Below are 43,436 nucleotides of genomic sequence, written 5' to 3' on the forward strand. Positions count from 1 at the left end.
CCCGCACGCATTGAGCACTTCCTCGATGCTATCCATGGGAGACGAGCTGGCAAGCGCCACGCGAACGCCCCGGCGCGGCAGCTCTCGAATCGTATCCACGGCGCCTGGGTTAATCAAAGTCTGATAGTCGCGCGGACGCTCATGCGCCCACTCATCCCAACGGGCCAACGCTTCCTCGCCAGTAAAATGCCCCTTACCGGCGCGCTCAAACCAATCGACCAGCATATGCAGGAAGAACTGATGCGAGGTACCAACCTGCCCATTCAACTCCTCTTGAGTCAGGTTAAGCCCAAGCTCCTTGGCAAACGCGGCAGTCTCGCCCAGGTAGTAATACTCGGTATCGACAATGACGCCGTCCATGTCAAAGATAACGGCGTCGAACGGAAATGCGGACACGGCACCCTCCCTAACAAAAGGGCGCCTGTAAGCAGGCGCCCGAACCATGCATTATCGGCGATTCTAACCCAGCAGCTTATCCAACGCCACCGCAATACCGTCTTCGTTGTTATTGGCGGTCACCATCTGGGCTACCGCCTTAACCTCATCGACTGCGTTGCCCATGGCAACACCGGTGCCGGCCCACTCAATCATGGACTTGTCGTTCTGGCCGTCACCAAACGATACGACCTCGCTGGCATCGATACCGAGCTTGGGCAGGGCGCCCTCGAGCGCGCGGGCCTTGTCGATACCAGGCGCCGTGTACTCAAAGTACCAGTCGGCCGTAAACATACCCGAAAGCGTCTGCCTAAAGGGCGTATACATCTCCTCGTAATGCGCCTGCAGGTAGGCCGGATCGCCCGCCGTCAGCAGCTTGTCCACGGGATAAGCGTCCGCGACCTCATGCAAGCTCTCGACCTCGCGGATCTTAAGGTCGCACGCATCGCGCTCGTATTTGACGATGTTTTTCTGCGAACCGTCCGGCAGTGTGATCATGCAGCGATACGAGTCCTCGACATGCAGATCGCGACCGAGCGAAATCATAGGGATCACGTCAAAATTACGCAGGTGATCAATCAAGCGATGCAATTCGTCGGCAGGCATAGCCTGATCGAACAGTACCTCGTCGGTCTGGGCATCGACGACGTGAGCGCCGTTAAAGGCCACCAGCAAACCATCATGGTTCTGAAGGTCGAGCTCCTGGGCCAAGGCGTGAAGACCCCATACGGGACGGCCCGATGCCAAGATGAGCTTAATGCCCGACTCCTGCGCCGCGAGCAGCTTCTCGCGCGTACGCGGGCTAATCACTTTCTGATCGTTGGTGAGCGTACCGTCGATATCCATCGCGATGGCTTTGATTGCCATATATGCCTCCCTGTCATTGAACAACCTTGTCTGAGCCATCATACAGAACACCCATCGCGACTCCGTTTACAACGGGCAAAAAGTCATATTGTCTCGAACATGAACAGCGTGTGGTCGTGAAGCTTTATCGCTCAGGTCAAATACGTCTGCTAGCGACGCTCATCCGTCGGTGCGCCCTCGACGATCGCGATGCCCGCCGATGCACCTAACGCGCTGGCGCCGGCCTCGATGAATGCGCAGGCCTCTTCGTAATTATGGATACCGCCCGCCGCCTTGATTGCCACGGCATCGCCGAGCACCTCGTGCATCAGCCGCACGTCCTCGAGCTTAGCACCGCCAAAGCTTCTGCCGGTCGATGTCTTAAGGAATCCCGGCTTGGCCTCCAGCGCGATCTCGCATACACGGCGCTTGGCGGCGTCGTCGCCGTCCAGCTTGCACATCTCGACGATTACCTTGTCAGTGATGCCATGCGCGCGACAAAAATCAGCAATGGTAGTCATCTCGCGCTCGATGGCATCAAAATCGCGGTTCTCGATCGACCTCTGATTCAAAACGTAGTCAATCTCGGTAAAGCCACACGCAGCGTATTCCTCAAACCTCGCAAGCTTCTCCTCAAGCGCCATAGTGCCCTGGGGAAAGTCGATAGCGCCGGCAAGGATGATGTCAGAGTCCTCGAGCATGGCGCGGCCCGTCTCGTACTCCTGCAGGTTCGCAAATACGCAGCGAAAGTTGTACTTTAACGCCTTCTCGACATATTGCTCAAACGTGTCCTCGGGGGCATCGATATAGTCGATGTATTTGTTGATGGGTTTGGCAAGCGTCATGCTGGGCCTCCTTGTTCAGGACTGACAACCGATTCGTGGTTTCACGCGAAAAACCACGTTCAATGTACGCCCGGCATGCAAGGACAGCGTCCGCATTCCGACAAGTGGTATGAAATTAGTTGTAAACGTATATTTACAGACAGCGAATGGCACCGCACGCGGATGCCGACAGCAAGACATCCCCCCCCTCAATACACCCTCATGCCCATTTAAATAGCAAGGGGCCCGTATCTGTTGGGATACGGGCCCCTTTCGGCCGTGACCTATCTCAGCAACAAAGACTACTTGCGGTGAGCGCGGTAGAACTCGATCGCACCATCTTATCCGAGCCGGGGCACGTTCGCATAGCGTGGCGCGTGACGGTTGCAAAACCACCCCATTTGAAACAAACGCAAAAAAGTACTTGCAAAGACGCGTTCCGACATATAAGTTGATAAAAGACCGCCGTTGCGGTTTTAAGTAGATCGAGCATATGAAGTTTGAGATTTAGCGTGTAAGAGAAGGAAGATCGGCAAAGTACAACCCCAAACGCAATGACAACTTAATGAGGTAACTGCCACATGTGAGGCACCCAGGGCATTGCTGTCTCGATTTTGAGCACGATGCCTTCCGCCTTGCATGGGCCGTTCCATCCCGCCCCTGCAGCAACTGCCTCACGGGCTCATTGAAAACCGCATAGCACCCCAACGTCAGCACATCACCCACGGCAAGCACATCACTCACGACAACCAACACATCAACAAACAGCACGAACATCAACCGATTGGAGAAGCTATGACAAACCACCACGCTGAAGACGGCGATAAGAAAAGCATTCTGGATGTCCGCATTGAGCGAGCATCCGCAAACAAATACGACGCCGCCTTTGCCGCCGCAACCATCGAGAACTTCGCGTCGCTGCCGCTCGCGACGGTCTTGGCCGGCAAGCCTCAACTGCTGAAGCGCTGCATCAAAATCATGGGCGATCCCAGCATTCGCAGGCTGACAGATCCCTATGCCCCAAATCGAGATAACGAGCCTCGCGTCCTTACTATGGGCTGCTTAGCCCATATGCTCACGGCGCTCGACACGAAACTCAAGCTCGAATGGACACCCGACGAGCGTTGCAAGCTCGAAATCAAGCGGGACGCCCTGTGCACTGCATTGTTCCTTCCGCTGAACGACCTCAAGCGCGGCAACGTCGAGCTCGATGCGCAGACCCGGCAAATGCAAATGCCCGGCACCGCGAGACAGAAGACCCCAAGGCCCCGCGCGACCGTTATCGACCGCAACCGCCATAACCAGTTGACCGCGCAGTTTTCCATCGATGAGGCAGCCGTTAGAGCCTTGGTCGACACATTGTGCCTCCTGAGCATCAACGAACTGTTCGAGGGCTATCTCGCCCTTGTCCCCGCGACGGCACCCAAGTCGGTGGCAAAAATCATCGAGACCTGCAGGCACCAGTTTGGGCGCCATCGCAACGACGAGGAAATGAACGCCAGCATCGTGCGGCACTACAAGGCCCATTGCACAAACGGTGAACGCGCCCCAGTGGAGCATCAGCTACGACTCGCATACACCACGCCCATCGCAACGCTCCATCGCTTTGGAGCCCTTGACATCCGAGAGCCGCACGAACAGGCGGCCTGTCCCGAAACCGAGCTCGATCGCAGGCTCGGACGAACCCGATAGCTCGCCCGCCCTCGGCGGGCAGCAACCCATCCCACAACCCAACCAACCAGAAAGGAGTCCTCATGAACACTTGTCAATCCCCCATCATCAGCCCCCTCACCATGCGTGAATCCGCCCGAGGCATCACGCTCACCAGCATTTACGATGAGATGCTCGCCCGTCGCGAGCTCTCCGTCATGGGAAACATCGAAACCCCGATGGCCCACGACCTATGCCAGCAGATCCGCCTGCTCGATGCCACCGACCCCAGCCGCCCCATCACCATATTTGTCGCCAGCGCCGGCGGAAGCGTGCGATCGGGTCTTGCAATCTATGACGCCATGCGCCTCGCATCGTGCCCCATCCGCACCGTCTGCCTGGAATTCGCCGCGTCCATGGGCGCCGTGATCTTTATGGGCGGCGACGATCGCCGTATGGCGCCCCATGCAGAGCTCATGATTCACGACCCGCTGATCCCCCAGGGGGCAGGCGGCTCGGCACTTGCGCTGCAGGAAACCAGCCGGCGTCTCATGCAGACCCGCAAGACCCTCACGCAAATCCTCTCGGACCGCAGCGGCCTCACGCCCAAGCGCATCCAGTCCCTCACTGCAAAAGACACCTACCTTTCGGCCGAGCGCGCCGTCGAGCTCGGCTTTGCCCACGAAATCCTCTCGACCACCAAGGAGGTCGCCCATGTCTAACCTCGCCAGCCGCCTCGCCGCATCTGAGTCCGCATCGTCCACCATCCTCGCCAAGGATCGAACGCTTTCCTGCGACACCCGCCAAACGGGACTCAACAACAACGCACTTGTGATCGGCCCCTCGGGAGCCGGCAAGACCCGAAACGTCCTCAAGCCCAACCTGCTGCAAATAAACGCAAGCTACATCGTGCTCGACACCAAAGGCACGCTCTGTCGCGAAGTGGGACCCGTGCTGGCAGCCCACGGTTACCGCGTGCAATGTCTCAACTTCGCCGACCTCAACACCGTCCCGGCCCTTGCGCCCGGCATCGAGCGCTGCGGCTACAACCCCCTGAGGCACATTCGCCGCAAGGCGGACGGCAGGCCCAACCAGCAGGACATCCTCTCGGTGGCAAAGGCCATCTGCCCCATCGAGGACAACAACCAGCCTTTTTGGGATCATGCGGCGGCAAACCTGCTGTCGTGTCTTATCGCCTACGTCACCGAACAGCTGCCCGCCGACGAGCAGACGATCAGCTCGGTCATCAAGCTGATCGAGCACCTGCAAGACGGTGCCACGGGTCGATTGTTTGACGACCTGATCACGACCGACCCCCAAAGCTATGCCCTCTCGCTATGGCGGCGCTACGCCATTACGCAAAATGCCGAGCGCATGCACGCGAGCATCGTCGGCATCCTTGCCGAAAAGGTCATGTGTCTGGGATTCGACGGTGCGGCACAGCTCTATCGTGAGTGCCATCAGGTGGACTTCGCTTCCATGGGACACACCCCCTGCGCCCTGTTTGTAACCGTGAGCGATATTGACCGCAATCTCGATCCGCTGACCGGCCTCTTTATTTCGCAGGCGTTTATGGGCCTCATACGCGAGGCCGACAAGCAGCCCGACGGCAGCCTGCCCGTGCCCGTACGCTTTATGCTCGACGACTTTGCAAACCTGCAGATTCCCCAGATCGACAACGTGCTCTCGATTATCCGAAGCCGCAACATCTGGGCAACGCTGCTGCTGCAGTCGACCAATCAACTCGATGCGCTCTACGGGGAGGCGCGTGCACGCTCCATCATGGGCAACTGCGACGCGCATCTGGTATTGGCCTTCCAGGACCCCGAGAGCGCCCGGGTATTTTCCGACCGTGCCGATGCATTGCCCAGCACACTTATGGCGACGCCAATCGATCGCTCGTGGCTCTTTGTGCGCGGTCGTACCCCCGAGCAGGTCGAACGCTTTAGGCTCGAAGACCATCCGCTGTACGGGGAACTGCCCGAAGCGCAGCGAGGCCATGCGGAGGCCGAGCTCTAGACGCAGGGCCCTCGCAGCACGCGACGCTCCGGCGAAGATCCTTAAAGGCCGTGCGCCCCGGGGCCACGGCAAAGCAAAGGGGCCCGCATCCGATGGGATACGGGCCCCTGGCTATAAGGCGCGATGCGTTAACAGCAGCGACTACTTGCGGTGCGCGCGATAGAACTCGATGAGCGCCTGGGTCGAAGCGTCCTGCTCGGCCTTGGCGGCGTCGTCGTGGAAGGCCGGGGTGATCTGCTTGGCAAGCTGCTTGCCCAGCTCGACGCCCCACTGGTCGTAGGAGTCGATGCCCCAGACCGTGCCCTCGACAAACGTAATGTGCTCGTACAGGGCGATGAGCTCGCCGAGCGCGAACGGGGTCAACGTGTCGCCGAAGATCGAGGTCGTCGGGCGGTTGCCCTCAAAGCAGCGGGCCGGGACGATCTGCTCGGGCGTGCCCTCGGCGCGCACCTCGTCGGCCGTCTTGCCAAAGGCGAGCGCCTTGGTCTGGGCCAGGAAGTTGCCCAGGAACAGCTCGTGCACGTCCTGACCGCTGTCGGTCGCAGGGTTGGCAGTGTTGGCGAAAGCGATAAAGTCGGCCGGAACCACCACAGTGCCCTGGTGCAGCAGCTGGTAGAAGGCGTGCTGGCCGTTGGTGCCGGGCTCGCCCCAGAAGATCTCACCGGTATCGGAGGTCACGGCGCTGCCGTCCCAGCGGACGTGCTTGCCGTTGGACTCCATGGTGAGCTGCTGCAGGTAGGCCGGGAAACGGTGCAGGTACTGGCAGTACGGCAGCACGGCATGGCTCTTGGAACCGAAGAAGTTGACGTACCAGACGTTGAGCAGGCCCATCAGCGCGACGGCATTGTTCTCGAGCGGCGTGTTGCAGAAGTACTCGTCGATGGCGTGGAAGCCCTCGAGGAACTGTTGGAAGCGCTCGGGGCCGAGCACGACGATCAGCGACAGGCCCACGGCGGAGTCAACGGAATAGCGGCCGCCAACCCAGCTCCAGAAACCGAAGGCGTTGGCGGGGTCGATACCGAAGGCCTCGACCTTCTCGAGTGCGGTGGAGACGGCGACGAAGTGCTTTGCCACGGCCTCGGCGTTCTGCTCATCGGAGCCGTCGATGGCGCCCTGAGCCTTGAGCTGCTCGAGCATCCAGGTCTTGACTTCGCGGGCGTTGGTGAGGGTCTCGAGCGTGGTGAAGGTCTTGGAGACGATGATCACGAGCGTGGTCTCGGGATCCAGGCCCTTGAGCTTCTCGGCCTGATCGTTGGGATCGATGTTGGAGATGTAGCGGCAGTCGATACCGGCGTCGGCATAGGGACGCAGGGCCTCGTAGGCCATGACCGGGCCCAGATCGGAGCCGCCGATGCCGATGGACACCAGGTGCTCGATCTTCTTGCCGGTAACGCCCTTCCACTCACCGGAGCGCACGCGCTCGGCGAAGGCATACATGCGATCGAGGACCTCGTGCACGTCGGCGACGACGTCCTGGCCGTCGACGATGAGCTGGCCCTTCTCGCTTGCCGGACGGCGCAGCGCGGTGTGCAGGACGGCGCGGTCCTCGGTGGTGTTGATGTGCTCGCCGGAGAACATGGCGTCGCGGCGCTCCTCGAGCTTCACCTCGCGGGCAAGATCGCACAGCAGCTTGACGGTCTCATCGGTCACCAAGTTCTTCGACAGATCGAAGTGAAGGTCGCCGGCGTCAAAGCTCAACTTATTCACGCGGTCGGCGTCAGCGGCGAACCAGGCCTTGAGGTCGATGCCCTCGGCCTCAAGCTTCTCCTGATGAGCCTCGAGTGCCTTCCAAGCGGCAGTCGACGTAGCATCGATAGGTGCGGCAACAGTTGCCATAGAGTCCTCCTCAGCATACGGGCGCACGCCTCCATGCGCCCGGACATTCAGATATCCACTATTCTAGCGCAGGTCAAGACTACAATCAGCGAGCGTTGCCAATCGGCCCCCAAACGGCAACCGAACAAAAGGGACAGGTTTATTTTGGCAGGTCAAACGCTTTACCAACCAAAAATTACCCGTCCCTTTATGGCAAATATTAGGCCGCAGCGCAGACGCTACCGAGCAACTCACGCAGAGGAGACCCGATGTCCTCCAGCAGTTCGGGCGCGATAATGGCAAAAACGGGAACCTCGCCGGTGCCCACAACGGCGGGCACTTTTCCCTCGGAGACGATGCATCCATAAGGCACAAAGCCGTCCTCACCGGCATCGAGCGCCGCCATACGACGGGCGAGCTCGCGCGCAAAGCCGGCCGTATCGGCATCGCCGATCGCCAGGACAAAGTCCACGCCTTCGTCGGTCGCCAGGGCCACGGCTTCGTCGATCAGTTCGTCTCCCCCGTCACCCTCAACCGAGCCGCAGCGAAAAAGCACGCGCTCGAGCAGAGCTCGATCAAGCGAGCCGAGCGCCGCCGAGACGAGCTCATCACGCGTATGCTTGTCTCCGCCCAGCACGACCAGCGCCTTGGTGCCACCGTAGTGAGCGACCAATCGTCCGCACCAGCGAGCCACGTCCCCATCCGCAACAAGGCGTGTCGGCATACCAAACCCATAATTGACCATCTTTCCCACAACCCTTCCGTGCGCATAGGCGGTATCAATCGTTAGGCTCATGCTACGAAGCAAGGTTTTCCGAGCTGTTTCGCACTCTTTAGAGCTGCGTTAAAACCCGATCCAACCGCACGACCATACCTACCAAAACAAACCAGTCCCTTTTTGACAGGTTTTGACGATGTCCGGATGAGAGGGTATTATCGAACAGATATTCGATAAGAACATGTGTTTGATGATAGGACACGGATGGCGCACGAGCAGCACACCTATATCTGCATCGACCTCAAGACATTTTATGCCAGCGTCGAGTGCGTCGACCGTGGGCTCGATCCGCTCACCACCAACCTAGTCGTTGCCGACGAATCGCGCGGGCGCACGACCATCTGCCTCGCCATCACGCAGGCCATGAAGGACTTAGGAATTCACAATCGCTGCCGCCTATTTGAGATTCCCGATGGCATCGACTACATCACGGCCGTACCGCGCATGCAGCACTACATGGAGGTGTCGGCGAAAATCTACGGTATCTATCTGGAATACGTCAGCCCCCAGGACGTGCACGTCTACTCCATCGATGAGTGCTTTATCGACGTGACGCCCTATCTGGACCTCTATCACACAGATGCGGAAGGGCTCGCCTGCACGCTGCGCGACGAGGTCTTGGCGCGCACCGGCATCACGGCGACGGTCGGCATCGGCCCCAACCTATTCCAGGCCAAGGTGGCGCTCGACGTCACCGCCAAGCACGTACCCAGTCGCATCGGCAAACTCGACGACGAGACCTTTCGCAAGGAGATCTGGCCCCATCGCCCCATCACCGACATCTGGGGCATCGGCCCCGGTGTGGCAGCCCGACTCGAAAAGTATGGCGTCTACGACCTGATGGGCGTCGCCGCACTCGACGAAAACCTGCTCTACGACGAGCTCGGCGTCAATGCCGAATATCTCATCGACCACGCCTTTGGGCGCGAGCCGACAACCATCGCCGATATCCAAGCCTATCGCCCGCAAGCGACCTCGACCACCACAGGACAGGTGCTCTCGAAGGGCTATGCCTACGAGCAAGCCTACACCGTCTTGCGCGAGATGGTCGACAGTGCCGTGTTGGACTTGGTCGATAAGCACGTGGTCTGCGACAGCATCTCGCTCTTTGTGGGCTACGCGAGCGAGCGCGCTGACATACGCCGCCTCGACGCCAGCGGTACAGCGCAATATGTGGACGGATGCGGCCACCTGCGCTCGAGCACATCGAGTATCGAACCCACCGCAACCGCCGGCCCCGAGCTCGCGCCCCGTGCTCCCAAGCCCGTCCAGTGCGATGACGAAAGGCGCCGCCTGGTACGCGAAGCGCAGGCAATCGATGGCATCTTTGTGGGAGAGCATGGCGGCAAACCGCGTGGCGGCTATGCCTCACTCTTTGCGCACTCCAACGCCTCGCGCAAGCTGCCCGAGCGCACCAATTCGTTTAAGAAGATCATGGGGTATTTCGATGACCTTTGGGCACAAACGGTCGACCCCAAGCGACCGGTCAAGCGTATCAATCTGGGATTTGGCAACCTCATGCCCGAGGAATTTGCCACCATCGATCTGTTCAGCGATATCGAGGCCGATGAGCGCGAGCGCGACCTGGCGCGCGCCGTCCTGGCCGTGAAAGGCAAGTACGGCAAAAACGCGCTCGTCAAGGGATTAAGCTTTACCGCCGGCGCCACCGCGCGCGAACGCAACGACCAAGTTGGAGGGCACCGTGCCTAAGTCCCAACAACAGCCGATGCGGCCACCGACACCTTTTGAACGCCTAGCAGACCCCGAGGGAAGACGTCGCTCCGCCGACCCAAAGCTCACTGCCAACGGTGCCGTGCGCGCCAACCGCGCCGCACAGTTTATGCCCTTTGCCGCCCTCACGGGATACTACGAACTCGTGCGCAAGCAGGAAATCACCGTCGAGCCAAAACGTGAGCTCACGGAAGAAAAAGCCCTCGTACTTTCTAAAAAGCTCGAGGGTCTCAAACGTGGCGACTTGGTTCGTGTCACCTATTACGATACGTGCGGCTATCGCTCCCGCACCGGCATCCTCGACGAGGTACTCCCTGCCTTCAAGCTCCTCAAGCTCAAAGACATCGCCATCGACTTCGACGACATCCAAGACATCGAACTGCGCGGACGAGCCTAGCCAAGGAAGCGCATCCAGGGCGGCGCTTACAGCGTCATGACGTAGTAGCCCGCGTCTTTCACGGCCGTCTCGAGGACACCACGATCAACCGGCTGTTTAGAGCGCACACGTGCCGTGTGATCCGCATACGTCACCGTTGCCCACACGCCATCCAGCGCATTCAGGGCATTAGCCACGTTCTGAGCGCAGCCGTCACAGCTCATGCCGCCGATGAGCAGCTCATCGCTATAGGGATAGTGCGATGCATCGGTATCCACCACAACAACCTTTTTGGTTTTCTTGCCGCTCGTACCATCGCTGCAACAACTCTTCCCGTGTGTCGAAGCGGCAATGCGACGCAGTCCAAAAAACATGCCGACGGCAATGACGGCCAGCACGATGAGATTCGCAGGATTGAGCAAGTCGCTCATGCGTTCCCCTTTCAAGTAGCCCTATCTAGATACCCCCATGGGGTGTCCCCATCTTAACCCAAAATCATGTCGGTTCTGTCAATTAGTTTCCCTATTCAAACTTTTTTGTTGACCAAGGCTTACTTTCGTATATAGGTTTTCCTAGGCTAACAAGTGAGTGCTCGAAAGGGGCAACGTGACTCGAACCATTGACATCCCAACATACCAAACGGCTGTCGTGCGCAACTGCTCCCCTACGCTCGCAGGTATCAAGCCGGCTTCGCTCTTTACCTATCCCGGCGTTTACGCCAACCAAAACGGAAAACCCGGCGTCGCTAAAATCGAAGAGCGACGCTCTCGTCTGCTCGCCGTCATAGCCCAATGCAACCGCGAGCTCCAGCCGCTCGGGATCCATATGAGCGTTTTGGTCTGGCGCCCCTGCGGAGCGCTCATCTATGTGTACCGCCCTGCGGACCTTATGCGATATCTCTCCGATCCCCGCGCCGCGACGGCGCTTGTCGCCGAAGGCTACGATGTCCACAACCTGCTCGCATCCCTGGTGCATCTCGCCGCGCGCATCACGCTGGCAAGCAGCAATGCCGCAGAAAGCGCCTATGACGGCAGTGTCTGCGCACTCGCGCGAAATAGGCACTGCGATACGGGGTGCATGTGCGAGTTCCCCCACGAAATTGGCTATTTTTTGGGCTATCCCTACGAAGATGTCCATCAGTTTATCGTCCAGCACGGCGAAAACTATAAGGTCTTTGGCGCCTGGAAGGTATACACAAACGTTGAGCAGGCGCTCACGACCTTCGATTCCTATCGCGCATGCACGCAATACCTTACCTACATCTATCAACAGGGCTGCACCCTGGGACAACTTGTCCAGGCAACCCGATAGAGCATACAAAACGCGGCCACACGCCGCACAACCGAAAGGAAAACATATGAGCAAGATCGCCGTCGTCTACTGGAGCGGCACGGGCAACACCGAGGCCATGGCAAACCTCGTCGCCGAAGGCGCCACGTCCGTGGGCGCCGAGACTGAGGTCATCCCCTGCGCCGACTTCTCTGCCGACAAGGCCGCCGAATATGATGCCTTCGCCTTCGGCTGCCCAGCCATGGGCTCCGAGGAACTCGAGTACGATGAGTTCCAGCCGATGTGGGATGAGGTCAAGGAGACTCTCGGCGACAAGAAGGTCGTCCTCTTTGGCTCCTATTCGTGGGCCGAGGGCGAGTGGATGGACAACTGGAAGGCCGACGCCGACGAGGCCGGCGTCAACGTCGTGGACTCCACCATCTGCTACGACGCGCCCGACGACGAGGGCGAGACCGCTTGCAAGGCCCTCGGAGCCGAGCTCGCGTAACGAACCCAGGGCCTCCAAGAGAGCCTGCATCAAAGCGCATCCCCATCCCTACAAAAGAGCGGGGCTGGATTCAAGTCCAGCCCCGCTCTTTTGTAACGGCAGTTACATCAACCGGCTACGAGATATTGCCCAAGAACGCCTTGGTGCGCTCGCTCTTGGGGTGGTCGAAGACCTCGCTCGGCGTACCCTCTTCCACAATGACGCCGCCGTCCATAAAGACGACGCGGTCGGCGACATCGCGGGCAAAGCCCATCTCGTGCGTCACGACGATCATGGTCATACCGTCGTGCGCCAGGTCGCGCATGACGCCCAGGACGTCGCGCACGAGCTCAGGGTCGAGCGCCGAGGTGGCCTCGTCAAAGAGCATGACGTGCGGGTTCATCGACAGGGCGCGGGCGATGGCAACGCGCTGCTGCTGGCCGCCCGAGAGCTGGCTCGGCATAAAGTCGATACGCTCGGCAAGACCGACCTTGGTCAGCTCCTCGACGGCAATCTTCTCGGCCTCTTCCTTGCTGCGCTTGAGCACCTTCTGCTGCGCGAGCATGACGTTCTTTTTGACTGAGAGGTGCGGGAACAAATTGAACTGCTGGAACACCATACCCAGATGCGTGCGCACCTTGTTAAGGTCGACGCCCTTGGCGCACACGTCCACACCCTCGACGATAATCGAGCCGCTCGTGGGATGCTCCAGACGATTGATGCAGCGAAGCATCGTCGACTTGCCCGAGCCCGAGGGGCCCAAGACCACAACGACCTCACCCTTGTGCACATCCAGATCGATATCGCGCAGGACCACGTTGTCGCCAAAGGCCTTCTGGAGGTTCTTGATGCTGACGACGACCTCGTTCGAGTTATTGGTTTCGCTCATGATAGGACCTCCTTACAGACCGGCGATGTGATCGGCGGGCGTCGCGACAACCTGTCCGGCGCTCTTGGCGGGACGCTTCTTCTTGGTCTCGGCCGTGCCCAAAAGCCTCGCCTCAAGACCACTCACCAAGCGAGCGAGCGGCAGGGTGATGACCAGATAGAACAGGGCGGCAACCACGTACGGTGTAATGGAGCCCGTCGTGGCCACGATGGTACGGGCGTTCATGACGATCTCGACCACACCCACGGCGGCAAGCAGCGACGTATCCTTGTAAAGCAAGATAAACTCGCTGGTCAGCGTAGGCAAAACATTGCGGAACGTCTGCGGAATCATGACATAGAGCAGCGTCTGGAACGCGTTCATGCCCAGCGAACGCGCAGCCTCGTTTTGGCCCTTGGGGATCGATTGAATACCGGCACGGAAGATCTCGCATAGGTACGCAGACGAGTTCATGGCCATGACGATAACGCCCAAGACATAGTCGTCCACCTTGACGCCGGCCAACGGCAGACCGAAGAACGCGATATAGATCTGCAGGAACGCCGGCGTACCGCGGATGATATTCACATAGATGCCGGCAAGGCAACGCAGGATGCGCGACTTGGAGATGCGCATGAGCGACAAGGCAAAGCCAAAGGGAATTGCCAGCGGAAACGCCACAAGCACGATCGAAAGCGACATAAGGAAGCCCTTGAAGACGATCGGCAGGCTCTGGACCAAAATGACCGGGTTTAAGAACAGGCGCAGGAACATATTGGAGTTCCAAGCCTCGACCCACGGCTGCTCCTTAAGATCGGCCAAGAAGTTATCGAAGGCCGTCACGCCCTTGATCTCCACCGACGGAATCTTGGAGATCTTCTTGGTCGACCCGTCAGCGAGCGTACAGGTGCCGCTAAAGGCCTCATCGCCGCCCTCGACGGGGAAGCTCACGCCGTAAACCTCGACACGGAAAAAGCCGCCGGCAGGCGCCGTCTCGCCAAAATCAATCTTGAGCGTCTGGCCGTCAGCCTTGCACGTGGGCTTCATGGGCGTACGATCCATGAGGTTCTCGCCCGAGAGCATCGTCAATCGCGTGTCATCGGTACCAAACGTCGTGCCGTCGACAAACGTCAGCGAAAGACCGCTCAGCTCCTCATCGGCATCGGCCTGGACCTCCCAGGTAATGCGCGTCTCGGTACCGCCGACCACAGCGCTGCCCGAACCGGTGTTGGGTCGAGCGGTAATCTTTGCGGTCTCAAGCGCCTGGGCGGTCGTGGGCGCATATGTCCCCACACACACCAGCGCGAGCGCCACGGCCATGACGCAGACTAGCTTTTGGAGCAAGGCGGGCAGTGGAAAACGCTGCTCCGCAGCCCCTTTGTTCAGTCGAGACAAGGTGGCTCCTATCGTAGAAGTTGTCGGCAAAACGAGACGGAAATGCTCTCCGTCAAGAGAAGCGCAAAGGCCCTCTCCGCCAAAGCGGAAAGGGCCCGCGAGCAATCAAGTAGCTATTTTACTTGATGTTGTACTTAGCCATGAGGGCGTCAACGGTACCGTCATCGGTCAGGTCCTTGATGGCCTGGTTGATGTCGTCCTTGAGCTTGGTGTTGCCCTGGTTGATGGCGATGGCGTACTCCTCGCCGGTGCTGATCTGCTTGATGGTCTGGCAGGTGTTGAACTGCTCGGCGGTCAGCTGGCTGGCAACGGAGCGGTTGGTGACTACGGCGTCGCCCTTATCGGACTGCAGGGCGCTGAAGCACTCGGTGGCGTCCTTGTAGGGGACAATCTTGGCCTTGGGGAAGTTCTCCTGGGCAAAGGACTCGGCGGTCGAGCCAGACTGGACGATGATGGTAGCATCGGCGTTGTTGAGCTTCTCGCTGTAGTTGTCGGCCGTGATGTCGGTGTTATCGACCTTGGTCACGATAGCCTGATCGTCCATGTAGTAGGAATCAGAGAAAGTGACTTCCTTCTCACGCTCGGGCGTGTCGGTGATAGCCGCAATGGAAACGTCATACTTGGCGCCCGAAGCGACACCCGGAACCAGCGTGTCAAAGTCATTGTTGACATACTCGACATCCAGGCCCAGCTTGTCGCCGATGGCCTTGATGAGCTCAAGGTCAAAGCCCTGATAATCGCCGTTGTCATCCTTGTACTCAAACGGAGCGTACTCGGCAGAGGTGCCGACGGTGAGCGTACCATCCTTGACGAGCGCGTACTCCTTGGAGCCGTCGACCTTCTCGACCTTAGCGTCGTCAGAGCTGCTGGAACCGGCATCAGAACCAGAGGTGGCGTTGGACGAGCCGCAGCCCGTCAGTGCGAGGGCGAGCGCCATGGCACCCGTGGCGGCAAATGCGCCAAGCTTCTTGAGCTTCATAATCAGTCTCCTTCCGGTGACCTCGTTTGATTCAGAGGTCTGCAAAAACTGAGGGTTATTATGCACCCGCTTGGAAGAATCTGCAATTAGAAAACTAATTGAAACAAACCCATAACGTGAATGTAGCACTCCAGTTTATGGCAGCCTTTACTGCTGCAATGACCTTAACAGTTTGATTTCAGCCGCATAACCTGCAAGTTCGTTCGGAGTCTCCAAAATAAACGGCAGCGAACGCAAACGGCCATTCGATACAATATTCTGTATAACCTGCATACCGCCACCAAATTCCTCGCTGCCAAGGTATCCCTTGCCGATGCACTCGTGACGATCTTTATGGGCGCCACAAGGGTTCTTCGAATCGTTGATGTGTACGGCATGCAAGCGATCGATACCCACCACGCGGTCGAACTCGTCGAGTACGCCGTCCAGATCATGGATGATGTCGTAGCCGGCATCGCTCACATGGCAGGTGTCCAAACAAACGCCCAGCTTATCGGACAGCTCTGGGCACTTGGCGGCAACGCCCTCGATAATGCACGCCAGTTCTTCAAAGCTACGGCCCACCTCGGTGCCCTTGCCCGCCATGGTCTCGAGCAATACCGTCGTCTGCTGTCCCTCAAACATCACCTGGCACAGCGTGTCGACAATCATCTGAATGCCGGCGTCTGCCCCCTGTCCCACATGCGCACCGGGGTGAAAATTGTAGTAGTTGCCGGGCAGTGCTTCCAGACGCTGCAAATCTTCCGCCATAGCCTCCAAGGCAAACTCTCGCGCCCGCTCCTTAGCGGAGCAGGGGTTATAGGTATACGGGGCATGCGCCACCAGCGGTCCAAAGTCGTTTTGCGCCATAAGCTCGCGCAGAGCCGCCACGTCATCCATGTCAAGGTCTTTTGCCTTGCCACCGCGCGGGTTGCGCGTAAAGAACGCAAAGGTATTGGCACCAATGGACAACGCCGTCTCCCCCATTGCCCGATAGCCCTTCGTCGTCGAAAGATGACATCCGATTGTCAGCATCTCCAGCTCCCCCTCATCAGTTGCAGTGAAATACGGTCTATTGGTGCCCTATTTTGGCGCAAACAGACCGTATTCCACCGCAAGTTATAAAAGGGGCATCAGAGATGTGGGCCGCCAGGCACCACGGGCGCCGGCGTCATGATCCCCTACGTGTCAGCGCCAAGTCCTAGAGGGCTAGACGAATCGCATCGATGATGTGTGCACAGCGCTGCGTGGCGGCAAGGGGCATGACGGGGCTCTCGAGTTTCCCCGCCCGGATGAGCTGGGTCGCATGCTGGATTTCGCCGTAGAAATCATCGATCTCAAACGGGGCATTTATTTCGAGCGTTCGACCGTCGGAATACTTCACATGGGCGAGCTCGGGGCGATGGAGACGCTCGATTTCCAACGAGCCTCGCTCACAGACAATCGTTAAGCGGCTTTCATATGTTGCTTTGCCGTCGCACACCATATGAATGGGTATACCGCCGACGCTCATACGGATCTCGTCGGCCCAATCGACGCGGCCGCCTGATACGTCACGCCAGCGAACTTCACGGGATGAAACCTCGCACGCGCCCGCGAGCAAATCCTCAAACCAACCGACCGCATAGCAGCCCATGTCATATAGACAGCCGCCCTGCAACGAATCAAGCAGATAGCCCGAAGGAGGCTCGCCGTAATCGAGCTTTTGCACGCTTTCAATCGAGACAATACGGCCAAGCTCACCCGACGCAAGCAAGTCCTTCACGCGAGTGCGCATCGGGCAAAACCGATTCTTCATCGCCTCCATAAACAGCACGCCGCGCTCACGAGAGGTGGAGGCAATCGAGAGAGCCTCTTCCTCACTCAAAACGGCCGGCTTTTCGCACAGCACGGCCTTTCCCGCGCGCAGTGCCCGACAGACCCAATGCGCATGCATGCCATGTGGAAGAGCCAAGTAGATTGCGTCGACATCGGGGTCGGCAATCAGCGCATCATAAGCCACATCGCCGCTATCGTCAGCCGTGGCATAACTGTGCGCGGCATCAATCGAAAACGCCCTGCAAAACTCCTCAACATGCGAAGGAGTGCGGCCGGCGGCAGCCACAAGCCGTGCCCCGTCCACCTCCTTGAGCGACGATGCAAATCGATGCGAAATGTGTCCAGCGCCCAAAACGCCCCAACAAACCTCACGCAAATCATCACATGAATCCCGATGACCCACGACAGCCCCCTTCAGTTGCGGTGAAATAGTTCCTGTTTGGCCCTTATTCTGCCGCAAACAGGAACTATTCCACCGCAAGTTATAAAAGGGTCATGAGGAGCGCGCTATGCGGAAGGCTTTAAGCGCGGCCGTTACGGGGCCAGGTTGGAAACGTCGGCGCACATCGTCGAGACGCTCGGGAATATCGATGTGTTGCGGGCAGTGACGCGCGCATTTGCCGCATTTAACGCAGTTGCTCACCAACTTGGGCTCGCTCGTCCGCACCGCGCTCGCCGTAAAATACTGCGATAGACCCGTAAACCAGCTGTGCGCATAGCTTGCATTGTAGGCGGCAAAACACCCAGGGATATTGATGCCTTTGGGACACGGCATGCAGTAGCCGCATCCCGTACAAGGCACGCGATTCGATTTTTCAAATTCCGTCAGCACGCGCGCAATGGTATCGAGCTGAGCGCCCGTCATCGAATCCGGCAGGGCTCGGTCGGCCAGCGCCGCGTTCTCATCCACTTGCGCGGTATCGGTCATGCCCGAAAGCAGCATCGTGACCTGAGGATGGTTCCACACCCACGAAAGCCCCCAGGCGGCAGGAGTGCGCAGGCGCGGGTCATAGGCGCCATCGAGCACGGCGCGGGCCCGCGGCGGCAGCTTGCCCGCCAAACGCCCGCCCAACAGCGGCTCCATCACAAACACCGCGAGGCCTCGCTCGGCGGCGGCCATGAGCCCCGCTGTTCCCGCCTGATATCGCTCTCCAGCGTAATTGTACTGGATCTGGCAAAAGTCCCACTCATATGCATCGAGCATCGTCAGGAAATCCGCCGCGCTGCCGTGGTACGAAAAACCAATCTGGCGAATGCGCCCCGCCGCCTTTTGACGCGCGATCCAGTCCTCGATGCCCAACGCCACCACACGTTCCCACTGGGCGGGCGAGGTAATGTTGTGCATGAGGTAATAGTCGATATGGTCGGTCCGCAAACGGTGCAGCTGCTCGTCAAAAAAGCGGTCGAAATCCTCCGCACATTTGCACGAAGCGTGCGGCAACTTTGTCGCCAGCAACACCCGGTCACGCAGCTCCAGGCGCCCAAGCGAGGCGCCCACGCACGCCTCGTTACCGGGATAGAGATAGGCGGTGTCCAGATAATTAATCCCCTGCTCCACCGCACGGGAAATGATGGCATCGGCCGTCTTCGCATCGGGGTGCCCCGGCGCACCGGGAAATCTCATGCAGCCCAGACCCAGAGAGGATATTCGGTTACCACTTTTGGGGTCAACGCGGTATTGCACAGACCCTCCCTTCGCCATCAGCGCCCCGGCAAGGCGAAACACAATGGTCACGCAGCCGAAACATCGTGGAATCGCAATCGAGAATGTATCGTAACGTAGCAGAAATCGAGCCGTCACGACACCGCTTTAACATCAGCAAAAAGCCCGATGAAAGGAGGCGACCGTGACCACACGTGAGGACGCCCACCCCTGCCCCGGCGAGCAGTACATCCTCTCGGTCGACCGCTATCAGATCGAGGTCATGGACCATCTGGACGAGCTTCCCGCCACAGGCGCCGTCATCTTCTGCACCTTCCCCAAGGTGCGCGATGGCGTTGGATATCCCGCACGCGTTTTCGCGGTCTGCCCCGCAGCGTAAGCTCCACGCGTCCATTCATTTAAAAATCGCCACCCTGCATGCACAAGGTGCGCTGGCGGCATACAATCCATCAGGCGCCCCTTACGCGGGCGCCTTTTATATGGGGAGATAATTCACATGCAGATCAACAAGGTCACCTTTATCGGCAAGGGCGGCGTCGGGCTACTCTACGGCAGTATGATCGCCCAGGCACTCGGCAACGACGCCGTCGAATACGTTATGGATGACGCCCGTTTTGAGCGTCACGCGGACGATGCGCTCACCGTCAATGGCAAGCCCTGTGCGCTCAAGTCCGTCCGCGCCAGCGAGGCAACGCCCGCCGATCTGGTCATTCTCACGGTCAAGACGACTGGACTCAACCAAGCACTCAAGACTATGGAGCGCGTCGTGGGACCCAATACGCTCATCGCCTCGCTGTGTAACGGCATTACGAGCGAGCAGAAGATTGCCGAGCGCTTTGGCTGGGAGCATACCGTTCTTGGTATTTGCCAGGGCATGGACGCCGTGTTCCTCAACGGAGAGCTCACCTTTACCAATGCGGGCGAAATCCGCTTTGGCGCGGCGGCCGGCACCGAGCTCGCAACCGTCACCGCCATCGACGAGCTCTACACGCGCTGCGGCATCGCCCATACCGTCGAGAGCGACGTTGCGCACCGCATGTGGGCCAAACTCATGCTCAACGACGGCATCAACCAGACGTGCATGGCCTACGGCGGGACCTACGGAAGCGCCACGGAGCCGGGCTCCGAGCAGCGTCGCTGCCTTGTTTCTGCCATGCGCGAAACGCTTGCGGTCGCCAACGCCGAGGGCATTGAGCTGACCGAGGCAGACCTGACGCAGATGGTGCACCTCATCGAGGGAATCGACCCCACCGGTATGCCCTCGATGGCGCAGGACCGCATCGCGCAACGAAAAACCGAAGTCGAGGAGTTCGCGGGCACCATTTGCCGCCTGGCCGTCAAACACGATATCCAAGTGCCGCAAAACGATTGGCTCTATCAGCGCATCCGCGATATCGAGAAAAGCTGGTAGCGCCCGGCTCACCACGTCAACAGGCTCAACAGCAAAGCCGCCACAAGGAGCACTCCCCTTACGGCGGCTTTCATCTTCATCTATAACCAGTAGTCGATGTCCCGACGGTTAGAGCTGCGACTCCGACGCCTGGTCCTCATCATCGCGACAAAGGACTACACCCGCACTTCCCAGCAGTGCGGCCGCGACCAACGCACTGACCACGATAGAGGCAGCCCCACAAGACCCCTGCATGCCCGCAACGAGCGCGGCCGTAGGACCAAGGCAGCCAAGCACCAATGCGACGGCGGCAATGGCAACATCTCGAGCGTTCACAAGACCACTTCCTCCACGAGAAAGACCTTATTCCTCATGAACTAGTGTGCCCCGCGCCCATATGCGCGGCGTACTGCCACGGTAAGCGCTCTGTTAACTCAAACGCATACATAGAACGGGCGTCCTTACGTTGCCCTAAAGCTCGGTAAAGACGCCCATCCGCCAAATATCCGTGATGCAGAAAAATTACCAGCCAGTGTAGTAGTCGGTGGTTCCGGCAGCACAGCCGGAGTCATAGACCTTGCACTCGCCCTTGGAACCGGTAAACGTGGAGCCTTGGGCCTTATCGCCCGCGGCAACGACGTAGTAGCCATCGGAATCGCGCCAAAAGCCCTCGGAATCCTGCGTCCATTCGCCCGTGCGGTGGTGATACAACACGTTGCTGCTGTAATAAGTCTCGCGGCGGCCGTTATAGTTATTGACGCCGCTCGAGCGCGTCAGACCCGAGCCGTTCGCGTAATACGCAGCAGACGTGTAAGACGAGCCAGAGCCGGCGTTGTAATACGAAGCCTGAACGGCCTCAGCGGACTCGGCTTCGGCCGCGGCAGCCTCGAGCGCCTCGCGCTTGGCATCCTCAAGCGTGGAGCGAAGCTCGTCGAGCTCGGTCGACTTGGCGTCGACCTCATCCATCGTCAAAAGACTGCCCGCACCGTCGATGCAACCCTGCAACACAGCACGCTCGTCATCGGTAGCATAGTCGCCATACATATTCATAATGATCTGAGCGCGCATCTCCAGGGAATCGCGCTTTGCCCCCATCGAGGCGTTCCACTCCTGCATAGAGCCATAACCGTCGCCGCGGTAGTCGACGGGCTGCACCAGCGTCGCCTCGGACGGCGTAGATCCGACCGTATCGGATAGTGTTGCCGCGTGGGCATCAGTTGCGCCGGCGCCCATCAAAAGTGCCACGGTCAGAGCGGCGGAAAGGGCGGCGGCTTTCGGTTTTCGTGAATCGATCCTCATGTAGCTGGAAACCTCCGTAGTGCGTTTTTGCTGCGTTTAAGCTGCGTGTGATTCGATCGCGCTGCATGGTACCCCGAGCAAATCGCGACCTGCGGTTTTTCTCAAAAGGTGCACGTCATTTGCGTAAAACTCACATCCGCTCAACAGGAGTTTTCCACAACTCGAATGCATAAAGCGTGTCAAAAACCCTGTTTTTGCACCCTCTCTATGCAAAAAAGGCGCCTGTGCAACCATTGTTCGCACAGGCGCCTTGAGCAGGCATTTTATGCAGTTATACCTATCGAGTCGCAAGGGGTCCTTGCACAAGTCGCCTTACTCGTCCAGCGCGGCGAAGGCCTGCTTCAGATCCCAAATGATATCCTCGGCGTTCTCGGTACCGATGGAAAGACGGATCGTGGAGGGCGTGATGTTCTGCTCGGCGAGTTCCTCGGCAGAGAGCTGGGAGTGCGTAGTCGTAGCCGGGTGCACGACGAGCGACTTGACGTCGGCCACGTTGGCGAGCAGCGAGAACACCTGCAGATGATCGATGAACTTCCAGGCGGCCTCCTGGCCACCCTTAATCTCAAAGGTAAAGATCGAGGCACCGCCGTTGGGGAAGTACTTCTGATAGAGCTCGTGATCGGGGTGCTCAGACAGGCTCGGGTGGTTCACCTTGGCGACATGGCTGTCACCAGCCAGGAACTCAACGACCTTCTTGGTGTTCTCGACATGACGGTCAACGCGCAGCGACAGAGTCTCGGTGCCCTGGAGCAGGATCCAGGCGTTGAACGGGCTGATGCAGGCGCCCTCGTCACGCAGCAAGATAGCGCGGACATAGGTTGCGAAGGCGGCGGGACCGGCAGCCTCGGCAAACGAGACGCCATGGTAGGAGGGGTTGGGCTCGGCGATCTGCGCATACTTGCCGCTCGCCTTCCAATCGAAGTTACCGCCGTCGACGATCACACCGCCCAGCGAGGTGCCGTGGCCGCCGATGAACTTGGTTGCGGAGTGAACGACGATGTTGGCACCATGCTCCAGCGGACGGAACAGATACGGGGTGCCGAAGGTGTTGTCGACGACAACCGGCAGACCGTGCTTCTTGGCGATCTCGGAGATGGCGTCGATGTTGGGGATGTCGGAGTTGGGGTTGCCGAGCGTCTCGAGATAGATGACCGTGGTGTTGTCCCTGATGGCACCCTCAACCTCTTCCAGGTTATGGGCATCGACAAACGTGGTCTCGACGCCAAACTGGGAGAGCGTATGCTCCAGCAGGTTGTAGGAACCGCCGTAGATGGTCTTCTGGGCGACCACGTGGTCACCGGCCTGGGCGAGAGCCTGCAGGGTATAGGTGATGGCAGCGGCACCGGAGGCGACGGCAAGACCTGCCACGCCACCCTCGAGTGCGGCGATACGGTCCTCGAAGACGCCCTGGGTGGAGTTGGTCAGACGGCCGTAGATGTTGCCGGCGTCGGCAAGACCAAAGCGGTCGGCGGCGTGCTGGGAATTGCGGAACACATAGCTCGTGGTCTGGTAGATAGGCACGGCGCGGGAGTCGGATGCGGGATCGGCGCTCTCCTGGCCAACGTGAAGCTGCAGGGTATCGAAACCAAAGGTGTGCTCGGGGTTGTTGATGAACTGGCTCATGATGATCTCCTTGATCGAACAAAAGTAAATAAAAAGAGAGAAGTAAGTCGCTGTCTCCTGATCACGCCGACGGGCGCAAACAGGAGCCCGGCATTCGTCTTGGTAAGCAATTCATATGCGGGCCTCCTTTCGCATCCCGGTTCCGTGGTTGGCTTAATTACCTACCGCCTTTGTGCGTTTTGAATAGTACGAGCATTGTTTCGCTCGGTCAATCACTTAAAAGCGCTAACCTGTTATCGGTTTTTTAGATAGCTATCGAAAGGACGGGCGCCGATGACCCTCCAGCAGCTTCGCTTTCTTATCGCCGTGGCAGAATCCGGCTCAATTAACGCCGCAGCTCAGCGCCTCTATACCGCTCAGTCCAACATCTCAAACGCCGTCAAAAGCCTGGAACAGGAACTCAATCTGGAGATCTTTACGCGCTCCAGCCGCGGCGTCACGCTCACCAACGACGGCACCGAGCTTTTGGGTTATGCACGCCAGGTCGTAGAGCAGGCCGACATGCTCGAGGCCCGCTACGAGGACGGCGGTACCCCGCAAGCCCGCCTCGCCATTTCCGCCCAGCACTACGCCTTTTCGGTCGAGGCCTTTGTCAACGTAGTCGAGCGCTGCCGCGACAGCAAGTTCGAGTTCATCATGCGCGAGACCACCACATCGCAGATCATCGATGACGTCCGCGCATTTCGCAGCGACATCGGCATCCTGTATCTGGACGACTTTAACGCCCGCGTTCTGCAGAAGGCTTTTGCCGATGCGCGCGCGAGCTTCCATCCCCTATTCAACGCGACGGTCCACGTCTTCGTTAGCGAGCGCCACCCGCTTGCCCGCCGCCCGCAGCTGTCCCTTGCCGACCTCACACCATATACGCGCTACAGCTTTGAGCAGGGAACCTCAAACTCCTTCTATTACGCCGAGGAACCTTTTAGCTATATCCCTTGCGACCGCAACATACGAATCTCGGACCGCGGAACACTTACTAACTTACTTATCACGTCGAACGGCTACACCCTGTCGACCGGTGTCCTCTCCAATGAAATGCAATGGGGTATGGCATCGATCCCGTTAGCAGACGCCCCAACGATGCACGTAGGCTATATCATGCACGACGAGCGCAAGCCCTCTCCCCTCTTGCAGCAATACCTCGACGAGCTCAACCGCATCATCCATGCCAACTAACTGTCGGAAGACGGGGTAGAAATCGTAGATTGCTAGCCCCCGACGGGCATGGCGCTACAATGGTCACTCACACGAAACGTACCCAACGAAAGGAAGCCCGTGAAGGTCATCATCTATACCGACGGCTCGGCCCGATCAAATCCGGGACGCGGCGGCTACGGCGCCGTGCTCAAATACACCAACCCCGCCGGCAAGACCTTCACCTCCGAGCTTTCGCGCGGCTACGCCAAGACCACCAACAACCGCATGGAGCTCATGGCGGTCATCGTGGCGCTCGAGGCACTCAACCGCCCCTGCGAGGTCGAGGTCCATTCCGATTCGCAGTACGTCGTCAACGCCTTTAACAAGCACTGGATCGACGGCTGGAAAAAGCGCGGATGGAAAACCGCCAACAAGCAGCCCGTCAAGAACCGCGACCTGTGGGAGCGCCTACTCACCGCCAAAAGCAAGCACAAGGTTGAGTTCATCTGGGTTAAGGGTCACGCCGGCCACGAGCTCAACGAGCGCTGCGATGAGCTCGCCACCACGGCGGCCGACGGCAGCAACCTCGATATCGATACCGGCTTTAACGAGAGCGACCTGTAACGGCGTTTTCGCACGCTATTTCCTGCCCCCTCGCGCTACACTCATCCTGTAAACCGAACGGCACGAGGGGGATACATGCTGCGTATAGCGACCATCGGCACATCCATGATTACCGACGACTTTATCCAGGTCGTCAACGCCAACGACCAAGCCGCGTTTGTGGGCACGCTCTCGCGCGATGCCGAGCGCGGCGCCGCCTTTACCGCCGAACACGGCGGCGAGCGTAACTTCACCGCACTTGACGAGCTTGCGTCCGCCGACGACGTCGACGCCGTCTACATCGGCAGCCCCAATGCGCTCCACTACGAGCAGGCCCTTGCCTGCATCGCCGGTGGCAAGCACGTCATCGTCGAGAAACCCTTCTGCGCCACCGAAGCGCAGGCGCTGGAAGTCTTCCGCGCTGCCGAGGCAGCAGGTGTTGTGGCCCTCGAGGCCATGCGTCCCCTCCACGATCCCGCCTTCCACGCCATCGAGGACGCCCTGGGCGAGATCGCCCCCATCCGCCGCGCCTCATTGCGCTTTGGCAAGTATTCCTCGCGCTACAACGAGATTCTCGCGGGACGCGCCACCAATATCTTCGACTGCAATATGGCATCGGGTTCCCTCATGGACATTGGCGTCTATACCGTCGAGCCCATGGTCGAGATCTTTGGCATGCCCTCCGGCCTTACGAGCATGACCACTCTGCTCGATCCCACCACGCGACAGCTCACGCACGGCCCCATCGATGGCTGCGGTTCCATCCTCGCCAGCTACGGCGGTGGCCGTATCTCCGTCGAGCTCGCGCACTCCAAAATTACGAACGACCTGTTGCCCTCGCAGATCGAAGGCGAGCGTGGCACTATCCAGATCGACCATCTGTCCACGCCCCGCAACGTCCGCATCGACTATCGCGGCGACGTCGTACGCGGCTCGGCGACCGAGGCACCGCGCGAACAGGGAGACAACGGCCGCGTGCTCGACCTGCCCAAATCGAGCAACACTATGGAATACGAACTCACAGACTTTATCACCGCCATCGGCGGCATCGATAACGTTAAGGAAGAGATTTGGGAGACCCCGGCGGGACGCCACGAGCTTGGCCACTACCGCGATGTCACACTCGTCTCACTGCGCATCATGGATGCCGTGCGCCAGCAGGCCGGCATAACCTTCCCAGCCGACGCAGGCAAGCAGGCATAGCTATGGGTCTCTTCGATACGTTCTTCTCCAGCGTCACCGGCGGCAGTCGAGAGCCTCAAAAACCATCAAACGTCGAGCTCGAGCTGCGCCGCAGGCTTACTGTGCTCGCAAGCGACGAGGCCACTCAAGACACTCCCCTGCGCTATTTCCTGCGCTGGGCGGGGCAAGTCCAGGGCGTTGGCTTTCGCTTTACCAACACCAACCTCGCGCAGGCACGCGCGCTCACCGGCTGGGTGCGTAACATGGAAGACGGCTCAGTCGAGATGGAGATACAGGGGGGTCCGGCAAATATCCTATCTTATCTCGAAGCGCTTCATGCCTCCTACGAGCGTATGGGAACGCGTTTTCGCCTCGTAGACGCCCAGGCCCGAGCCCCACTTGCCAATGAAGACGGTTTCACGCCTCGTTATTAGTATTGTGTGCTAAATACGGTATCATTTACCTACGACCGTTGACAGAAAAGAGGCGAGGCGCATGGCGGTGCAAAGAAGGAATACCAGGCAGCGAAAGCTGGTTCTTGACGCCGTGCGCCAAAGCTATAACCATCCCACCGCCGACGAAATCTACAACGTCGTGCGCGCGCAGGATGACAAAATCAGCCGCGGCACGGTCTACCGCAACCTCAATCTCTTGGCCGACGCCGGCGAGATTCTCTCCATCAAGACGCCGGGCGGCAGCCGCTTCGATCGCACGATCGAGCCGCATGCGCATATCATCTGCACCTCGTGCAGCCGCGTCATCGACGTACCGCTCCCCTTCGATGCCCAACTCGACGCCAAGGCATCCGAGCAAATCGGCTGGCACGTCACGTCGCACTACACCATCTTCGAGGGTCTCTGCCCCGACTGCCGGTAGATGTTCGGGACATGCCTTAAAATCCACCTTTCTGCACTCTGCAGCAAAAAGAGATTCCTAGGCATGCCACATATATCTACTCGGCGAGCAGGCGGCGCAGTTCTTCTTCGACCGTGCGCACGTAGCGGACGCGGTCGTTGATGCCACGCATAGAGGGATTGCAGCTCTCCATTAGATAAGGATGGCCCACGACGTTGAGCATGTCGCGGTCGTTTTCGTTATCGCCAAACGCCATCATCTCGTCGGGCGAAATTCCCAGGGCACGACCGTAATCGGCAAGCGCGGAACCCTTGCCCGAACCAAAGCCGATAAAGTCCGTCCACTCGGTTCCCGACGTCATCACGTCGACACGGTCGCTAAAGAGGCGCTCAAAATACTCCAGGGCCGCCGGCTGATCCACCTCGGGCGTCTGGAAGGCAATCTTAATGACGTCCTCGTCGATGTCCTCAGGACGGTCGACCACCGCCACATCGCAGTGGACCTCATAGCGCAAATGGTCGACGAACGCATCGTTGCCGCTCATGGTGTAGAGGTGTCCCTCACACGAAAGGGTCACGTCGGCATGGGGATACGCAACCACGGCATTCGCGATATCCATAGCAAGGCTACGCTCCATGGAACGCTTGACAACGGCACGCCCCTCGTTCATCACTAGGGCTCCGTTTTCGCATACATAGGCGAGCTCATCGGCCACCGGGGCAAACAGGTAGCGCAAGCTCGCATATTGACGACCGCTCGCCGGCATAAACACGATGCCGCGACGATGCAGTTCATCGATGAGCTCAAAGGCCTCGGAACGCGGCTCGTGCTCCCCCGGATGCAGCAACGTGCCGTCCAAATCGCATGCAATCAGCTTGATTCCCTCAAGACCCATATGCTTCCCCAAAGCCTCCTATCAACAGCAAGACGGACCTTGATTGGTCGCCCCTCAAAGCCCGCCTTGCGTATACACGCGCTTAGCCGCGCGTCTTTTTTACGATGGTAAAGTCGGGAGCCATGCTCACGACGGCATCCGCCGCACTCGACGCAAAGCGCCGGTCCGCATCGAGTTCACGGGTAACCACCGAGAGCCGAACGCCCTCGACGCCCCGGAGCATGCGGCCCAAAACAGGCTGCACCGGCGTATACATGCGCACGGTATACTCGTCCGAATCGCCTCGGAAAAGCGGCGCGTGCATATTGCCGATCTCCCAGCACGCATGCGCGAGCGCAATCGGGTCCATGCGGTCAACTTCGACCAAATAAACCTCGGCACTGCGCAGGCGCACGACAACCGCCACGGGCACCATGCCCGAACGGTCGATGGCGAGCACGTCGCCGTCGGTAAAACGACCGCCGTCGGCAGCATCCAGCCGAACATCGACCGTGCGCCCCAGCTCCGTCACGCCCACAAGCGCGCATACATCAGCCTGGTCCCAATCGAGCAGCAGCTCGTCAACTTCAAAGACGCCGCCCAACTTCCGGCGAAGCAGGAGTTCATAGGACGGATCGTTGAGATTTCCCAAGCATGTCGTCGAAACCAAGCGTTCAGGCATACTCTAACCCTCGACCTCGACGAGCTCGATATCAAAGTTGAGGTCCTTGCCGGCCAGCTCGTGGTTGGCGTCGAGCGTCACGGCCTCGGGCGTTACGTCTATGACCACGGCGGGGACGGGCATGCCGCTCGGCGTGGACAGGAAAAGCTTCATGCCCTTCTCGATCTGCTCGATGTTGGGAACCTGTTCGGCCGGGAAGGTAATAACCATCTCGGGGTTGTGCTCGCCGTAGGCATCGGCAGCAGGAATGTGCACGGTCTTCTTCTCGCCCACCTGCATGTCGACAACAGCGGCGTCGAAGCCCTTGATCATCTGACCGGCGCCGCAGGTGAACTCCAGCGGCTCGCCGCGATCGTAGGAGCTATCGAACTGCGTGCCGTCGTCGAGCGTGCCGCGATAATGAGTCTTGACCTTCTTGCCCTGGTTGGACATGGTAACCTCCGTGATAAGGGCGGCGCACAACGCGGGCCGCCGTGAACATATGGCGCTAACTATACCCTAGTCATACAATTCAAAGACAGTTTGCAAAGAAACGCTGCAACCGGAGGAACCATGGCATATCCCGTATTTGACCTACACTGCGACACCGCCGACCGCATCGGCTGGGCCACGCTCGATCTCGACCTGCGCTTTACCGCCGGCACCGACGGTTATTTCCCCGGCGACGAAACGCATCCGCAAGATTTCGACCTCATCGAGGGCAACGCCTGCGCCATCTCGCTCGCAAAGATCGGCAACACGCCGTGGGCACAGTGCTTCGCCACGTTTGTCCCCGATGAGATTCCCACCGCCCACGCCGCGCGCTTCCAGGCGCAGATCATGGCGCATATGAGCGGCCAGGCAATGCTCAACCACGACCGCATGGTCAACGTACGCAGCGCGGCAGACATTCGCCCCGCGCTCAAAGACGGCAAGGTCGCCTGCATCCACACCATCGAAAACGCCACGTTCTTTGCCGAGGACCCTGCGCTGATCGAGGTGCTCAAGAGCTTGGGCGTACTCATGTCATCGCTCAGCTGGAATGCGCAGGGACCGCTCGCGAGCGGACACGATACCCACGCCGGCCTCACCGCCGCCGGCATCGAGGCACTTACGCAGATGGAACACGCCGGCATGGTGCTTGACGTCTCCCACCTCAACGATGAGTGCTTTGACGAGGTTGTCGCCCACGCCACACGTCCCTTCGTCGCCAGCCACTCCAACTCCCGTGCGGTTTGCGGCGTCAAACGCAACCTTACCGACGACCAGTTCCGCACCATTCGCGACATGGGCGGTATCGTCGGCCTCAACTACTGCAGCGAGTTCCTTTCCAACGACGCAACCGACAAGACCGCCGCAGACGTCACCTTCGACCAGCTAGCGGCACATATCGAGCACTGGCTCGACCTGGGCGGCGAGGACGTCATCGCGCTCGGCGGCGACTGGGACGGTGCCACGGTGCCCGCCTTCCTCTCCGATGCCAGCAAGATGCCCGAGTTCCAGAACATGCTCTCCAAGCACTTTGGCAAGACCGTGATGCAGAAGCTCTGCAGCGACAACGCGCTTGCCTTCTTTGAGCGTTATTAATTTCACATCCCTTGAGCGGGCCGGCATGCCGAACGGGCGACATGCCGGCCCGTCCCCAATCTGAAGGACCGCTTTTGACGCAGCAGTTTACGATTTCCGCATCCCGACCGGATGGGACGCCCATCCCCGTCGTCGTTACCAAAAAGCGCGTCAAGAACTTCAACCTACGCGTCACATCGAGCGGTGAGGTCCACGCCAGTGCGCCGCTCGGCGCCAGCCGCGAGCGTATCGAAGCGTTTGTGAAGCGCAACAGCGCCTGGATTATCAGCCGACTTGCCCAGCGCGAGCAACGTCAGGCGACGGCGCGAGAGCCGCTCAGTCCCTCGTCCATCATTGCGCTTTGGGGCAAACCCATCACCGTTCAGGATGCACTCGACCACAACTTTGAGCCACCCGCACCGCGGCCCAAGCAGGCTACCTTCGCAAGTTTTATGGGTACCGACGAGCCAAGTGGGTGCACGCAGGCAAAGCAGCGCACAGCCCTCGACGGCCTAACGCCCAAAGAACTCCAGATCCACATCGACCAGCTCTATACGTCCGAAGTCACATCGGCGCTGCGCGATATGGTGCACGCATACGAAATCGCAATGGGTGTCGCCGTTTCCCGCGTTTCCGTACGCAGCATGAAAACGCGTTGGGGCTCATGCACTCCCAAATCCGGCGCCGTTCGCATCGCACGAGAACTTGCCGCCTACCCCGTCGAATGCCTCGACATGGTTGTCGCCCACGAGCTCGTCCACTTGCTCGAGCCAAGCCACAATCAGCGGTTTCACGCGCTGCTCGACACGTACTGCCCCAACAACAGGGCTCTGTCGCAGCGGCTAAAAAAACCGCCCGCCAACGAGCTCTAGAGTCGGTTAGCGCACGCGCTCGATCTCGACGCCACAGCTTGCCAAGGGTAGGCCAACAGGCGCCCACGGCTTATCGAGCTTGATGCGCACACCAAGCAGCGAGGGATAACGACGCAGCAGCATCTGGGCCGTACCTTCAGCTGCCGCCTCGATGAGCTTAAACGTATGCTCGCGCAGATAGCCATCGACATCGTGGCACACCGAGCCGTAGTCAATCGAGGCCTCCAGGTTATCGTGCTCCCCCGCTGCACGCAGGTCGGCATAGAGCACCAAGGACACGATGAACTTCTGGCCCAGCGCGTTCTCTTCGGGATATACGCCGTGGTTAGCAAAAACCTCAAGACCTTCAACGGTGATGCGGTCGGCATGGCGCAGATCGTCATAGCTCACGTGGGGCACCGCCGTTGCAGTGGATATTTCGCCCCTTCCACGGCGGGCGAGCTCGGCGCCTTCAGTCTTGGTTGCATTCTCGGGCAGTTTCTTATTGCTCATCGCGATCGTCTCCTTCGTTTAGAACCCCGACCGCGCAAACTAACTACACGCGAATCGACAGGTTCTTTTTATCATCGCTCCAGTTACAAGCATTGCGCGCGGGGCATGCAAAGCAGGCGCGCGATGCCTTGTCGGCAGCATAGAGCAGACGCTCAAGCGGTTGTCTGTTCACGCGCAGCTTTCGATGGCCCAGAATGGCCGTCTTAATGGCTGCGGCATCGGCCGGCTCAAACGCCACATCATCGGGCATGCCGCCGAGAATCGCATCAGCGACGCGTTCGCTTGCAACATCATGGGATATACCCGATTCATACTGTTCATCTTTGCCGATATCGTGAAGAAGTGCCGTGGCGTAGATGACCTCGCGGTCAAATTCGAGCTGTTCCTCAAGATTCTTGATCCACATAATGCGAGCGACATCAAGAAGATGATCAATACCGTGGCGGCAGAAGATGCGCCCCGATTCCAACTGTGCAATGTTGCCCAGGTGCCGCCGGAACAGCCCGTTGGCACAGATGTAATCGATACGAGGCATGGCACCAAAGGGGGCCAGGCCCGAAGCCATAAAACCGCGACGCGGCGTTCCCTCGTCAGTATTCGATGTAAAGTCGTTGACGACTCTCATAGTTAGCGTCCCAGCATCCTAAAGAATCGCTCCTCGAGCGACGGATCGGTCTCAAAGACGCCGCGGCGAGCGAGCGTCACGGTCTTGGTGCCAGGCTTTTGCACGCCGCGCATGGTCATGCACATATGCTCAGCCTCTATGAGCACAATCGCTCCCTGGGGAGCGAGATAATCCATGAGAGCGTCGGCAACCTGCGCACACAGCTGCTCCTGCAGCTGCAGACGACGGGCATAGACCTCAACCGTGCGAGCAAGTTTAGACAGACCCGCCACGCGACCGTTAGGGATATAGCCGATCGCAGCCTTGCCATAAAACGGCAGCAGATGGTGCTCGCACAGCGAGTAAAACGTAATGTCGCGCTCAATAACCAAGTCGTTCGAAGCGACGGCAAAGGTTTTGGACAGGTGCTCCTCGGCACTCTGATCCATACCGCCGGCGATCTCACCATACATACGGGCAACGCGCGCCGGGGTCTCCAGCAGGCCCTCACGAGTTGGGTCCTCGCCTATGCCCTCAAGCAACAGCTTAATGGCGGCCTCGACTTTTTCCTGATCGACCATCTGGGCCTCACTTTTCCGATTTCACGTTCGCGCTATGGTACCACGCCCTTTGGCATCGGCCACAAGCTACATAGTATGGGTCGAATAGACCGGATCGTCCCGCCAAAGCTCCACAGCGTCGCAAAGCGCAACGCCCTCGCGCACAGCACGGGCGCGCGTGGCGTTCATATCAATCACGCGCTGGTTACTCGAGCCTCTAAAACGCAATGAGATATCGTACAGATCCTGAACAAACGGGCCATCCACCAACATATCGAGGCAGGCAAGGATACGGTCCGTCGCCTCGGTATGGTGGCGACCGCCCGGCATAAGCTCCTCGAGCACGTCGCCGGTAAAGCACCAAATGGTCTTGCCCGACCCCGCAGGATAGGCCGCACGCACGCGTTCGATAAAGTCAACAAGCCCCGCCTGGTTCTCGGGCTCCATAGGCTCGCCGCCCAGAATCGTCAGGCCGTCAATAAAGGGATGATCGAGGCTCTCGATAATCTTGTCCTCGACGGCACGATCGAACGGCTCGCCCGCAGCAAAGTCCCACGCGACAGAGTTAAAGCAATTCTTGCACCCACGACGGCACCCACTCACAAACAGAGAAGTACGAACGCCTTCCCCATCAGCAATGTCGAAATACTTAATGTTCGCGTAGTTCATAGGTAACTCTCCCGGGAGGCCGGGACATATCATCCCGTCCTCAAACATTCTCGGCCTTCGGCCTGCGAAACTGCGGGCGGGACGATATGTCCCGGCCTCATGCAAAGGGTAACTCAATGAACGAAGCGAACATCGAGCATAGGGTTCGAGGTCCAATAAATACTTTGTTGCAGCTCAACCGTTATCGCAAGCAAAGCGTTGTTGCAAGTCAACTCATTTCCGCTAAGAACTTCGAGGAGTGAGCAGGCCTCATGCTGCATCTCAGCTACGTCAACTTGGCTGAACCGAGAGGGCCGCTTGGGCTTTTGCTCGATATGAGTTCCGCACGCAAAGAAGGCCACTTAATGTGGCCTTCGTCTTGCGCAGGACTGTCCGAAATAGCGAGCAAATGCCCAAGCGGCCCTCTCGGTTCAGCCCCGGAGCGGTATTAGAGATGCAGCACGCGGTCGCGGATCTCCTCGGTTCGACCCTGGTTCCAGAATTGGGTACCGATGTAGCCGCACGTACGACGGGCGACGTTCATCTTCTCCTGATCGCGGTTGCCGCAGTTGGGGCACTCCCACACCAGCTTGCCGTCATCCTCGACAATCTTGATCTCACCGTCGTAGCCGCACACCTGGCAGTAGTCGCTCTTGGTGTTGAGCTCGGCGTACATGATGTTGTCGTAGATGTACTGCATCACGCGAATGACAGCCTTGAGGTTGTCCTGCATGTTGGGAACCTCGACGTAGGAGATGGCACCGCCCGGCGAAAGCTGCTGGAACATACCCTCGAACTTGAGCTTATCGAAAGCATCAATCTCCTCAGACACATGGACGTGGTAGCTGTTGGTGATGTAGCCCTTGTCCGTCACGCCCGGGATGATGCCAAAACGACGCTGCAGGCACTTGGCGAACTTGTAGGTCGTCGACTCAAGCGGGGTACCGTACAGCGAGAAGTCAATATCGCTTTCGGCCTTCCACTCGGCGCACTTGTCGTTCATGCGTTGCATGACGGCCATGGCAAAGGGCGTGCCCTCCTTCTCGGTGTGGCTGTGGCCCGTCATATACTTGACGCACTCATACAGGCCGGCATAACCCAGACTAATGGTGGAGTAACCGCCCACGAGCAGCTTGTCGATCGTCTCGCCCTTCTTCAGACGGGCGAGGGCACCGTACTGCCAAAGAATCGGTGCGGCATCCGAAAGCGTACCCATCAGACGCTCATGACGGCACAGCAGGGCGCGGTGGCACAGCTCAAGGCGCTCGTCGAAGATCTTCCAGAACTTGTCCATATCCTGGTGCGAGCTCAGCGCGACATCGGGCAGGTTGATGGTCACGACGCCCTGGTTAAAGCGACCATAGTACTTGGGCTTGTTCGGGTCGTAGTTCAGCGCGTTGGCAACGTTGTTAAAGCCGTTGCCCGAGCGGTCGGGCGTCAAGAAGCTGCGGCAGCCCATGCAGGTATAGCAGTCGCCGTTACCCGCGGTCTCGCCCTTCGACAGCTTGAGCTCGCGCATCTTTTTCTCGGAGATGTAATCGGGCACCATGCGCTTGGCAGTGCACTTGGCAGCCAGCTGGGTCAGGTAGAAGTACGGGGAATCCTCGTGAACGTTATCGTCCTCGAGTACATAGATAAGCTTGGGGAATGCCGGGGTGATCCATACGCCGGCCTCGTTCTTAACGCCCTCGTAGCGCTGGCGAAGCGTCTCCTCCACGATCATGGCAAGGTCGTGCTTCTCCTGAGGCGTACGGGCCTCGTTAAGATACATAAAGACCGTCACGAACGGCGCCTGGCCATTGGTGGTCATAAGGGTCACGACCTGATACTGAATCGTCTGGACGCCGCGACGGATCTCGTCACGCAGACGGTCCTCAACGACCTCACGGACCTTCTCGGCAGACGCAGAGACACCGAGCTCCTCGAGCTCGCGAGCGACCTCGCCGCGAATCTTTTGACGGCTCACCTCGACGAACGGGGCAAGATGGGTCAGCGAAATCGACTGGCCTCCGTACTGGGAGGAAGCAACCTGGGCGATGATCTGCGTCGCGATGTTGCAGGCGGTCGAGAAGCTGTGCGGCTTCTCGATCAGCGTACCCGAGATAACAGTGCCGTTCTGGAGCATGTCCTCCAGGTTCACCAGATCGCAGTTGTGCATGTGCTGGGCAAAGTAATCCGAATCGTGGAAATGGATCAGGCCCTCATTATGGGCATCCACGATCTCTTGAGGCAGCAGCACACGCTGAGTCAGGTCCTTGGAGATCTCGCCGGCCATGTAGTCACGCTGAACGGAATTGACGGTCGGGTTCTTGTTGGAGTTCTCCTGCTTGACCTCTTCGTTATTGCACTCGATCAGCGACAGGATCTTGTCATCGGTCGTGTTCTTCTGGCGCTTCAGGCTCTGAACATAGCGATAGATGATGTAGTGGCGGGCAACCTCGTAGCAGTCGAGACGCATGATCTCGTCCTCGACCAAATCCTGAATCTCCTCGACCGAAACAGTGTGGCCCGCGTTCTCGCATGCCTCGGCGACGTTTTGCGCCGCGTAAACCACCTGGCGGTCGGTAAGACGAGAGCTCTCCTCGACCTCCAAGTTTGCGGCACGGATGGCATTGACGATCTTATCGATGTCAAAGACAACCTCGGTGCCGCTGCGCTTGATGATCTTCATCCTCTTGCCTCTTTCGCATCGTAGCCTCATCGCGCTTCAGAGCCAAACGATACCCGGCAGGGCTTGCCCCTGTCTTGCGGCGCCGTCGCGCAATCTGTGTTCTCGATAAACCATAAGTCCTCATGCGGACAATCCTCGCGGCCGATCAAGCGGCTCAAAGACGTGTCCAAATGGGGCGAATAAGGTTCTCGTTCTCTGTCCGCCATCTATCATACGACAAAGAGGCATCTATATCCTGTATTCTTTTTTTAGGTCAAACACAACATATAGTGTTTCAGCAGGTCAAAGCAATTAGTCATTTTGCAGACGCATTAATTATGAGGGGTTCTTGGCAAGTCGGTAAAACGTTACCAACACGGCTACCTGCATGGCAGTTATAAAACCCCCTTAGTCAAGCCGCTGACAAATCCTACCAAAACCAAGCCGCTCACGCCAAAAGATTCCAAAAGATTGTGCTTGACCAACATGTTGCGGTCACGATCGGCCAGGACGTATGCAATCTGCCGGCACCTCTACGGGATGCGAAGACCATCGCGTACAGACCTTGGATCAATATTTGGTGGCTTATTTGCCGGCATGTTTGGTGGCATAAAACAAAACAGCCCAGAGACATAGCCTCTGAGCTGCGAACATTTGGTGGGCGTTAGAAGATTTGAACTTCTGACCTCTTCCGTGTCAGGGAAGCGCTCTCCCCCTGAGCTAAACGCCCAAATGGAGCGGACAACGGGGCTCGAACCCGCGACCCCAACCTTGGCAAGGTTGTGCTCTACCAACTGAGCCATGTCCGCCTGCGAGGATTTAATATACGGGATGATCCACCCAAATGCAAGAACTTTTTTTGAAAAGTTTTGCGACGCCCTCGCGAACCTCGCAAAGACATCAGCCACCACGGAAGGCGCAGGCAAACGCAAACTCGCCGTAAGAGGCCCCTACATCTCACCGAGCATAATCCAGGCAGAGCTGTCCTGCGCGAGCCTGCCGTCTGCAAGCGGTGATGAGGTGAGCAGGACCCTGCCCGCCTGCAGCTCCACGGGTGCTGCGCCAAAGTTCGTCACACACGCCCAGCCGTTGTCGCGGCTATAGGCGATGACGCCGCCCTCAGCGCCCTCGGCACCATCCGCAAGGCCGGTGCGCCCGTCAAGATCGAGCCACGCAAGATCGTTGGCGCACCCGCGCAGCTTGCGCCGCAGCCAGAGGGCGTCACGATAGAGCGCAAGCATCGATGTCGGGTCCGCTTCTTCCCTATCGGCAGCATAATCGGAAAACCATGCAGGCTGCGGCAGATGGGGCGCCGCATCGGCGTCTGCCGGCGAAAACCCAAACGATCCGCCATGCGCGGGATCGTCCGCCGCCACCCACGGCAGGGGCACACGACAGCCGTCGCGCCCCTTCTCACTCTTCGGTCCGTGCGTATTGGTCGCAGTAGGGTCTTCGAGTGCAGCCCACGGGATATCAGCCACCTCAAAAAGGCCGAGCTCCTCACCCTGATACACGTATGCCGAGCCCGGAAGCGCCAGCTCAAGCAAAAGGGCCGCCCGCGCGCGGCGCTCGCCGAGTTCACGGTCCTCGTCATAAGACGACCCGTCGCGTAAGAGCCAGTCGAGCGCAATCTGGTGGTAGCGCGTCGCCTTGATTTGCGGCAGGGCATAGCGTGTCGCCACGCGCGGCACGTCGTGGTTGGAGAGTACCCAGGTCGAGGCGGAATCGGATTCGACGGCTGCCTTCAAGCCCTTCTCGATTGCAGTGTGCATGTCATCATAGGTCCAAGTGGCCTTGGCAAACTCAAAGTTGAATGTCTGGCCAAGCTCGCTGGGACGCGCGTAGAGATACTGGCGCTCGGGCAGCACCCACGCCTCGGCAACGGCACTGCGCGGCGGATTATAGCGGTCGAACACGCGGCGCCACTCGCGATAGATCTCGTGGACCTCATTGCGGTCCCACAGCGGATGGGTGCCGTCGTCAACCATGTCATCGCCCTCGGCGAGATGCCACCGGTCGAGGTCATCGCGGTCGAGATCCTTGGCGAGACCCTGCGCCACATCAATGCGAAAGCCGTCGACGCCTCGATCGCTCCAAAACGCCAGGACGTCGCAAAAGAGCGCGTGAACCTCAGGGCATGACCAGTCAAAGTCCGGCTGCTCGGGCGTAAACATGTGCAGATACCACTGACCGTCCGCAACACGCGTCCATGCGGGGCCACCAAAGTTGGCATTCCAATTGGTGGGAGGCAGCTCGCCATGCTCGCCGCGACCATCGCGGAAGATATAACGGGCGCGCTCGGACGATCCGGGGCCGGCGGCAAGAGCGGCTTTGAACCAGGGGTGCTGGTTGGATGAATGGTTGGGCACGATATCGACGATAATCCTGATGCCGCGCGCGTGAGCCGCAGCGATCATGTCATCGAAGTCGTCAAGCGAGCCGAGACGTGGATCGACATCGCAGTAGTCCGCCACATCATAGCCACCATCGACAAGAGGCGATGGGTAAAACGGGCTCAGCCAGATGGCCTCGATACCCAGCCGCTCAAGATAGTCCATCTGCTGGGTAATGCCCGCGATATCACCCAGACCCGAACCAGTCGAATCCTTAAACGAGCGCGGGTAGATCTGATAGATCGCGGCATCAGACATCCATGAGCGCGAAGAAGACTTTTCTGTAGCCATGGGGCATATCTCCCTTGCAACGAGGTTATGCGAGATGCCCACGATGATACGCCCAAAGCGGACATTCGCGGCAAACAACGCCACAGCCACGCCCCAAAACGCTCGCTCCCTCTCGGGTTCGAACCTCCCGGGACGAATCGACCGATTAGTAAAAAGAACGGAAGACCCACTCCCCCGGCCACGACAGCGAGCGGGGCTCCGGGTGCCCCAGGTTGCCGCGAAAGAGGAGGGAAGCGTACTTTATGTACGCGACCGACGATTGAGGGGCAAGATGGGGTGCCCGGGGCTCGCGCAGCGTCAACAAAAAACGCGGTTCGTTAGAACCGCGTAAGATAGTTGGAGCGGACAACGGGGCGTCCGCGTATTTGCCGCGCAAATACGCACCGGCTTCGGCCGCCCGCCGGCGTCCTCGCCAGCTCGCTACAAACGCTCCGCGTTTGTTTAACGCTCGCTCCCTCTCGGGTTCGAGCCCAGGCGATGGGTACAAAAAAGCCCGGCTACCGTAGTAGTCGGGCTGTTGCGCTTGGAGCGGACAACGGGGTTCGAACCCGCGACCCCAACCTTGGCAAGGTTGTGCTCTACCAACTGAGCCATGTCCGCATATGTAAAACAAAACGGGCGCCGGAGCGCCCGGATGTTGCCTGGAGGCGAAGCCCGGATTCGAACCGGGGGTAAAGGCTTTGCAGGCCTCTGCCTTACCACTTGGCCACTTCGCCGAAAAAGGACCGCCTAAACGGTCCGGAAATGCAATGGAGCGGACAACGGGGCTCGAACCCGCGACCCCAACCTTGGCAAGGTTGTGCTCTACCAACTGAGCCATGTCCGCTTGCGGGTTATTAATTTACGCGAGTTGTCCAAAAGACGCAAGTACTTTTTTCAAAAAACTTGTCTGCCGCATGTTCTTAGTAGCTAAACGCGCTAAAGCGATTGGCTAGGCACACGATTCCAGCGCTCCGCTAAACAGCTTCACCATCTGCACGCGCGTGCCGGCGCCGTCCGTACGACGAGCAACCTCCACGTTATCGACGAGCATACGCATAAGCTTGATGCCACGGCCGCGTTCCTCGGATGCGACCGGTTCGCTCGTTTCATCGATAGAATAGCCGGCACCTCGATCAAGCACCTCAACCACAACGCGATCGCCATAGGCCTGAACCGTCAGGACGCACCCGATACCGCCCGCATGGTCATAGGCATTACCCAGCGCCTCCCCCGACGCCAATGCGACATCGTAGCGCTCGTCACGGCGCAACGGAAGCGATTCAAGGAGTTCGGCGATGCGATGTCGGTAGTATGGAAGATTCTCGATACCCTGACGGACCTCAACGCTCTTACTCCAGCGAGGCAGCTCCCCCACCGGAATGGCAGGAATTGACTCCCGTGCCGGCCCCACGACATGAAGGATATCGACAAGACGAGCAATCTCCAAAAAGCGAACAACTTCACCTGATGCATTGACGAGCGAAAGCAGGCCTTCTCGCCTCATAAGCTCACGAGCGCGCGTAAGCAGGAATGCCAAGCCCGTAGAATCGATAAAGCTAACAGCCTGACAGTTGATGACGACACGACGCACGCCGCGGCCAATCAAAGCATCCAACCGCCGACGCAGCGCAGGCACCGTGGCGATGTCGATATCGTCTGGTGGCGTCAAAACCGCTATGTCATTCCACTCATTCATACGACCATGGTTCCCCAAAAAAGCCCACTCGATGCATTCGTTTCCCCAACCGTACGGATTCAGCCCGCCCATCGTCGTCTATGAACGACCCCGTAAAAACTCAAGGGACACCAATGCAATGTCATCGTCCAGCGCCGATTCGGTAAATCGGTCAAGCTCGCCCAAGACCTTGCCGCAAATGCCCGATACGCCCTCACCCGAGACAGAGAGCAGAAGGTCGCGCAAGCGCTGCTCGCCAAAGAACGCTCCGGTGCGGTCGCGGGCCTCAATCGTTCCATCCGTATACATGAAGAGCATGTCGCCGGGGGCAAACGTAAACACGCCTGTCTCGTACACCATGCTCTCAAAGGCACCGATTACGCCCGATTGGCATCCAAGCAGCTCAACCTCTCCCCCACGGGCCTCGCCGCCACCCAGCGGCATCGACTCTGGCCTGATGACCATGGTCGGAGGATGGCCCGCCGAACAATACGTTGCGCGTCCGGCTTTAAGGTCAATCTTGGCGATAAAGGCCGTCACGAACGCCTCGACCCTCGAAAAGCCCATGAGCATGCTGTTAAGGGAGCGTGCCATGCGGGCCGGTCCAGCGCCCTCCCAGGCATATGCCGTCAGGGCCGTCTTGACGAGCGCGGACATCGATGCGGCCTCAATGCCTTTGCCAGACACATCACCCAGAATCATGACGGCGCAGTCGTCGGGAAGACGAATGAGCGTATAGAAATCGCCTCCGACCAACGCCGAATTCGTGGCCGACAGGTACACCGAATCGGTTGCGATACCCGGAACATCCCCCAGGGAATTTCTCATGCCGATCTGGAGCGTCTGAGCGATATGGCGCTCCTCGCGCTTTTGAGATTCGCCTTCGTAGATCAGTTCAAAGTCATGCGCCAAGTGCACCAAGTAGTCATATTCAAGGTCATCAATCGGCTCTTGGCTACCATCACGAAGCAGCAGCGCGCGCGTCGTCGGGCTCTTCGCAACAGAAGCAGGAACAATCGCGTCGTTACTGTGCTTGCCATCGCCCTCAGAGCGCGGGTGCCCCGCCTCGATGCCGGAGTCGACGTAGAGACCTTGACAAGGCAGACCATGCGCCCTAAGCCAGCCTCCCATAGGCATCGATTCGTCAACGCGAGTTATACGGACGTGTTTAAGGTCCTCGGCACTCGTACCCCCCAAAACAGATGCCTCAAAGCCATCAGGGCCAGCCCCCAGACGTGCCGCTGGCGCCGTCGTGGAAAAGAAAAGCTTCTCGGGATCGTCCGGCAAAGCAACGCGACTGCCGCCTTCAAAATCTATGACGTAGGAATCCAGACTGGCGTCATACTCAACAGGGCAAAAATGGCAGTTGAGCATATTGCAGATCTCGGACGATACCGCCTGGGTAGCCGCGACGGAATCGTCTAGAAAGGTAAACAACTCATCACGTAAGACATTGAGCGAGCGGCCAAGCTCGGCCGTGCGACGAGAGCGAAGACTCGATGCCATGCCGACCAGTTGGATAGACAAGTAATCGCAAATGACCTCGAGTACATTAACGTCATAGGCGAGCGGTGCCTGGGGGCGTTTCCAACCAACTTCCAGCACGCCAAGGATCTGCGTACCGTAAAAAACGGGAAGACAGATCTCGCTGCGGTACGGAGGCATATCCTGCACGCGCAACAGGTGCTTAGAACGATTGTCCAAGTCCATGAACATACCGGAGGCGGCCTTATCGCCCTCAAGGTCCTGTTGAATCGACAAGCGACAGGCACGCGACTCACGAAGAACATACGTCGGAATGCCAGCGCCATACGGCAAAAACTCAGGCAGGTAGCTGTCGTACAGCTCCTTGGAAACACCGCGAAGTTTAAAACCGCCGCTCTCAGAAAAATAGATAGCGGCACCCGAAGCATCGAGCGTTCCTACAAGCTGGTTCAAAACAGTATCAAGCAGGCTGGGTAACTCATCGGAGCCCACAGTGCTCATAATGACCGAGAGCGTGCCAGAGAGACGCTTGTTCGCCACTCTAAGCTCCGATAACGCACGCTTGAGTTGACGGTCGTGAGAATACTGTTCTTCGATGCTATGGAGCGCCACCAGGACACGTGGCGCGCGGCGCCCAAAGATGCGTGGAGGCGTCACGGAGCCCGCACGAACCAAGACGGGGATAAAAGAGCCGTCACTCAGCTTGAGCATCAGTTCGTTCTCGGAGCCATCGGTTTCAAATGGCAGACGATGTTCCGTCGCACGTTCAAAAGCGGACGAGTACAGGACGTCTTTAACATCTCCACCGATGACGTCGGCGCGTTCCTCGCACATCAAACCAAGTAAGCGATTATTCACATGCAGAATTGTTCCGTCGAGCTCGCAGATGATGACAGCATCGCTCGTGATCTCGACTAGTTGGGCAACGTCTGCCCACTCGTTGCGTTCAAGCGTTTCCATCGTGGACCCCACCGTCTATCGGTAACAAAAAAGCCTCCGAAGAGGCTTCTCAAATGCGATGGTGTCGGAGGCGGGACTTGAACCCGCATGACCAAAAAGCGGTCACTAGCACCTCAAGCTAGCGCGTCTGCCAATTCCGCCACTCCGACATGCTATGTTGTTGATTCACGGTTCGTTTTGTTGGACCCGCGCGTTCAACGAGGAAGATAATAACCTATGATTCGAGAACTGTGCAAGCACTTTTTTCAAAAAAGTTTACGAATTTGTAAATGAGCAGGTAGATCCGTATGTCCGGCCCCGAATCGGTGTTGCCTCCCGGCGCGTCCTCGGGCATGAGCGATATTTTGCTGCGCACTTCGTGCTGCAAAATATCGCTCCCCCTGCGGAATGCGCCGGGAGGCAACACCGATTCGGGGCCTGCAAATACGTACTTCAGGCACAGTTCTCAAACATGTTCTGAGGGCTGATATAAATTTAGTGGCTCGGCCTTGCCGAGCCCTTATATAAGGAGGCCGGAGCTAAAGCTCCGGCCTCACTCAATTTCTTATTAGATAAAGTGAGCGATCGAGGAATCGCACTCCCCTGCCGAGTTACCGCAGGGCCCGCCCTGGCGTTACTTTTCAGAACATCCCGCAGGACGCAAGAAACCCCCGCCGCACGAAGTGAACTGCCTCCCATTTCTTGGACACAAGAAATGGGAGG

General features: G+C 58.8%; 42 protein-coding genes and 6 tRNA genes (1 of these 48 running past the window's edge). 16 read left to right on the forward strand and 32 right to left on the reverse strand.

The window, feature by feature from the left end; all coding sequences use genetic code 11:
• The 3 genes from DWY51_RS05645 to deoC form a co-directional block, all read right to left on the reverse strand.
• Window positions 1-396 carry the 5' portion of an HAD family hydrolase gene (locus tag DWY51_RS05645; protein WP_369832594.1) on the reverse strand. 264 nt of this gene lie to the left of the window's left edge, so only the first 396 of its 660 coding nucleotides appear in the window; its start codon is at window positions 394-396; its stop codon lies beyond the left edge, outside the window.
• Window positions 397-459: 63 nt separating this feature from the next.
• Entirely contained in the window at window positions 460-1,302 is an 843-nt protein-coding gene (locus tag DWY51_RS05650; RefSeq protein WP_117770142.1) for a Cof-type HAD-IIB family hydrolase, read from the reverse strand.
• Window positions 1,303-1,451: 149 nt separating this feature from the next.
• Window positions 1,452-2,126 (reverse strand): deoxyribose-phosphate aldolase, encoded by a 675-nt coding sequence (gene deoC, locus DWY51_RS05655; RefSeq protein ID WP_117770143.1) that lies wholly within the window; start codon window positions 2,124-2,126, stop codon window positions 1,452-1,454.
• A gap of 774 nt (window positions 2,127-2,900) precedes the next feature.
• Here deoC and DWY51_RS05660 point away from each other — a divergent pair.
• The 3 genes from DWY51_RS05660 (at window position 2,901) to DWY51_RS05670 (ending at window position 5,774) form a co-directional block, all read left to right on the forward strand.
• Window positions 2,901-3,797 carry a hypothetical protein gene (locus DWY51_RS05660; protein WP_117770144.1) on the forward strand — a complete coding sequence of 299 codons (897 nt, stop codon included), beginning with the start codon at window positions 2,901-2,903 and terminating at the stop codon, window positions 3,795-3,797.
• Between the two features lie 62 nt (window positions 3,798-3,859).
• Entirely contained in the window at window positions 3,860-4,477 is a 618-nt protein-coding gene (locus DWY51_RS05665) for an ATP-dependent Clp protease proteolytic subunit (protein ID WP_117770145.1), read from the forward strand.
• Entirely contained in the window at window positions 4,470-5,774 is a 1,305-nt protein-coding gene (locus tag DWY51_RS05670; RefSeq protein WP_117770146.1) for a VirD4-like conjugal transfer protein, CD1115 family, read from the forward strand. The genes DWY51_RS05665 and DWY51_RS05670 overlap by 8 nt, the downstream gene beginning before the upstream one ends.
• A gap of 141 nt (window positions 5,775-5,915) precedes the next feature.
• Here DWY51_RS05670 and pgi read toward each other — a convergent pair whose 3' ends face one another.
• Both pgi and DWY51_RS05680 read right to left on the reverse strand, forming a co-directional pair.
• Window positions 5,916-7,610, reverse strand: a complete 1,695-nt coding sequence (gene pgi, locus DWY51_RS05675) for a glucose-6-phosphate isomerase (protein WP_117770147.1) — start codon at window positions 7,608-7,610, stop codon at window positions 5,916-5,918.
• A 199-nt stretch (window positions 7,611-7,809) separates the two neighbouring features.
• A complete protein-coding gene (locus DWY51_RS05680; protein ID WP_158556915.1) occupies window positions 7,810-8,313 on the reverse strand; it encodes an iron-containing alcohol dehydrogenase in 504 nt (167 codons plus the stop codon).
• Window positions 8,314-8,571: 258 nt separating this feature from the next.
• On the opposite strand from DWY51_RS05680, the gene DWY51_RS05685 reads away from it, so the two are divergent.
• Both DWY51_RS05685 and DWY51_RS05690 read left to right on the forward strand, forming a co-directional pair.
• Window positions 8,572-10,077, forward strand: a complete 1,506-nt coding sequence (locus DWY51_RS05685) for a DNA repair protein (RefSeq protein ID WP_117770149.1) — start codon at window positions 8,572-8,574, stop codon at window positions 10,075-10,077.
• Entirely contained in the window at window positions 10,070-10,495 is a 426-nt protein-coding gene (locus tag DWY51_RS05690) for a hypothetical protein (RefSeq protein ID WP_233504635.1), read from the forward strand. Before DWY51_RS05685 ends, DWY51_RS05690 begins: the two co-directional genes overlap by 8 nt.
• 26 nt (window positions 10,496-10,521) lie before the next feature.
• Here the strand turns inward: DWY51_RS05690 and DWY51_RS05695 are convergent, their stop codons facing one another.
• Window positions 10,522-10,905 carry a heavy-metal-associated domain-containing protein gene (locus DWY51_RS05695; RefSeq protein ID WP_117770151.1) on the reverse strand — a complete coding sequence of 128 codons (384 nt, stop codon included), beginning with the start codon at window positions 10,903-10,905 and terminating at the stop codon, window positions 10,522-10,524.
• 175 nt (window positions 10,906-11,080) lie between these two features.
• Between DWY51_RS05695 and DWY51_RS05700 the strand changes: the two genes are divergently transcribed.
• Complete coding sequence (locus DWY51_RS05700) at window positions 11,081-11,785, forward strand: DUF3793 family protein (RefSeq protein ID WP_158556916.1); 705 nt, start codon at window positions 11,081-11,083, stop codon at window positions 11,783-11,785.
• A gap of 46 nt (window positions 11,786-11,831) precedes the next feature.
• The gene (locus DWY51_RS05705) at window positions 11,832-12,251 is read left to right on the forward strand and encodes a flavodoxin (RefSeq protein ID WP_117770153.1); all 420 of its coding nucleotides are present in this window, start codon (window positions 11,832-11,834) and stop codon (window positions 12,249-12,251) included.
• A 115-nt stretch (window positions 12,252-12,366) separates the two neighbouring features.
• Here DWY51_RS05705 and DWY51_RS05710 read toward each other — a convergent pair whose 3' ends face one another.
• The 6 genes from DWY51_RS05710 to DWY51_RS05735 form a co-directional block, all read right to left on the reverse strand.
• The gene (locus tag DWY51_RS05710) at window positions 12,367-13,119 is read right to left on the reverse strand and encodes an amino acid ABC transporter ATP-binding protein (RefSeq protein WP_117770154.1); all 753 of its coding nucleotides are present in this window, start codon (window positions 13,117-13,119) and stop codon (window positions 12,367-12,369) included.
• Window positions 13,120-13,131: 12 nt separating this feature from the next.
• Entirely contained in the window at window positions 13,132-14,493 is a 1,362-nt protein-coding gene (locus tag DWY51_RS05715; RefSeq protein ID WP_233504636.1) for an amino acid ABC transporter permease, read from the reverse strand.
• A gap of 118 nt (window positions 14,494-14,611) precedes the next feature.
• The gene (locus DWY51_RS05720) at window positions 14,612-15,472 is read right to left on the reverse strand and encodes an ABC transporter substrate-binding protein (RefSeq protein WP_035138867.1); all 861 of its coding nucleotides are present in this window, start codon (window positions 15,470-15,472) and stop codon (window positions 14,612-14,614) included.
• A gap of 147 nt (window positions 15,473-15,619) precedes the next feature.
• Entirely contained in the window at window positions 15,620-16,486 is an 867-nt protein-coding gene (locus DWY51_RS05725; protein WP_117770155.1) for a deoxyribonuclease IV, read from the reverse strand.
• A gap of 166 nt (window positions 16,487-16,652) precedes the next feature.
• Window positions 16,653-17,672 carry a Gfo/Idh/MocA family protein gene (locus DWY51_RS05730; protein ID WP_233504637.1) on the reverse strand — a complete coding sequence of 340 codons (1,020 nt, stop codon included), beginning with the start codon at window positions 17,670-17,672 and terminating at the stop codon, window positions 16,653-16,655.
• Between the two features lie 90 nt (window positions 17,673-17,762).
• Window positions 17,763-18,953, reverse strand: coding sequence for an aldo/keto reductase (locus DWY51_RS05735; RefSeq protein ID WP_117770157.1), 1,191 nt, complete (start codon window positions 18,951-18,953; stop codon window positions 17,763-17,765).
• A gap of 163 nt (window positions 18,954-19,116) precedes the next feature.
• Here DWY51_RS05735 and DWY51_RS05740 point away from each other — a divergent pair, with 163 nt between their 5' ends.
• Complete coding sequence (locus DWY51_RS05740) at window positions 19,117-19,311, forward strand: hypothetical protein (RefSeq protein ID WP_117770158.1); 195 nt, start codon at window positions 19,117-19,119, stop codon at window positions 19,309-19,311.
• A 117-nt stretch (window positions 19,312-19,428) separates the two neighbouring features.
• Window positions 19,429-20,343, forward strand: coding sequence for a ketopantoate reductase family protein (locus DWY51_RS05745; protein ID WP_233504638.1), 915 nt, complete (start codon window positions 19,429-19,431; stop codon window positions 20,341-20,343).
• Window positions 20,344-20,451: 108 nt separating this feature from the next.
• Here DWY51_RS05745 and DWY51_RS05750 read toward each other — a convergent pair whose 3' ends face one another.
• The 3 genes from DWY51_RS05750 to DWY51_RS05760 form a co-directional block, all read right to left on the reverse strand.
• A complete protein-coding gene (locus tag DWY51_RS05750) occupies window positions 20,452-20,658 on the reverse strand; it encodes a hypothetical protein (protein ID WP_117770160.1) in 207 nt (68 codons plus the stop codon).
• Between the two features lie 186 nt (window positions 20,659-20,844).
• Window positions 20,845-21,621, reverse strand: a complete 777-nt coding sequence (locus DWY51_RS05755) for a hypothetical protein (RefSeq protein WP_147333361.1) — start codon at window positions 21,619-21,621, stop codon at window positions 20,845-20,847.
• A gap of 312 nt (window positions 21,622-21,933) precedes the next feature.
• Entirely contained in the window at window positions 21,934-23,244 is a 1,311-nt protein-coding gene (locus tag DWY51_RS05760; protein ID WP_117770162.1) for an O-acetylhomoserine aminocarboxypropyltransferase/cysteine synthase family protein, read from the reverse strand.
• Between the two features lie 273 nt (window positions 23,245-23,517).
• On the opposite strand from DWY51_RS05760, the gene DWY51_RS05765 reads away from it, so the two are divergent.
• From DWY51_RS05765 to DWY51_RS05785, 5 genes are all read left to right on the forward strand, one after another.
• Complete coding sequence (locus tag DWY51_RS05765) at window positions 23,518-24,420, forward strand: LysR family transcriptional regulator (protein WP_117770163.1); 903 nt, start codon at window positions 23,518-23,520, stop codon at window positions 24,418-24,420.
• A 48-nt stretch (window positions 24,421-24,468) separates the two neighbouring features.
• Entirely contained in the window at window positions 24,469-25,005 is a 537-nt protein-coding gene (gene rnhA, locus DWY51_RS05770; RefSeq protein WP_117637459.1) for a ribonuclease HI, read from the forward strand.
• A 75-nt stretch (window positions 25,006-25,080) separates the two neighbouring features.
• On the forward strand, window positions 25,081-26,187 hold the full coding sequence (locus tag DWY51_RS05775; protein ID WP_117770164.1) for a Gfo/Idh/MocA family protein: 1,107 nt from the start codon (window positions 25,081-25,083) through the stop codon (window positions 26,185-26,187).
• A gap of 2 nt (window positions 26,188-26,189) precedes the next feature.
• The gene (locus tag DWY51_RS05780) at window positions 26,190-26,600 is read left to right on the forward strand and encodes an acylphosphatase (protein WP_117770165.1); all 411 of its coding nucleotides are present in this window, start codon (window positions 26,190-26,192) and stop codon (window positions 26,598-26,600) included.
• A 61-nt stretch (window positions 26,601-26,661) separates the two neighbouring features.
• Window positions 26,662-27,042, forward strand: coding sequence for a Fur family transcriptional regulator (locus DWY51_RS05785; protein ID WP_172677978.1), 381 nt, complete (start codon window positions 26,662-26,664; stop codon window positions 27,040-27,042).
• Between the two features lie 76 nt (window positions 27,043-27,118).
• Here DWY51_RS05785 and DWY51_RS05790 read toward each other — a convergent pair whose 3' ends face one another.
• From DWY51_RS05790 to DWY51_RS05800, 3 genes are all read right to left on the reverse strand, one after another.
• Window positions 27,119-27,916, reverse strand: a complete 798-nt coding sequence (locus DWY51_RS05790; protein WP_117770166.1) for an HAD-IIB family hydrolase — start codon at window positions 27,914-27,916, stop codon at window positions 27,119-27,121.
• 82 nt (window positions 27,917-27,998) lie between these two features.
• Window positions 27,999-28,577 (reverse strand): urease accessory protein UreE, encoded by a 579-nt coding sequence (locus DWY51_RS05795; RefSeq protein WP_117770167.1) that lies wholly within the window; start codon window positions 28,575-28,577, stop codon window positions 27,999-28,001.
• A 3-nt stretch (window positions 28,578-28,580) separates the two neighbouring features.
• A complete protein-coding gene (locus tag DWY51_RS05800; RefSeq protein ID WP_055286916.1) occupies window positions 28,581-29,009 on the reverse strand; it encodes a peptidylprolyl isomerase in 429 nt (142 codons plus the stop codon).
• 120 nt (window positions 29,010-29,129) lie between these two features.
• Here DWY51_RS05800 and DWY51_RS05805 point away from each other — a divergent pair, with 120 nt between their 5' ends.
• Together DWY51_RS05805 and DWY51_RS05810 are read left to right on the forward strand one after the other, a co-directional pair.
• Complete coding sequence (locus DWY51_RS05805; protein ID WP_117640822.1) at window positions 29,130-30,143, forward strand: dipeptidase; 1,014 nt, start codon at window positions 29,130-29,132, stop codon at window positions 30,141-30,143.
• Window positions 30,144-30,217: 74 nt separating this feature from the next.
• Complete coding sequence (locus tag DWY51_RS05810; protein WP_158556917.1) at window positions 30,218-30,994, forward strand: M48 family metallopeptidase; 777 nt, start codon at window positions 30,218-30,220, stop codon at window positions 30,992-30,994.
• Window positions 30,995-31,000: 6 nt separating this feature from the next.
• Here the strand turns inward: DWY51_RS05810 and folB are convergent, their stop codons facing one another.
• The 14 genes from folB to DWY51_RS05880 all read right to left on the reverse strand — a co-directional run bounded on the left by folB (window position 31,001) and on the right by DWY51_RS05880 (window position 42,883).
• On the reverse strand, window positions 31,001-31,486 hold the full coding sequence (gene folB / locus DWY51_RS05815) for a dihydroneopterin aldolase (RefSeq protein WP_117770169.1): 486 nt from the start codon (window positions 31,484-31,486) through the stop codon (window positions 31,001-31,003).
• A 43-nt stretch (window positions 31,487-31,529) separates the two neighbouring features.
• Window positions 31,530-32,111 (reverse strand): HD domain-containing protein, encoded by a 582-nt coding sequence (locus DWY51_RS05820; protein ID WP_199411380.1) that lies wholly within the window; start codon window positions 32,109-32,111, stop codon window positions 31,530-31,532.
• A 2-nt stretch (window positions 32,112-32,113) separates the two neighbouring features.
• Window positions 32,114-32,671: a GTP cyclohydrolase I FolE gene (gene folE / locus DWY51_RS05825; protein WP_117770170.1), complete on the reverse strand. Its 558-nt coding sequence runs from the start codon at window positions 32,669-32,671 to the stop codon at window positions 32,114-32,116.
• A 66-nt stretch (window positions 32,672-32,737) separates the two neighbouring features.
• Window positions 32,738-33,319, reverse strand: a complete 582-nt coding sequence (gene nrdG, locus DWY51_RS05830; RefSeq protein WP_022094398.1) for an anaerobic ribonucleoside-triphosphate reductase activating protein — start codon at window positions 33,317-33,319, stop codon at window positions 32,738-32,740.
• A gap of 427 nt (window positions 33,320-33,746) precedes the next feature.
• Window positions 33,747-35,969: an anaerobic ribonucleoside-triphosphate reductase gene (gene nrdD, locus DWY51_RS05835; protein ID WP_117770171.1), complete on the reverse strand. Its 2,223-nt coding sequence runs from the start codon at window positions 35,967-35,969 to the stop codon at window positions 33,747-33,749.
• Window positions 35,970-36,603: 634 nt separating this feature from the next.
• A tRNA-Val gene (locus DWY51_RS05840) sits at window positions 36,604-36,678 on the reverse strand.
• 3 nt (window positions 36,679-36,681) lie between these two features.
• Window positions 36,682-36,757, reverse strand: a tRNA-Gly gene (locus tag DWY51_RS05845).
• A gap of 141 nt (window positions 36,758-36,898) precedes the next feature.
• Complete coding sequence (locus DWY51_RS05850) at window positions 36,899-38,632, reverse strand: alpha-amylase family glycosyl hydrolase (protein WP_233504639.1); 1,734 nt, start codon at window positions 38,630-38,632, stop codon at window positions 36,899-36,901.
• A 524-nt stretch (window positions 38,633-39,156) separates the two neighbouring features.
• A tRNA-Gly gene (locus tag DWY51_RS05855) sits at window positions 39,157-39,232 on the reverse strand.
• A 42-nt stretch (window positions 39,233-39,274) separates the two neighbouring features.
• A tRNA-Cys gene (locus DWY51_RS05860) sits at window positions 39,275-39,348 on the reverse strand.
• Between the two features lie 34 nt (window positions 39,349-39,382).
• Window positions 39,383-39,458 (reverse strand) — tRNA-Gly (locus DWY51_RS05865).
• 105 nt (window positions 39,459-39,563) lie between these two features.
• Window positions 39,564-40,310, reverse strand: coding sequence for an anti-sigma factor antagonist (locus DWY51_RS05870; protein WP_117770172.1), 747 nt, complete (start codon window positions 40,308-40,310; stop codon window positions 39,564-39,566).
• A 78-nt stretch (window positions 40,311-40,388) separates the two neighbouring features.
• Window positions 40,389-42,734 (reverse strand): GAF domain-containing SpoIIE family protein phosphatase, encoded by a 2,346-nt coding sequence (locus tag DWY51_RS05875; RefSeq protein ID WP_117770173.1) that lies wholly within the window; start codon window positions 42,732-42,734, stop codon window positions 40,389-40,391.
• Window positions 42,735-42,793: 59 nt separating this feature from the next.
• Window positions 42,794-42,883, reverse strand: a tRNA-Leu gene (locus tag DWY51_RS05880).
• Window positions 42,884-43,436: the final 553 nt, after the last annotated feature.

It is taken from the genome of Collinsella sp. AF25-2LB, from assembly GCF_003458415.1.
Lineage (GTDB): Bacteria > Actinomycetota > Coriobacteriia > Coriobacteriales > Coriobacteriaceae > Collinsella.

Coding starts and splice junctions, on each gene's coding strand:
- DWY51_RS05765 (WP_117770163.1), top strand. CDS start 23,518: ATGACCCTCCAGCAGCTTCGCTTTCTTATCGCCGTGGCAGAATCCGGC.
- DWY51_RS05725 (WP_117770155.1), bottom strand. CDS start 16,486: ATGCTGACAATCGGATGTCATCTTTCGACGACGAAGGGCTATCGGGCA.
- DWY51_RS05850 (WP_233504639.1), bottom strand. CDS start 38,632: ATGGCTACAGAAAAGTCTTCTTCGCGCTCATGGATGTCTGATGCCGCG.
- DWY51_RS05820 (WP_199411380.1), bottom strand. CDS start 32,111: ATGAGAGTCGTCAACGACTTTACATCGAATACTGACGAGGGAACGCCG.
- DWY51_RS05710 (WP_117770154.1), bottom strand. CDS start 13,119: ATGAGCGAAACCAATAACTCGAACGAGGTCGTCGTCAGCATCAAGAAC.
- nrdG (WP_022094398.1), bottom strand. CDS start 33,319: ATGAACTACGCGAACATTAAGTATTTCGACATTGCTGATGGGGAAGGC.
- DWY51_RS05685 (WP_117770149.1), top strand. CDS start 8,572: ATGGCGCACGAGCAGCACACCTATATCTGCATCGACCTCAAGACATTT.
- DWY51_RS05785 (WP_172677978.1), top strand. CDS start 26,662: ATGGCGGTGCAAAGAAGGAATACCAGGCAGCGAAAGCTGGTTCTTGAC.
- DWY51_RS05665 (WP_117770145.1), top strand. CDS start 3,860: ATGAACACTTGTCAATCCCCCATCATCAGCCCCCTCACCATGCGTGAA.
- DWY51_RS05870 (WP_117770172.1), bottom strand. CDS start 40,310: ATGAATGAGTGGAATGACATAGCGGTTTTGACGCCACCAGACGATATC.
- DWY51_RS05745 (WP_233504638.1), top strand. CDS start 19,429: ATGCAGATCAACAAGGTCACCTTTATCGGCAAGGGCGGCGTCGGGCTA.
- DWY51_RS05755 (WP_147333361.1), bottom strand. CDS start 21,621: ATGAGGATCGATTCACGAAAACCGAAAGCCGCCGCCCTTTCCGCCGCT.
- DWY51_RS05680 (WP_158556915.1), bottom strand. CDS start 8,313: ATGCCGACACGCCTTGTTGCGGATGGGGACGTGGCTCGCTGGTGCGGA.
- pgi (WP_117770147.1), bottom strand. CDS start 7,610: ATGGCAACTGTTGCCGCACCTATCGATGCTACGTCGACTGCCGCTTGG.
- deoC (WP_117770143.1), bottom strand. CDS start 2,126: ATGACGCTTGCCAAACCCATCAACAAATACATCGACTATATCGATGCC.
- DWY51_RS05790 (WP_117770166.1), bottom strand. CDS start 27,916: ATGGGTCTTGAGGGAATCAAGCTGATTGCATGCGATTTGGACGGCACG.
- DWY51_RS05695 (WP_117770151.1), bottom strand. CDS start 10,905: ATGAGCGACTTGCTCAATCCTGCGAATCTCATCGTGCTGGCCGTCATT.
- DWY51_RS05800 (WP_055286916.1), bottom strand. CDS start 29,009: ATGTCCAACCAGGGCAAGAAGGTCAAGACTCATTATCGCGGCACGCTC.
- DWY51_RS05780 (WP_117770165.1), top strand. CDS start 26,190: ATGGGTCTCTTCGATACGTTCTTCTCCAGCGTCACCGGCGGCAGTCGA.
- DWY51_RS05775 (WP_117770164.1), top strand. CDS start 25,081: ATGCTGCGTATAGCGACCATCGGCACATCCATGATTACCGACGACTTT.
- DWY51_RS05875 (WP_117770173.1), bottom strand. CDS start 42,734: ATGGAAACGCTTGAACGCAACGAGTGGGCAGACGTTGCCCAACTAGTC.
- DWY51_RS05670 (WP_117770146.1), top strand. CDS start 4,470: ATGTCTAACCTCGCCAGCCGCCTCGCCGCATCTGAGTCCGCATCGTCC.
- rnhA (WP_117637459.1), top strand. CDS start 24,469: ATGGCGCTACAATGGTCACTCACACGAAACGTACCCAACGAAAGGAAG.
- nrdD (WP_117770171.1), bottom strand. CDS start 35,969: ATGAAGATCATCAAGCGCAGCGGCACCGAGGTTGTCTTTGACATCGAT.
- DWY51_RS05795 (WP_117770167.1), bottom strand. CDS start 28,577: ATGCCTGAACGCTTGGTTTCGACGACATGCTTGGGAAATCTCAACGAT.
- DWY51_RS05660 (WP_117770144.1), top strand. CDS start 2,901: ATGACAAACCACCACGCTGAAGACGGCGATAAGAAAAGCATTCTGGAT.
- DWY51_RS05805 (WP_117640822.1), top strand. CDS start 29,130: ATGGCATATCCCGTATTTGACCTACACTGCGACACCGCCGACCGCATC.
- folE (WP_117770170.1), bottom strand. CDS start 32,671: ATGGTCGATCAGGAAAAAGTCGAGGCCGCCATTAAGCTGTTGCTTGAG.
- DWY51_RS05720 (WP_035138867.1), bottom strand. CDS start 15,472: ATGAAGCTCAAGAAGCTTGGCGCATTTGCCGCCACGGGTGCCATGGCG.
- folB (WP_117770169.1), bottom strand. CDS start 31,486: ATGAGCAATAAGAAACTGCCCGAGAATGCAACCAAGACTGAAGGCGCC.
- DWY51_RS05705 (WP_117770153.1), top strand. CDS start 11,832: ATGAGCAAGATCGCCGTCGTCTACTGGAGCGGCACGGGCAACACCGAG.
- DWY51_RS05650 (WP_117770142.1), bottom strand. CDS start 1,302: ATGGCAATCAAAGCCATCGCGATGGATATCGACGGTACGCTCACCAAC.
- DWY51_RS05760 (WP_117770162.1), bottom strand. CDS start 23,244: ATGAGCCAGTTCATCAACAACCCCGAGCACACCTTTGGTTTCGATACC.